Consider the following 47556-nt stretch of genomic DNA (forward strand, 5'->3'; position numbering starts at 1 on the left):
GTGCACTCCGCGCATTCATGCGAGCCTTCTTAAGGGATTAGGACATTGATGTTCTTCGAACGGTAACGCATTACCGGCGGTCCGGCGACCGGGGCCGGAGGCGGCTCCCGGAAAACGAATCCCACTGTTCCGCTGGAAAAGCGTTACGGTGCTCTATCCATGCAGGTCGATTGACTCGACGTTATCCGTTGGTAACAATGACCCTGGTGGGAGCGCTCCCACAGCCCCGTCCCACACCGTTCCGCGAAGTTTGGAAGGAACCTCCGTGACTCCACACCTGCGTAGGCGGGTCACCTTGCTGACCTCGGTCGCCGCCGCGGCCACGCTGGCGCTGACGTCCCTGACGGTTCAGCCGGCCTCGGCCGAACCGACGCAGCACATCCCCAACGGCGACTTCACGACCGGGACGACCGGCTGGTGGTCCACCGACAACGCGCCCATCGCCGCCACCGGCGGGCAACTCTGCGCCGACATCCCCGCCGGCACCACCAACGCCTGGGACGTCAGCCTCGGCCACAACGACATCCCGCTGGCCGACGGCGCCGCCTACGCGCTGAGCTTCCGCGCCCACGCCAGCACGCCGGTGACGATCCGGGCCAACGTGCAGATCAACGAGGCGCCGTACACCACGGCCCTGTCCAAAGCGGTCGCGCTGACCACCGAGACGCAGACCTTCGAGTACGCCTTCACCTCCGGCCTCGACGCCGCCGACGGCACCCTGACGTTCCAGCTCGGCGGGAGCGCCCAGGCGTTCACCTTCTGCCTCGACGACGTCTCGCTCACCAGCGATGTCGCCGCGCCGCCGGCCGGTCCCGAGCAACTGGAGAACGGCGACTTCGCCGACGGCACCTCGGGCTGGTACTCCTACGGCACCACGGCGACCGGGGCCGACGACGGCCGGCTGTGCGCCACCGTCCCGGCCGGGCTGGCCAACCCCTGGGACGCGGGCATCGGGCAGAACAATGTCGCGCTGAAGGCCGGCTCGTCGTACAAGCTGTCGTTCGACGCCACCGCCACCCCGGGCGCCACCGTGCGGGCCACGGTCCAGCTCGGGGCCGACCCGTACACGTCGTATCTGAGCCGTGACGTTGCGCTGACCGCGACCGCGCAGCACCTCGAATACACGTTCACCGCGCCCGAGGACACCACCGCGGGTCAGGTCGCCTTCCAGGTCGGCGGGGCCGCCGCGGAATACCGGCTGTGCCTGGACAACGTGTCGTTGATCGGCGGCGAGGGCAAGCCGCCGTACGTGCCGGAGACCGGGCCGCGGGTCCGGGTCAACCAGGTCGGTTACCTGCCCGGCGGGCCCAAGAACGCGACCCTGGTCACGGACGCCACCACGGCACTGGACTGGCAGCTCAAGAACGCTGCCGGGACCGTGGTCAAGTCGGGCCGCAGCACCCCGCGCGGGGTGGACGCCGCCTCCGGCCAGAACGTCCACAGCATCGACTTCTCCGCCTACACCACCGCCGGCACCGGTTACACGCTCGTCGCCGACGGGCAGACCAGCCACCCGTTCGACCTCTCGAGCACCGTCTACCAGCAGCTCCGGTCGGACGCCCTGCAGTTCTTCTACATCCAGCGCAGCGGCATCGCGATCGACGGCAACCTGGTCGGCGAGCAGTACGCCCGGCCGGCCGGGCATCTCGGCGTGGCCCCCAACAAGGGCGACACCGACGTGCCGTGCCGCGCCAACACCTGCGACTACCGGCTGGACGTGCGCGGCGGCTGGTACGACGCCGGCGACCAGGGCAAGTACGTGGTCAACGGCGGCATCGCCGTCCAGCAGCTGCTGAGCAGTTTCGAACGCACCAAGACCGCGGTCACCGCCGCGCACGGGGCCGGGCTGGCCGACAGCACGCTGCGGGTGCCCGAGCGCGGCAACAAGGTTCCCGACATCCTCGACGAGGCCCGCTGGGAACTCGAGTTCCTGATGCGCATGCAGGTCCCGGCCGGCAAGCCGTTCGCCGGGATGGCCCACCACAAGATGCACGACGCCAACTGGACCGGCATCCCGATGCAGCCCCAGAACGACCCCGAACAGCGCGAGCTGCAGCCGCCGTCGACGGCGGCCACGCTCAACCTGGCGGCCACCGCGGCCCAGGGGGCCCGGCTGTTCGCACCGTACGACGCGGCCTTCTCGGCCAAGCTGCTCAGCTCCGCCCGCACCGCGTACGCCGCGGCCAAGGCCAACCCGGCGAAGATCGCGCAGGACCTGGGTGGTGGCGGCGGCGGGTACGGCGACGACGACGTCTCCGACGAGTTCTACTGGGCCGCCGCCGAGATGTACCTGAGCACCGGCGAGGCGCCGTTCCTGGCCGACGTGACCGCGTCGAAGCACCACACCGGCGACGTCTTCGCGGCCACCGGTTTCGGCTGGGGCAGCACCGCCGCCCTGGGCCGGCTCGACCTGGCCACGGTGCCGAGCGCACTGCCGGCCGCCGACCGTCAGCGGGTCCGCCAGTCGGTGGTCACCGCCGCCGACAACTACCTGGCGACCCTGGCCACCCAGGCGTACGGGCTGCCGATGCCGGGCAACGCGGGCAGCTACTTCTGGGGCGGCAACAGCAACATCCTCAACAACGTCCAGGTGCTGGCGACCGCGTTCGACCTGACCGGGGCGGCGAAGTACCGCGACGGAGCGGTGCAGGGCGTCGACTACATCTTCGGCCGTAACGCGCTGAACCAGTCGTACGTCACCGGCTGGGGCGAGAAGGCCTCGCAGAACCAGCACACCCGGATCTTCGCCCACGAGAAGGACGCCGCGCTGCCGCACCCGCCGGCCGGCTCGCTGGCCGGCGGCGCGAACGCCGGGCTGGACGACCCGTTCGCGAAGGACCTGCTCACCGGGTGCAAGCCGATGTTCTGCTACGTCGACGATATCGAGTCCTATGCCACCAACGAGGTCGCCATCAACTGGAACTCCGCCCTCGCCTGGGTCGCGTCGTTCCTGGCCGACCAGGGCAAGGCCGATCCCGCTCCGGCGGCGTCGTGCCGGGCCAGCTACACCGACTACGGCGACTGGGCCGACAAGAGCGGGTTCACCGCGCAACTGGCCGTCACCAACACCGGCACCAAGGCCATCGACGGCTGGGCGGTGCGCTTCGCCTTCCTCGGCGGTCAGCGCCTGCGCGAGGCGTGGTCGGCCGATGCCGCTCAGGCCGGCGCCACGGTGACGGCCCGCAACACCACCACGAACCAGCGCATCCAGCCTGGGGCCACGGTGTACTTCGGCTTCAACGCCACCACCCCGGGCGGACCGAACCCCGCACCGGAGCTGATCACCCTCAACGGGGCGGCCTGCGGCCTGTCCTGATCGCGAGGCCCGGCCGGCTCAGGCCGGCCGGGCCGTTCCGGTCACCGCACCGAATCCGACTGTGCCGCCGCGTGCCGAGGGCGCCGGCCGGCCCGGACCGCCATCCCGACGAGCCGGGACGCGTCCGAGCGGCGCGCCCCGGCGGCCTCCGCAGCCCCGTCGTCGGCCGGCGCGGCAACGGCCTCGGGCAGGGTCATCACCGCCCGGATACCACCCCCGGCGGCGGGGCCGAGCCGGACCGTGATCCCGTGCTGGGCGGCCAGGGTCGCCACCACGAAAAGGCCGAGCCGGGCACTGTCGGCGGGGTCGAACTCCCCCGGCTGCGCCAGTCTGCGGTTCGTCTCCTCGATCGCGGCGCTCGACATCCCGATCCCCCGGTCCTCGATCTCCACCACGACGCCGTCCGGTGACGGCCGGGCCGACAGGCGCACCGCCGTCTCCGGCGCGGCGAACGTGAGGGCGTTCTCCAGCAGCTCACCGGTCAGATGACCGAGGTCGGTGACGGCGTGTCCGGACACCTCGGCGGCCACCACCGGCCCGATCGTGATCCGTTCCGCGTGCTCCGTCTCGCCGGCCACCCGGGCCAGGACGGTGGCGAGCCGCTCGGCGCCGAGACCACGCCGGCTGCGGGCCGCGCCCGCGAGGATGACCAGGTGCTCGGCATGCCGACGCATCCGGACGGCCAGTTGGTAGGCGCGGACCTCCGCCCCGCGGGCCGGCCCGAGTGCCTCGAGCTGGCGGTCCAGCAGCGCCTGGTTGCGCCGGGCCACGTTGACCAGGGCCTTGTTCATGTCGTAGCGCAGACTCGCCTCCCCGGCCGCCGATTCGACCGCGCTGCGGTGCACGTCGGTGAGCGCGGCACCGACCTGCGCGATCTCGTCGTCGCCCAGGCGCAGGCGCAGTGCCTCGCCGTCGACGTCGATGCGTTCACCCGCCCGCAACCGCCGGACCAGCTCCGGCAGTCGTTGCCGGGCGAGCTCGGTGGCCGCGTTGCGGAGCAGGGAAAGCCGGCGGACGACCGAGCCGCCGATGTGCACGGCGAGCACCAGCGAGACCACGATGGCGATCAGGCCGAGCATGCCGGAGACGCCGAAGCGCAGCAGGATCCGGTCGCGGGCCTGCTTGGCGAAGGTGACCGCGTGGTCGTAGCCATCCGCCAGGAAGGCGAACAGCTGCCCGAGGGCCAGTGTCGAGGTGGCCTTCCAGACCTCCTTGGTGATCCCGACCGGCCCGCCGGTCCGCCCATTCGCGATCACCTGGTCCTCGGCCGACCGCAACGCGGTGAACGCGGGTCCGCTGAGCATGCTGCGGAAAAGCGCCTGGTCCGGGGCCGGCAGGGTGGAGCCGGCAGTCGGGATCTGGAACCGCAGCGCCCCGGCGATCTGGATCAGTTGCAGATATTCGCCGGCGCCGAACCGGCCCGCCGTGGTCGCGCCGGTCACCAGCGCGTCCTCCTGGTAGAGCAGCTCACCGGCCCGGCGCATGGCGATCATGGTGCGCATGACCCGTTCCACGAGCGGATCGCTGGAGGTCGCGGCCGCGTTGGACACGCTGAACGCGGACCCGATGATGTCGGTGTAGTCGCTGAGCACCGCGGTCAGGGTGGCGTCCCCGGCGTCGACCCGGGCCCGCGCCAGGACCAGGGAGTCGAGGCTGGTGGCCATGTCGGCGAACCGGGCTCGGGTGATCTCGGCCGAGACCCCTCGCCCGCGGTAGTGCCGGGACAGGTCCCGGAACTGTGCGATCGCCGCGTCCGTCGCCGCCCGCTGGGCCCGCACAGCGCCGGGGTCGCCGCCCGGCGTGGCCACGAACTCCGCCGCCTGGCTGCGCTCGCGCTGCAGGGCGGCCACCATCCGATCGCACGGCAGGCTCACGTTGTCCCGGGTGCTGTAGGTATCGCGCAGCGCCGTCGCGTCGGCGAACGAAGCCTGGACGTCGAGCACCCACAGCCCGGTCAGCGCGATCACCGGCACCAGCAGAGCAAGGACTATCTTCGAGCGGATGGACCTCGGTTTTCTTCGCATGCGACCTCAATCGGGCAGATGACGGACAAGTCCTCTGGGTGAGAGGCGGACCTATCGACATCCACTGTGGAGTACGCATCCGGACCCGAGGCGGTTCACCGGCCGGGCGAGGAAACGGTGGCTAGCCCCGTGGGTGGTCGGCGAAGAACTTCCAGATCGTCGGCGTCGCCTGCAGCGCGGTGGACGGGGCGTCCAGGCCGAGCGCCTTCTGGGCGATCGGCGCCTCCCGGCCGCCCGGCCACTGGTGACCGGCCCCGGCGATGGTGATGAGCTCGATCGTGCGGTCGCTCGGACAGGTGGCGGTCGACGTGGTCACCGAACCCGCGGTGGTGCTCTGGGGCGCCGGGCAACCGTCCACCGAGCGCCAGGTGGCCATCAGCGCCGGGATCGCCGGACCGTCGATCTTGGCGGGCCGGCGCGCGCCGGCCCCCTCGTTGTCGCGTTTGCCGGGCCCGCCGTTGTAGGGGATGGTCCGGTCGGCCGTGCCGTGGATCGCCAGGATCGACAGCGGCGCCGGACCGGCACACTTGTTGATCATCGTCCCCGAGACCGGGGCGATCGCGGCGAAGACCTTGGTGTCGCAGGCCAGCCTGTACGACATCATCGCGCCGTTGGAGATGCCGGTGGCGTAGATCCGCTTCTGATCGACGAGTCCACCGAAGGAACCGGCGAGCCGCGTCAGGAAGCCGATGTCGTCGACGTTCTGGGCGGCCGCCTCACCACAGCAGTCCGGGTCTACGTTCCAGGTGCGGCGGACCCCGTCGGGGAACACCGCCAGGAACTTCCCGCTGTCCGCCTCGGCGTCCCAGCCGTACGACTCCTCGGCCTGCCGGCCGGTGCCCGCCGCCCCGTGCAGGACCAGCACCAGGGGGGCCGGACCGGTCAGGTCCGCGGGACGATAGACGCGGTAGGTGCGCTGCTGCCCGTCGACGGTCAGCGCGCCGGTGGATCGACCGACGGCGACGTCCGACGACGTCGGGCCGGGGTTCGGTTCGGTGCCCCGGTCGCCGCGCGGCGTGCAGCCGGTGATCAGGAGCAGGGTCGCCAATGCCAGGACTCGTCGTCTCACCGGGCCACCGTCCTCTTCGAATGTTCGAGTTCCGTCAACCCGCGGCAAGGGCCGGGCCAGGATTCCGGCCCGCCCCCTGCCGCGGACGCCGATCAGCGCTTGGTCATCTCGAGCAACTCCCAGCCGCCCTCGGGACGGCTGTCGGTCGGGTCGGTGCGCAGGTTCATCGGGTTGGCCATGCCGAGGTAGAGACCACCCCGGCCGTTGGGGATCATGTTGCGTACGCCGTAGTTCAGGTAGTTGCCCAGGCCCTTGGTGTCGACCGGCTCGGCGGCCGTGCTGCCGGACGAGAAGACCCAGAGGTCACCACCGAAGCCGTCGACCTTCGACGCCGCCTTCACGAGGTCCGACCCGGCGTTCGCCTGCTTGCCGGACTTGCCGGCGGACGGGGCCGGGTTGCCCATCGCGATCAGATCCTTGACCAGATAGCTCCAGTCCATCGTGCCGACGAACACCTTCCCGTCGACGACCGTCATCCGCCACGTGTAGTTGTTGAACACGTTGTTGAAGCCGGACTTGCCGTAGACCGGCTTGTAGTTCGTCGACTTCTTGGACCACTTCGCGGTCGTCGGGTCGTAGACCGGCAGGGCGGTCTCGCCGTACAACATCTCGATCTTCTGGGTCGGCAGGCCGAGGTCCTTGGCCCGCCAGATGCTCACCGCCCGGTTGGCGTTGAGCAGCTGGTCCTTGCGGGCGGCATCGTTCGCGGGCGGGTACTTGCTCGCCATCACCTGAGCCGCCTTCATCGGAACGTGCATCGTTCCCCAGTAGACGTAACCGTCGGTGGCCGCGATGCCGCCACCGCCGTAGGTGCCGGCGATCACGCTGTCCGGCTCGTACTGGCCGACGTTCCAGACCTGGGTCCAACCGTTGGCGTCCTCGGGGTTGAGACCCGGCGCGCCGTCGGCGAGCTTCGGGCTCATCCACAGCCCGGCCAGGCCGAGCGAACTGGTCGCCTGGGCCAGCGGCCAGCTGGTCGCCACGATCCGGCCACCGCTGACCGTGAGGTCGGCCGCCTGCACCGGCAGGGCCGCGATGTTGACGAAGTCGAACGGGCTGCTGACGCTGCCGGTCCAGCGCAGCACGCCGCCGCCGGCGGTGCCGTTACGGCCGATGCCGATGCCGAGGTACAGGGCGTTGTCGGCGACCAGGAACGTCCGGATGTTGCCGTACTCGGTGAAGTTCTTCGAGCCGAGGAACTGCTTGGTGGTGGCGTCGAACGCGAACATGTTGAGCGTGTTGCCGATCGCCGGGCCGCCGAACAGGACGACCCCGCCGAAGTTGCCGGCGGCGCGCAGCCCGACGGTGTGGTCCAGCCGCGCGGCGTCGTCGGCGGACTTGGCCCGGATCTGGGCCGACATGTTCACCGACTTCTTGGTTCCGGTGTCGTAGGTCCACACCTCCGGCGGCCGCATGTCACCGAGGTACGGCGGGATCGTGGTGTCCGTGGTCAGGGTCCGGCTGCTGCCGAACTCGCACACCCAGTTGTCGTTGGCCGAGGGGTTCACGTACTGCAACGTCGCGCCGCTGACCAGGCAGTGCACATTGGCCCCGGTGCCGAACCAGATGGTCGGGCCGACCTGGGTCAGGCCCCAGACGTACGCCTGATTGACCTTGGGTTTGCCGGTCTTGCAGGGCGGGCCGGCGGAGTAGGACTGACCGATGCCGTTGAAGCACTCGTCGGGCTTGGCCTTGGCGAGCCGGGTGAATTTGTAGAGGTCCTTCGCGGCGACCGGCTTCGGGGCCGGTTTGGACGCCGGCTTGGGGGCCGCTTTCGGGGCCGCTTTCGGGGCCGTGTCCCGAGCCGGACCGGCCATGGCCGAGGTGTCCTGGACTACCAGTCCTCCGGACGCGAGCAGCAGCACCGCCGCTGTCGCCGTCGCCACCCTCCGCAGCCGGGGGGTGAACGTTATCCTCACGAACATTTCCTTTCGATCGAGTGCAAACCAGCGCCGTCCGCCGACACGTCGGTCAGCTCGCGGCCACGCTCTGCCGGGTGGGGTCGACCACCCGGGGAGCGACGCGCTCGGCCCAGCCGGCCGGGTCGGCGAAGTCGAGGAAGTGGCCCAGCCCGGTGAGCTCGCCCACCGGGTCCTGGAGCAGGTCCTCGTACCGCATGCGCAGCAGTTCCCGCGGCGGATCGTCGGTGAGCGCCTGCTCCGCCTTGCTGCTCAGGAACGCGCACAGGCTGACATAGCGCTTCACGTCGGCGCCGCGCTCGCGCAGGGCCTCGACGGTCAGTTTCTCCGGCCGGAACGGCTCCACCGCGGCGGGCACGGACGCGCCCGGTTCGAGGTCGAACGGGTCGATGCCGTAACGGGCCTGGGTCTCCACCCGCATCTGCACGAGCTGGAAGGACGAGTGCCGGCTCATCGACTTGGCGGTGTCGGCCCAGTTGCGCGTCAGGTAGACGAACTTGGCGCCGGGGTGGTCGGCCAGCAGCGAGGTCGCCCACTGGGTGGACCCGCCGGAACGTTCGACCCACCGCTTGCGGCCCAGCATCGTGGCCAGCAGGTCCATGAAGGCCTCGTGGTGCCGCGGCACGGACTGGGCGGGGAAACCCGGCACCCGCTCGGCCAGGGCGTCGAAGAGCGCGTCCGGATCGTCGGTGAGCTTGCACAGGGTGATCGCCAGCACCCGCGGCAACGACATCATGTCGTCGGCCCACCGGCCGGTCGGCGGGTAGCGGACCTCCTTGGGCGGGACGCCGAGCCGGAACAGCACCGCCAGCTCGGTCTTGGGGCTGGCCAGCATGGCCCAGTACTCGGCGCCGGTGAGCACGGCCTGACTCCGCGGCCACGGCGCGATCGACGTGAAGAACTCCTGGACCGAGCAGGTCTCCGGCTCCTCGACGATCAGGTCGGACAGCAGCGTGGACCCGCATCTGCCGTTGCTCAGAATGATGGCCCTATCCATGGCGTTCCCCCTCGGAACCGGTGGTGACGAACGGCGCGGTGTCCCGCAGCCAGGTCAAGAGGTGCCCGCGCACCTCGGCGGTGCGCTCGATGAGCACCGAGTGGCCGGCCCCGTCCAGCACGACGGAGCGGGCCTGGGGCAGCAGTTGCTCGGTCCGGCCGGCGAGCTCACGGACGCGGGAGTCCCGGCCGTAGAGGCAGAGCACCGGGCAGGTCAGCGCGGCGAACTCGGCCGGCGCGGGCAGCCGGCTGGCCGGCAGTTCCGCGACGATCTCGGTCTCCGACAGCAGCCGCCGCACGTCACGCAGCCGGCGGGCGAAGGCCGCGCCGGCGCCCACCCGGCCCGGGTCGGCCCCGGCCCGGGTCAGCCGGGCCGACATCCGGGCGAACCACTCCGGCATCGGCGGCGCCGAGTCGATCGCCACGACGCCGGCCACCCGGTCCGGGTGACGCAGCGCGTAGGCGAAGGCGACCGTGCCGCCGAACGAGTTCCCGACCAGATGCACCCGGCCGGTGACGCCCCAGTGGTCGAGCAGGCCCTCGAGGTCGTCGGCGAAGTCGTCGAGGGCGTAGCCCCGGGCCGGGCGGTCGCTGCGGCCGTGCCCGCGCAGGTCGTACATCAGCACCCGCAGGCCGCTCGCGGCCAGTGGATGCGCCATGGTCAGGTACCAGCTGGCCAGGTTGTCGCCGGCCATGCCGTGCACCAGAACCACGGTCGGCGGCTCCATGTCGTCCCCGGCGACCGGCGGCAGTTCCGCGACGTGCAGGGTGACCCCGTTGACGCGTACGAGGGTCATGAGGCCGCCGGAACCTGGTCGAGTGAGCGGGTGACGAAGTCGACGAGGTCGCCGACCTTGAGCTCGGCCATCGAGGAGACGTCGAGCCCGGCGACGAACTGGGCGAAGTTCACCGAGTCGCCGAACCGGCTCTGCAGGCGCCCGGCCAGTGACACCACGTCGAGGCTCTCCATCCCGAGGTCGTCGCGGAAGGTGCTGTCGAGTTCGATCGGCAGGTCGGTCCCGAAGTCGCCCAGCACGGCACGCAGCATGGCTTCGATGTCGGCGCGGATCACGGTCTTGTCGGCAGGCATGAGCGTCCTCAGCTCTCGATGGGATGTGACTGGCCCCGGGTCCAGGCCACGACGTACCGGCGGTCGGGCAGGCCCGGAGGGTTCTGGATCTCGGTGTGCTCGACCCGGTGGAGCAGGTCGCCGACCGCCACGTCGAGGTCGGCGCCGGTGACGACGAACTTGCGGGGCGCGCCGTCCAGGCCGGTGCCCAGCGACTTGCCGACCGCCTCCTTGGCCGCCCAGAAACGGGCGAACCAGAGGGCGCGGTCGCCGCCCAGCCGGTCGAGCAACTCCCGCTCGCCGGCGGTCAGGGCGTACTGATGGGTGGTCTCGGCCCGGTCGGTGACCTCGACGACGTCGATGCCCGGCGCACCCGCGCCGCGCGGCACGGCGAGGGCCACGCCGACCTCGGCGCAGTGCGCCAGCGACACGTCGCACTCCAGCAGGCCACGACCGGGGCGTACGCGCGCCTCGGGCCGGCCGGTGGCGTCGTTGGTGATGGCCACCTCGATCGGATAGATCCCGCCCAGTCCGGCATCCTGCTGCTGGAAGCGGACGGCGTCCTTGGCGGCGATCCGGCCGAGCAGCCACTGCCGGCGCCGGGCCGGCATCATCCGCTCGTACTCGGCGTTCGCCTCGGTGCCGAGGATGCTGAACGCGGTCATCCCCCGGGTCACCGGGTCGCTCCAGCGGTCGAACGCGATCGCGAACCCGCTCTCGTGCCGGACCGACAGGGCGTACCGGTCGGGGAACCGCTCGGCCGGGCGGGTCGCCGGGTCGGTGTCGAAACGCCTGTCGACGGCGCCGTCGATCTGCGCCCACACCCGGCCGTCGAGCCACAGCTGCAGATCGGCGACGAGCTCCCGGTCGTCGATGGAGCGGATCCGGGCCACCGTCTCGAAGCGGGTGCCGGCCGGCTGGGGCGGCCCGAAGAAGCGGATGTGGCGCAACTCCACCGGCAGGGCCACGGTCCGCAGCGGCTGCGTGGTGATCAGCCAGTTCCCGATCGTCTGCAGCGCGTTGTCGAGCAGGGCGCCCGGGGCCCGCGGCTGGGTGACGGTGCCGCGGACGTGCCGGTCGCCGAGGGCATGGATCGCGGTGACGCCCTGGAACTGCGGGCCGTGGAACATCAGGCGCTCGGTGTACATCTCGGCGGCGCTGGTGGTGGGCGGCCGTTCGGTGGCCGGGTCGTGCGTCCACCGAGCCGGGGCCTCGGCCGGGTAGCCGGGGGCCAGGTCCACGAGGCCGCGGGCGTACTGGCCCAGCTCGACGGCCAGGACGTCCGGGGCGACGTGGCGCACGGTGACCTCGACCTCGACCGCGGGCTCGGCCAGCAGCCAGCGGTTGAACTTCGCCTCCCGCACCCCGACGACGCGCCGGTCCCCCGCGGCCCGCCCGGCGAAGTCCATCATGAACTGCACGATGGTGGTGGCGGCGACGACCGGGCGGCGGTCCTCGACCGTCGGCCAGTCCGCCGGCTGGACGAAGAAGCAGTGATCGATCAGGTACGGCATGGTGGCCAGCGAGACCGGCAGGCTCGACGTCACCGGCGAGGGTGGTCCCGGCGCGACCGACGGGTCGGTGCGGGTCGGGTCGGTGCGGGTCGGGTCGGTGCGGGTCGGGGCGGTGCGGGTCGGGGCGGGGCGGGGCGCGTTCGCCGCGTCGATCACCGCGACCGCGTGGTCCGCGGTCTCGGCCAGCAGCGCCGCCAGCTCGGCCGCCGCGCTCGACTTCCCGGCGAGCCGATCGAGCGCCGTCAGCGCCCGGTGGCGGGCGTCGTCGGTGAGCGGCGGGGGCGCCGACGGCCGGCCGCCACCAAGCGATTCGGCCGCGCCCAGCCCCAGTTTCACCAGGGGGTCGGCCAGGTTCAGCCGCACCGCGGGACCGCGTTGACCGGTCGGGACCACCACGCCGCTGCCCTGGTGGCGGGCCGCCGGGCGACCGGTGGCCGGCGCGTCGAGCGCGCCGAGATCGGGGTCGCCGCCGTCCACCCACAGCGCCGTCGCCACCCGGCGAAGCTGGTTGAGCCCGTCGCGGCGGGACAGGTTCACCGGCACCGCGAGATGCTCCCGATCACGCAGGACGTCGTCGATCAGCGAGGCCAGCTGGCCCGCGCCGACCTGCAGGAAGACCCGGATGCCGGCGTCGTGCATGGCCGTCACGGTCTGCCGGAACCGGACCGGCTCGACCATGTGCCGGGCGAAGATCTCGTTCACCTGGTCCGGGTCGTCCGGGAACGGCGCGGCGAGCAGACCCGACCAGACCGGCACCTCGGTCGGCCCGACCTCCCACTTGCCGATCGCCGAGGTGATGGCTTGCAGCCCTTCGGCGAAGACCGGCGTGTGGAAGGCGGACCGGAACGGCAGCAGCTGGCACAGCACTTTGTCGGCCCGGAGCTGGTCGACGAGCCGTTGCACCTGCGGCCGGGGTCCGTTGATCACGCACTGGGTGGGCGCGTTGTCGTGCGTCAGCACCACACCGGGATAACCGGCGAGCACCGGCGTGACGGTGTGCGCGGGCGCGGTGATCGCGGCGAACGCGTAACCCGCGACCTCCACCGAACCGGCGTCGAACGCCCGCAGGAACGCGGCTACGCCCTGGGTGCTCATCTGACCGCTGACCACGGCGGCGGTCCACTCGCCGATGCTGTGCCCGGCGACCGCGTCGGGGCGGATCCGGATGGCCCGCAGGGCGTGGTCGAGCACCCGGCCGACCTCGACCAGACCGGAGCCGTGCTGGCCCAGGTCGGACGGCACCCAGTCCTGGTAGGGCAGGCCGAAGTGGTCGGCGACGTCGGCGACCCGGGGCGCGAACTCGGCCTCCAGGCCGGGGAAGACGAAGGCCAGCTTGCCGCCGCCCGGGCCGAGCAGCGGTCGCGGCGTGAACCAGATGTCCCGGCCGCCCCGCCAGCTCTGGCCGCGGGCCACCATCTTGCGGGCGACACCGAGGCGCTGGTCGCTCGGGTCCACGATGCCGATCCGGGCCGGCCCGGTGCCGGTGGGAGTCGGCAGCCGGCGCAGCTCGGTGGCGTCCCGGTCGAGCATGACCGACAGCGCCTCGTGGTCGGGGGCGGCCAGCCAGACCACCCGGTCGGGCTCGGTGACCGAGACCCGCGCGGGCGGCTCGTACTGTTCGATGATCACGTGGGCGTTGATGCCGCCGAACCCGAACGCGTTGACGGCGGCCCGGCGCGGGCCCGTGCTCCGCCACTCGCGGGCGGCGTCGATCGGCGCGAACCGGGTGCGGGCCATCTCGGTACGCGGGTTACCGCAGTGCAGGGTCGGCAACAGGGTGGCGTGGTGCACGGCCAGGGTGGCCTTGATCAGTCCGGCGATCCCGGCGGCCGGCATGGTGTGGCCGATCATCGACTTCACCGAGCCGATCACCACCGGTTCGGTGCCGGCCGGCGGCCCGAACACCTCGGCGAGGGTGGTGAGCTCGGCCGCGTCACCGGTCGGGGTGCCGGTGCCGTGCGCCTCGATGAGCCCCAGCGCGTCCGGGGCGGTCGGGTCGAGACCGGCGTCCGCCCAGGCCCGGCGGAGCGCGAGGACCTGCCCCGAGCTGGCGGGGTTGAACATGCTCGCCGAACGGCCGTCGCTGGAGGTGCCGATGCCCCGGATCACGGCGTAGACGCGGTCCCCGGCGCGCTCGGCGTCGGCCAGCCGCTTGAGCACCACCATGCCGGTTCCCTCACCGATGAGCAGACCATCGGCCGCGGCGTCGAACGGCCGGCTCACGCCCGCCCGGGACAGCGCCTTGAGCTGGCTGAACACCGACCAGAAGCTGATGTCGTGGACATGGTGGACGCCGCCGGCGAGCACCGCGTCGAGCCGCCCCGCCGCGAGTTCGGCGACGCCCTGGTCGACGGCCAGCAGCGAGGAGGCGCAGGCGGCGTCGATCGTGTACGCCGGGCCGCGCAGGTTGAGCCGGTTCGCCACCCGGGAGGCCGCGAGGTTGGGTACCAGACCGATGGTGCCCTCGGGCTGGTGCTTGCCGAGCCGCTCGTCGAAAGTCGAGCGGATCTTCTCCAACTGATCCTCGTCGAGCTGCGGGACGAGCTCGCGAAGCACCCCGAGGACCTGATTGGACATGCGTACGCGCTGGGTGTAGCGCGACTGGGCGGGGCTCAGCACACCGCCCCGGCCGAGGATGACCCCGATCCGGTCGCTGTCGGGCAGCCGGGCCGGCCCACCCGCGTCGGCGATCGCGGCCGCGGCCACCTCGAGCGCGATCAACTGGTCCGGTTCGATGTCACCCACCGAGTTCGGCATCATGCCGAACTTCAGCGGCTCGAACGTGGCGTTCTCGTCGACGAAGCCGCCCCGCCGGCAGTAGACCCGGTCGGGCCGGTGCGCCTGGTCCGGATCGTAGAACTCGGCGTCCCAGCGGTCGGTCGGCACGTCGGTGATGGCGTCCCGGCCGGTACGAAGATTCTGCCAGTACTCGTCGAGGTCGGCGGCACCCGGGAAGAGCGCCGCCATCCCCACGATCGCGATCGGTTCCATCAGCCGGTTACCAGCCCGACGCCGTCAGCACGACCGCGTCGACCGCGGCATCACCCCAGGCCAGCTCGCGGAGCAGGCTCAGCGCGCCCTCCTCCGGGTCGATCAGGTCGATGCCCCGCCTGCCGTACTCGGCGGTCAGCTCGGCGGTCACCATGCCACCGTGGTTCCCGACCGGCGCCCACGGTCCCCAGTGCACGGTCAGGGCCCGGCCGCCCGACCGGTGTGCCCAGCGCGCGGCGAGCGTGCCGAGAGCGTCGTTGGCGGCGGCGTAGTCGCTCTGCCCGCGATTGCCGTAGGCCGCCGCGATGCTGCCGAACATCACCGTGAAAAGCGGTGCGGAACCGGCCGCCTCGAGGGCGTCGAGCACCGACCGGGCACCGTCGACCTTGGTGCGGAAGACCCGCTCGAACGAGGCCGGGTCCTTGTCGGCGATCAGCTTGTCCTCGATGATGCCGGCAGCGTAGACAACTCCGTCAATTCGTCCGTGGGTGTCCTGGATCTGCTTGATGAGCCGGTGCGTGGCCTCGTCATCCCGCACGTCGAGAGTGTGGTAGCGCACCTGCGCACCCAGTTCGGTGAGCTCGGCGATGGTCGCGGCGACCTCGCGGGCGGCGAGAACGGCCGACGCGGTGCGGTCGATCTCGGCCGGCGACCGCATCCCCCGCCGGGCCAGGACGCCCCGCAGCGCGACCGGGTCGTGCGCCGCGCCCAGCTCGGGATCCTCGTCGGTCTGCGGCAACGGCGTACGCCCCACCAGCTCGAGCCGGCAGCGGGCGGCACCGGCCAGGGTGCGGGCGAACCACGGCGTGATGCCGCGGGCCCCGCCGATCAGCACGACCACCGAGTCCGCGTCGAGGCCGATGGCGCGCGCCTCGCTCACCCCGTCCCCGGCCGGCCCGGCGCCCCCGTCGGCAAGCATGCCGAGCCCCACCGGGGTGAGCACCTCGGCCAGCCGGTCACCGGCGCCTCGGCGCACGATCGGAGCCGGGGTCCCGTCGCCGATCTCCTCGATCAGCAGCCGGGTCACGTCGGCGGCGTCCGGGTCGGACTCCAGCTCGACGTAGCGCGCGACGACCTGCGGGTATTCGCGGGCGACGGTCCGGAAGAAGCCCGGCATGCCATCCGTGCCGATGCTGCCGCCCGCCGGGCCGGCCGCCAGGAGCCAGCGCGGACCGGCCGCCAGCGCCGCCTTGAGAAAGCCGAAGGCGGCCGGCAGGAGCGGTGCGGTGCCGGTCAGTCCGTCGAGGACGATGATGCCGTCGAAACCGGCCGGGCCGGGATCGGCGGGCTCGGCTCCGGTCGGCGCGATCACGCCCGACGCGCCCAGCTCGGCAAGCGCGTCCGCGAGCGGGGCGGCCACCGTGGCGGCGCCGGTGATGAGGAACCGCGCACCGGTGAGGTCCAGGCGGGACGCGCCCGCCGGGGCGGGCGCCCAACCGTTGATCATGCGCCGGGGGGCGATGCCGGCGGCCGTCGGCGACTGTTCCGCCGCGGCCTCAGGCACGAAAGGGACGGGCGCCACCTCCGGGCCGGCCTCGCCGTTGACCCGGGTGTCCAACCAGGACACCATCGAGCGCACGGTCCGCGCCTTGACCAGTTCCTCCAGCTCCCCTTCGGGGCCGTCGACCGACAGGCCCAGCCGGTTGGCGACCTCACCGGCCACCTCGGCTCGTTTGATCGAGTCGACGCTCAGGTCCGCCTCCAGATCGAGGTCGAGCTCGATCAGCTCCTCCGGATAGCCGGTCCGGTCACTGATCACCGAGAGCACCGCGGCCCGCACGTCCACCGCCGCCGCGGCGGGTGACTCGAAGACCGCCTCGGTCTCGGCCACCGTCGGCGAGCCGAGCAGCGCCGGCCCGGGGGCCGGCGAGAGCGGCCGGTCGACCGTCCGCGCGGGGGCGGCGGGCCGCTCGAGGGAGCGCAGCGGGGGCTCGTCGTCCTGCCAGACGAGCCGGCCGCCGGCCGGCTGTTCGCCGAGGAAGGCGAGGAGCACGTCGCGCTGGGTCGCGATCAGTTCGCGGCTGGTTCGCAGGAAGTCGCTCACCAGTTCGCCACGGCTGTCGTGGCCGCCGCCCGGGGCGGAGTGGGACGCGGACATCGTGAGTACCTCGATTCGCCGGGGCGGATTCACTCCACCGGTCAGATGTTTGCCGTCACGGTCCCGGACGAGCTGGCCGTCGACCGTCCAGGTGGGACGGTTCGGCCGCGGGACGTCCGCCGGCCCGCCGGTGGCCCGGCCGCGGAACAGCCAGCCGGTGTCGACCGGGAGCCCGGCGCAGGCCAGTTCGGCGGCGGCGACGAGCAGGCCGCGTACGCCGTCGCCGGACCGGCCGTCGGGCGCCACGCTCAGGTGCGGGCGGTCGCCGAGCACCGCGTCCACCAGGCCGCTGAGCACCCGGCCCGGACCCGCCTCGACGAACACCCGGGCGCCCGCCTCGTACATCGCCTCGATCTGCTCCACGAAGCGGACCGGGGCACCGATCTGGGCGGCCAGGCCGGCACGCACGTCGGCGGCCGTCGTGGGATAGGGCTTCGCGGTGTGGTTGGACCACACCGGCAGCCCCGGGGCGTGGACCTGGTGGCTCGCGAGGGTGGCCGCGAAGGACTCGGTGGCATCGGCCACGACCGGGCTGTGGAAGGCGCAGGCGACCGGGATGCGCCGGGCCCGCAGTCCGGCCTCGGTGAGGACGGTGACGGCCCGCTCGACGGACTCGGTCCGCCCCGAGATCACGATCTGGGTGGGGGCGTTGCGGTTGGCGAGCGTCACCTCGTCGGCCAGGCCGGCCGCGGTCAGCGCCTCGGTGATCTGCTCGGCGGTGCCGTTGACGGCGGCCATCGTGCCCGGGTCGTCGCCGGCGGCGGTCAGGATCGCCGCGGCCCGGTCCCGGCTCAGTCCGAGCAGGGTGCCCGGGTCGAAGGCGCCGGCGGTGCACAGCGCGACCAGCTCGCCGTAGCTGTGGCCGCCCACCATGTCGGGCCGGACACCGAAATCGCGCAGCAGGTGGTCGACGGCGAGACCGCACACGCCGAGGACCGGTTGCGCGACCCGGGTGTCCCGGAGGCGGTCGGCGTGCTCCTGGCCGGTCTCCTCGTCGAAGGCGGCCGGCGGGAACATCTGCGGCACCCACTCGCGGCCCAGCCCCAGATATTGGTTCAGGTGCGGGAACGTGACGAACAGGTCGGACAGCGCGCCCGGCCGCTGACTGCCCTGCCCGGGGAAGAGGAACGCGACCTTGCCCGGCTCCGCGTCCGCCTCTTCCGGCTGGATCAGGCCGAGGCGCGGGGCGTGGTCGCCGGCGAGCGCCCGGTGCAGCAGACCGACCAGGTCCGACACGTCCTCGGCGACCACCGCGATGCGAACCTTGCCGCTGCGGGCGTCGGCGCCGCGGGACGCCTCGGCGGCCAGGTCGCGCAGCCGGGCGGCGGGGTTGGCGGCGATCTTGTCCAGCAGCTTGCCGACCGCGCCGCGAGCGGCCACCCGGTCGGCGCCCCGGAAGAGGAACAGCTCGGCGGGCCACTGCTGGCGCGCGTGCTGCGGATCCGCGGTCGGCGCGTGCGCGCCCAGCACCACGTGGAAGTTGGTGCCACCGAACCCGAACGCGCTGACGCCGGCCAGCCGCTCGGCCGCCGGGACTCCCCACGGGCGCGGCTCGGTGTTGAACGCGAACGGGCTCCGCTGCGCGCTCCACGCCGGGTTGGGCCGGCTCAGGTGCAGCGTCGGCGGCCGTACCCCGGTGTGCAGGGCCAGTGCCGCCTTGATCACCCCGGCCATGCCCGCGGCGCACTTGGTGTGCCCGATCTGCGACTTGACCGAGCCGAGCACCGTACCGCCCGGTTCCGCCCCGGACTCGGTGAAGACCTTGGTCAAGGTCTCCAGTTCGGTACGGTCGCCGACGACCGTGCCGGTGCCGTGCGCCTCGACGAGCCCGACCTGGGCCGGCGAGACACCCGCGACGGCGAAGGCCCGGTCCAGGGCTCGGCGCTGCCCGTCCGGGCGCGGGGCGGTCAGGCCCAGTGCCCGCCCGTCACTGGCGCCGCCGATCCCTTTGATCACCGCGTACACCCGGTCGCCGTCGCGTTCGGCGTCGCTGAGCCGCTTGAGCACCACGGCCGCGACCCCCTCGCCGAGCGCGATGCCGTCGCCCGTGCTGTCGAAGGTGCGGCACCGGCCGGTCGGGGACAACGCGTGGGCGGAGGTGAACATGATGTAGTCGTTGATGCCGTTGTGCAGGTCGGCACCACCGCAGATCATCATGTCGCTGGCGCCGGTGCTCAACTCCTTGCAGGCCGAGTCGAGGGCGGCGAGCGACGAGGCGCAGGCGGCGTCGACCGTGAAGTTGGGGCCGCCGAGGTCGAGGCGGTTGGCGATGCGGCCGGCGGTCACGTTGGCCAGCACGCCCGGGAAGGTGTCCTCGGTGATCTCCGGCAGCTCGTCGATCAGGCCGGCCGGCACCTCGCCGAAGTAGGCCGGCAACAGCGTCCGCAGGTTGATCGCGTGGCTGAGGTCGCTGCCCTCCTCGGAGCCGAAGACGACGCCGGTTCTCGAGTGGTCGACGCCCCCGTCGTACGGGTAGCCCGCGTCGGTCAGGGCTCGGGCCGAGATCTCCAGGGCGATCAACTGGGTCGGGTCGATGGTGGCCAGCGCGGCCGGGGGGATGCCGTACCTGATGGCGTCGAACGGGACCGGGTCGATGAAGCCGCCCCACCGCGAGACCGAGTACCGCCCGGTCTCGCCCGGCCCGATCTGCGGCGCGTAATAGGTGTCCGGGTCCCAGCGTTGCGTCGGCACCTCGGTGATCGCGTCGACGCCGCCCAGGATGGTCTGCCAGTAGCCGGCCAGGTCGGGCGAGCCGGCGAACACGCAGGCCATGCCGACGATCGCGATGTCGAGCGGCGCCGCGGCCGGCGGTTCGGGCGACTCGTCCAGGCCGAGGCCGACTCGCAGGGCCGCGACCCGTTCCGCGTGCAGCCCGGCGGCCCCCGAGCTGACCTGGGTGTGCAGCTGCTCGACGGTGGTGGCGGCGTGCCGGAGCACGGCCACCTGGCCGGCCATGAAGAGCCCGTCGGCGGCCTGCCCGGCGGCGTCCACCTCGACGAGCGCGTCGCCGTCGCGGCGCAGCCCCTTGCTCGCGATCCGCAGCCGGCCCACGTTGAGCTGTTCGAGCTGCTCCCAGACCGCCCGGTTGGCCACCCCCGCGCCCTCGAGCGACGTGCGCAGCTCGCGGAAGTCGTCGACGAAGTCCGACTTCAGGCACCGGGTCGCATGCCCCGGAGCGGTCTCGAGCAGGGCGGTCCCGGTCGCCTCGATGGCCCGCTGCTGGAACAGCGGCTGGATCGCGCCGTGCCGGAGCGCCTCGGCGGTGAACAGGTAGGCCGTTCCCATCAGGAGGCCGGCCTTGGCGCCGCGCCGGGCGAGCGGGCCGGTCATCGCGGCCACCATGGCCGCGGACCGCTCGTCGTGGATCCCGCCGGCGAAGAAGATCTGCAGTTCGGCGGCGACCTCGGTGGGTTGCTCGTCGAGGAACTCCTCGAGCACGGCCAGCTGGGCCTCCCAGAGCGGGAAGCTGGTGCGCGGGCCCACGTGGCCGCCGCACTCGGCGCCCTCGAAGATGAACTTGCGGGAGCCGGCCCGCAGGAACTGCCGCAGCAGCCCCGGTGAGGGCACGTGCAGGAACGAACTGATGCCGACCGCCTCCAGGTCGGCGGCCTGGGCGGGTCGGCCGCCCGCGATGATCGCGACCTGCGGCTTGATCTCGTGGATCGCCTCGATCTGCGCGGCCCGCACCGCCTCGGGTGCGAAGCCGAGCACCCCGACGCCCCAGGGCCGGTCACCGAGCGTGGCCCGGGCCTCGAGCAGCATCCGGCGGGTCTGCTCGCCGCCGGCGAGCGCGAGCGCGATGAACGGCAGGGCGCCCGCCTCGGCCACCGCGGCGGCGAAGCCCGCCACGTCGCTGACCCGGGTCATCGGGCCCTGCGCGACCGGGATCCGGACGCCGAGCGCCTCGGCGAGCGGTGCGCCGGGCCGCAGGCTGTCGCCCCCGTCGGCATGCTTCAGAGCGTCGAGCACCGCGCCGCTGACGCCGCGCACCGCTGACGCCGTGTCGCTCCACCGGTCGGCGAAGTCGCGGGCGAGCCAGCCGTCCTGGCCGATCGGCAGCAGGGCCGGCCCGAGACGCAGCCCGCGCCGCTCGCCTTCGGACACCACCTCGGTGCCGTCCATCCGCCGCAACAGACCGGCCACGTCGTCCGCCACTATGGACTCTGACAACAGCGCGAGCTGGGTGTCGAGCAGGACGCCCGCCGCGCCGCCGACGATCGAGGCCACCGCCGTCCGTGGACCGATGCCGCCGGCCACCCAGACGGGCACGTCGAACTCGGTCACCAACTGTTGCAAGAGGACGAACGCGCTCAGATCGCTGACCCGGCCGCCGGACTCCATTCCCCGCGCGACGAGTCCGGCGGCACCGGCGGCGACCGCGTCGCGCGCCTCGGTGACGCTGGTGACCTCGACCAGGACCTCGTAGCGGTCGACCAGGTCGGCGACCGCCCACGGGCCGTTCGCCGCCAGGAGCAGCACCCGCACGGCCTCGCCGGCCAGCCGGGTCAGGTCGGCCGGGGTCGCGGCGCAGTCGGCGGTGACACGCACACCGAGACCGGTGACCCGGCGGGCCGTCTGCGCCAGGGAGCGCAGCGTCCAGGCGTCACCCTCGGCCAGGTCGAACACCGCCAGGGCACCCGCTCGGGCGGCCGCGGCGAGGACGTGCTGGCTGGGCGCCAGGCCGACACCCCCGGTTACGGCGAGGACCAGTCGATTCGGATCAAGGGCAGCACTCATCGGACTCCCGCTTCGTGTGGCGGCGCGTTGAGGGGGTCGGGTACGACACGTCTCTTGGCTTCGATGTATTCGGATAGATAGATCACGTTCGAGATGCAAGTTAGTGGTGACTGATTACAACGGAGTTACACCATGTCGATGGAAAACGTGCAAATTCTTTCGTCGCCGGCCCCCATCCCCGTCGGATCGATGGCCTAAATATCGAGGTTCATAAGTATCTTCGGCACCGGCCGGACACCGGCGCCGGCGCGCCGGCGGGACGCGGGGCACGAGCCGGCCGGCCGGCCGAGCCGACCTCCGCAACCGTGCAAACCCGCTCCGGCGCATCCGGCGAGGCGGCCGTCGCCGCGAATTACGGACGCGTTTCGCAACGGTAACGGCACACTTCCCGCGCTTTCCGAGCACACCCGGAGCACCTCGCCCGACGCGCATTCGGCGTGCTTGACGCCGCGTGCGCTTTCGGTCACCGAGCTCGGCCCCGCGACGCGACGAGAACGGCTTCGGTGACACACCTGCTGGCCGGAGGCGTGCGCGGCCCTCGCGGCGACCGAACCACGAACCGGTGACGCTTTGCGCATTCGTCCTAGCGCATTTACATAAGTCGATCTATTGACTGCCGATACAAGGCCGTAGCGAGGATCGCGGAACTGAAATTTCCGGATCCGCCTATATCGCGAGCCGAGGCTACCGGCCTATCCGCAATTCCACCCTGACCTCCGAAGGCCTGCGGCAAACGCTTGCCGGGGCCCCCGGATCGGGGGTTGACACTCATCGATGTTCCACCTAGTTTTCCGAAACAAAGCCACTGCAACCGAAACTTTCGCTCGCTGGTCCGTGGCCGTTCGCGAGGTGCGTCGGAGAATCAGGAGGAACGGCATGGCCCTGCTCAGTTCGGCCGCCCCGGTCGCCGATGCGGATCCCCCGGCGGCCACCCGCGACGACCGGCCACGCCGGCGCACCTGGCGGGCGGCGCTGCGGCGGGACTGGCAGCTCTACTCGCTGGCCGTCCTGCCGCTGCTGTTCTTCCTGGTCTTCCGCTACCTGCCGATGCTCGGCAACGTGATCGCCTTCCGGCGGTACGTGCCGGGCGGCGATCTCTTCGGCGAGACGTGGGTGGGCCTGCGCTACTTCAAGATGTTCCTGAACGACCCCACGTTCTGGCAGGTCTTCACCAACACCCTGGTCATCGGCGCGCTCACCCTGCTGTTCTGCTTCCCGCTGCCGATCGTGCTGGCCCTGCTGCTCAACGAGGTGCGCACCCGGTTCCTCAAGCGGTTCGTGCAGACCATCGCGTACCTTCCGCACTTCCTGTCGGTGGTGGTGGTCTCCGGCCTGGTCCTGCAGATGCTGTCGGTGGACGGCGTGGTCAACCAGGGCCTGCGCGCGGCTGGCCAGGACGCCGTCGCCTTCATGCAGGAACCGGGCTGGTTCCGCACCATCTACGTCAGCTCCGAGGTGTGGCAGACAGTCGGCTGGGGCACGATCCTCTATCTCGCCGCGCTCACCACCATCGACGCCGAGCTCTACCAGCAGGCGCAGGTCGACGGGGCGAACCGGTGGCGCCAGACCTGGCACGTGACGCTGCCGGGCATCCGGCCCACGATGGTCACCCTGCTGATCCTCAACGTCGGCACGTTCCTGGCGGTCGGCTTCGAGAAGATCCTGCTGCTCTACAACCCGCTGACCTTCCCCACCGCGGACGTCGTCTCCACGTACCTCTACCGGGTCGGCGTGGTCTCCGGCAGCTTCAGCTACGCGGCGGCGATCGGCCTGTTCGAATCGGTGATCGGCCTGACCCTGGTGCTCTCGGCCAACTACCTGTCCCGGCGCACGGTCGGGACGAGCCTGTGGTGAGCGTGCTCGAGGCCCCCGCGACCCGCCCGCAGGGGCTGCGCCCGAGCCGCGGCTACCGGGTCTTCCAGGTGTTCAACGGGGTCGCCCTGACCCTCGTCGTGGTGCTGACCCTGTTCCCGTTCGGCAACATCCTGGCCCGCTCGTTCAGCGGTGAGCACGAGATCCGCTCCGGGCAGGTGAGCCTGCTCCCCCGCGGGTTCAACCTGACCACGTACCGGATCGTCATGTCCGACGCGATGTTCTGGACCAACTACCGCAACACCGTGGTCTACACGGTCGTCGCCACCGCACTCGCCCTGGCGCTGACCACCTGTTACGCGTACGTCCTGTCCAAGCGCCAGCTGAAGGGCCGCGGCCTGCTGGTCGCCATCGCGGTGTTCACGATGTTCTTCAACGGCGGCCTGATCCCCAACTACGTGCTGGTCAGCTCGCTCGGACTGCGCAACACGCTGTGGGCGATCGTGCTGCCGAACGCGATAAACGTGTTCAACCTGCTGGTGATGAAGGCCTTCTTCGAGAGCATGCCGACCGAGCTGGAGGAGTCCGCGGCGGTCGACGGCACGGGGACGTACGGAACCCTGTGGCGCATCGTGCTTCCACTGTCCAAAGCGGTGCTCGCCACGATGCTGCTGTTCTACGCGGTGGCGTTCTGGAACTCGTGGTTCCCGGGCTTCCTCTACATGGACCGCCAGGAGTTGTTCCCGGTCACCGTCTATCTGCGCAACCTGATCGCCGGCGCGACCGGCGGCGCCGACCAGACCGCGGCGAGCGACACGGCGCTGCAGATCGGGGCCAACATCCAGGCCGTGACGATCGTGCTCACGATGCTGCCGATCCTGCTGGTCTACCCGTTCATCCAGCGCTTCTTCGTCTCCGGAGTCATGCTCGGCGCCGTCAAGGGCTAGCGCCGGGCCGTCCTCAACGCCCACTCATTGGAGTCACCCACATGGTTCAGCTCTCTCGACGTCAACTTCTGGCCGCGGCGGGCGCCGCCGCGGTGGCCGGCCTGGCCGCTTGCAGCGACGGCGACTCGGATTCCGGCAACCTGGACGGCAAGCGCGCCGGCGCGATGGACGGCTTCAAGGCCGGCGACCAGTTCAAGGCGACCGAGCCGCTCAAGTTCTCGATCATGCTGTTGAGCAACCAGGCGTACCCCTACAAGGCGGACTGGCCGTTCTGGGCCGAGCTGACCAAGCGCACGAACGTGACGCTGGAGCCGGTCGCCGTGCCGGGCAGCGACTACAACCAGAAGCGCAGCGTGATGGTCAGCGCCGGCAACGCTCCACTGCTCATCCCGAAGACGTACCACCCGTCCGAGGAGGCGTACATCGCCGGCGGCGCGATCCTGGCGGTCAGCGACTACGCCGACCTCATGCCGAACTACACCGACAAGGTCAACCGCTGGAACCTCAAGGCCAACCTCGACACGTACGCCCAGGAGGACGGCAAGTACTACCTGCTGCCCGGCGTGCACGAGGGCGTCTGGCAGGACTACTCGCTGGCGATGCGCAGCGACATCCTGACGAAGCTGAACCTGGCCGTCCCGAAGACGTGGGACGAGGTCGCCTCGACGCTGCGCGAGATGAAGAAGGCCTACCCGAACCAGTACCCGCTGTCCGACCGGTGGAGCACGCCGCCGCAGCCCGGCGGCAACGCGCTGATCAGCATCGTGGGTCAGGGGTACGGGGTGAACGCCGGCTGGTCGTGGAACCCGGCCTTCTGGGACGCGAACGCGGGCAAGTTCGCCTTCACCGGCGCGACCGAGCAGTACCGGCAGATGCTGCAGTACCTCGCCGGGCTGGTGAGCGAGAAGCTCGTCGACCCGGAGAGCTTCACCCAGACCGACGACAACGCGCGGCAGAAGTTCGCCAGCGGCAAGTCGTTCGTGATGTGCTGCAACGCCCAGACGCTGGTCAAGGAGGCCCGCAAGGACATCGCGAAGCTGCCCGGGGCGACCGTGACGAAGATCCCGCTGCCGATGGGCCCGATGGGCGCCTCCCTCCCGCCGGACAACCGGCTCGAGAACGGGCTGATGATCTCCCGCAAGGCGCTGGAGAACAAGAACTTCGTCGCCCTCATGCAGTTCGTCGACTGGCTCTGGTACTCCGACGCCGGCCAGATGTTCAGCCGGTGGGGCATCGAGGGGGAGACCTACTCGGGCAAGGTCGAGGACGCCAGCTTCAAGCTCGACCCGAAGATCAAGTGGAGCGGGCTCAACCCGGGTGCGGCCAAGGATCTGCAGGTCGACTACGGCTTCTCGAACGGCGTCTTCGCGTACGGCGGCAGCACCGCCATGCTCAACTCGCAGTTCTCCGACGAGGAGAAGGTGTTCCAGGCGGAGATGCACAAGCGGGAGATCCGCCCGGTGCCGCCCGGCCACCCGCTGACCGTGGAGGAGCGCGAGCAGGCGACACTGCAGGAGGCCGCCCTGCACGACCACGTCGACCAGCAGACCCTGAAGTTCATCCTGGGACAGCGGCCGCTGTCCGAGTGGGACGCCTACGTCGCCGAGCTCAAGGGCAAGGGACTCGACCAGTACGTCGGCACGATGAACAAGGCGTACGAGCGGTTCAAGGAGAAGAAGTGACATGACCGCGACCGTGACCTGGGGTTCGGGGCCGCTCGCCCGAGCCGCCGCGCTGCTGCACACCCTGCTCGTGGTGGAGCTCTGCCTCCTGGTCACCGCCGCACCGACGGTGGCGGTCCCGGTCCTGCTGGACCGGGACGCCAGCAACGTACCCCTGCTCGCCCTGGCCGCCGTCCCGCTCGGGCCGGCCCTGTCCGCCGCGGTGTACGCGCTGCGCCACCGCGGCCGCGACCTGGCCGACCTGTCCCCCGCCCGGGCGTTCTGGCGGGGCTACCGGATGAACGTCCGGGCCGTCCTGCTGCTGTGGCTGCCGTGGTTGGGCTGGGCCGCGCTCGCCGGCACCAGCCTGGGCCACCCGGAGGCGGCCGGGGTGCCCCGGTGGTGGAGCGCCGCCCTCGTCGCGCTCGCCGCCGGTTCCCTGCTGTGGCAGGCCAACGCGCTCGTCATCGCGTCGCTCTACGAGTTCCGGGCGCGCGACACCGCCCGGTTGGCCGCCTGGTTCCTGATCCGCACCCCGGCCGTGACGCTGGGCACCGCGGGGCTGGCGTTCGCCGCCGGGGCCGTCGTGGTCCTCGGGTCCGAGGCGGTGCTGGCCCTGTTCGCGGTGGTGTTCGCGGGCGCGCTGCTGACCGTCTCGAACCCGATGCGGGCCGAGATCGAGAAGCGCTTCACCAGGTGACCTCCCGGCCCCGGGGTCAGTAGATCGGCCGGCCGTGCCGGTCGGGCACCCCCGACTTGCGGAAGAAGTAGGCGTTTATCTGGTCGCGCCATTCCGCCGCCGACCGCACCTGCTCGGCCAGCCGCTCGGCGACCCGGCCGAACAGCTCGGCCGGCACCTCCGCCTCGAGGGTCAGCCAGTGCCCGCGCATCGCGGCCGCCTCCGCCGCCCCGGCGAAGTGCGTGTCGTAGATGTGCTGGATCACCGTGGTTCCGTCCCGCAGGACGTGGCCGTACGGCAGGTGGTGGAAGAACAGCGCCAGCTCGTCGGGGCAGTCCGCCACCGACTCGTAGGTCGAGGCCCACGGCTCGGGGTACAGCCCGGTCATCCCGGTGCCGGTGGCCATCGTCCGGTCCACGCCCACTCCGTCGCGGTCCGCGTGGTGGTAGGTGCCCCACGGGGTGTACTCGTAACCGTCCACGTCGGGGCCGTAGTGATGGCCCGGCCGCACCATGAAACCGACGCCCAGCGGGGCGGTGTACCGCTCGTACGTCCGCCACGACCCGTCCATGACGGCGTGCAGCGTCGAACGCAACGCCGGGGACGCGCCGGGGAAGGTCAGGCCGATCCACTCGTCCAGGACGGCGCCCGGGTCGAGGGTGTGGTCCCAGGCGAGCCGGCCGTAGGCGTACAGGTTGGCCTGGGCCAGTGGGTGGCCGGTCCAGAACGGGTCGTCGCCGACGTTGGCGACCGCGACCATCTCGTCGGCCGCGCCGGCGATGGCCGGTCCCTCGTGGCCGAGCAGCAGCGAGCTCCACATCGGTGCCAGATAGCAGACGTGCCGCTGCTGGCCGGTGTATTCCTGGGTGGCCTGCAGCTCGACGGCGAGGCGGGTGCCGGGCATGGCGCCGATCAGCGGCGCCACCGGTTCCCGGGTCTGGAAGTCCATCGGTCCGTGCTTCACCTGCACCACCACGTTGTCGCGGAAGGCACCGTCGAGCGGGGTGAAGTGGTCGTGGGCGGCCCGGGCCCGATCGGTGGACCGGTCCCGCCAGTCCTGCCGGTGGTTGTAGACGAACGCCCGCCAGTGCACCACGCCACCGTGCGGGGCGAGCGCGCCGGCCAGCAGGTTGGCGCCGTCGGCGTGCGTACGACCGTAGGTGAACGGCCCCGGCTGCCCCTCCGAATCGGCCTTGACCAGGTAGCCACCGAAGTCCGGGAGGGTGTCGTAGACGGTCCGGGTCACCCGCGCCCACCAGTGCACCACCCGGTCGTCGAGCGGGTCGGCGGTGGGCAGGCCGTGCTGGACCGGCGCGGCGAACGACACCGACAGGTGCACCCGGATGCCGTACCGACGGAACTCGGCCGCCAGTTCGGCCACCTCGGCGAGGCGGTCGGTCAGCAACCGGGCCTCGGTCGCGTGCACGTTGACGTTGTTGAGGGCGATCGCGTTGACGCCGCACGCGGCCAGCAGCCGGGCATAGGCGGCCACCCGCCCGAGGTCGCGGCGGGGCACACCGGCCCGCCAGAACAGTGAACCGCCGGCGTACCCCCGCTCGACCTGACCCATCACCGGATGAACGTCCACGTTGTCCCAGTGGTCGACCATCCGCCGGGCGACGGCGGGCCGGTGCCGGCCGTCCGGCGCCGAGCGCACCAGGGCGAACAGGCCGTGCAGCAGACCGTGCGGCGCCGCGGCCCGGACGACGGTGCGGGTCTCCCCGCGTACGATCTCGAAACCCTCACCGCCCAGGGCGGGATCGCCGCCCAGCCCGAACTCGAGGTCGGCGCCGTCCCCGACAAGCGTGGCGCCGCCCGCTCGCAGTTCCGCGCGCACGGTGTCGATCAGCGGGCCGTCGCCGGTGACCCGCACGCGCCGGCCCGCGATCGGCTGCCAGACCTCCGGCGGCAGCCACGCCGGATGCGCCGACATGTCGATGTCCATCACCCTCCCAGTCCAGCACAAGGCCCCTCCGTCACCGGAGGGGCCGGGGTCGCGCGGTGCCGGTCAGACAACCGTGCAGGGAATGCCGTTGAGGGTGAAAGCGGTCGGCTCGGCGGTGTTGCCGGTGTGGGTGGCCTGGAAGCCGATGTCGACCGAGGCCCCCGGCGCCAGCGTGCCGTTGTAGCTGACGTTACGGGCGCTCACCTGACCGCTGGACGGCGAGAACGTGGCGTTCCACCCCGAGGTGATGGTCTGGCCGGCGGGCAGGGTGAAACTCAGCGTCCAGCCGTCGATCGCGGAGCTGCCGCTGTTGGTGATGGTGATGCCGGCGGTGAAGCCGGAACTCCAGGTGCTCATCGTGTACGCGACGCGGGGCCCGGCACCGGCGCTGACCGTCGGCGACGGGCTGACCGACGCCGACGCCGACGCGGAGGCCGAGGCGGACGCCGACGCGCTGGCCGACGGGCTGGGCGATGTCGTCGTGCCCACGTTGAGGACGAAGGTCATCGCGCTGCGGGCCGGGAGGTTGCCGGTGAAGGAGCCGTTCGTCATCGTCAGGGCACTCTGCGGCGCGACGTTGCGGCTGCTGTCGCTCAGCCAGTTCGAGACGCTGCCGGACGCGATCGTGTTCGCCAGGGTGAACTGCTGACTCACCGAGGAGGTGTTCTTGTTGACGGCCACGATGACGACGGTGTCCCCGTTGCGGTAGGCCGAGACGAAGACGTTCGACGTCGGGGTGGCGGTCGCGTCGATCCGGACGTAACCGGGACGGACGAACCGCGCGAAGTGCGCCATCATCGCACCGCGCTTGCTGATCTGGCCGTCCTCGCGCATCGGGCCGTAACTGCGCCGCAGGTACCACCAGACGTACGCCTGGAACTCGGCGTCGACCATGGCGTGATGCATGTGCTCGGCCACGTCGAGCGCTTCCGGCCAGGCATCTCCCGAATTGGCGTTGCTGTTCGGGTAGTAGACCTCGGTCATCCAGAGCTCTTTGCCCGCGCCCTTCTGCTTGAAGAGCGGATAGGCGAAGTTCGAGTACGGCGTGCCGTACAGGTGAGCGCCGATGATGTCCACGTTGGCGAGCGCCGCCGCGTCGTTGAGGATCGGGTCGGACATCGACTTCACATACTGGAAGGACTCCGGCGCCATCACCCGGGTGCCGATCGAACCGGCGTTCTCCTTCAGGAACTTCACGATCTCCGCCGACGTCCACCACGTCCACTCCGAGGCGTAGTCGGGCTCGTTCTGCACCGAGATGGCGTACAGATTCACCCCGTTGTTCTTCATGTACGTGGTGAAGTCGTTCAGGTGCTTGGCGTACGCGCTGTAGGAGCCGGCCTTGAGCCGCTTGGCGTTGGTCTGGCCGTTGCGGGTGAAGGTCTCGGTCATGCTGGCGGGCGGGTTCCACGGCGAGGCGAAGACGGTCGCCCCGAGCGCGACGGCACGCTGGGCCGTCGCCAGGTCCCGGCTCCAGTCGGACTGGTTCTCCCCGACCGGGATGCGCAGCACCGAGAAGCCCAGCCGGCCCTCGCCGTTGGCGAACGCCGTGTCCCGCTGGGCGGCGGTCAGGTCACCCGCCCAGGCCGCGTGGGTCATCGCCCCGAAGCCCTTGATGGTCTGCCGCGGTGCGGACGGATTGACGTTCGCGGCCGCCGCCGAGGCGTCGGTGGCGGCCAGGATCGACCCGGCGACCGTGAGGATCGGCACGGCGCCCATGGTCGTGAGGACGGTTCGGCGGGCGAGCATCCGCCGCCCGCCGGTCACCGACTCTTGGTGATCTTGCGTCATGTTTCTTCCTTTGCTGTTAGCCCTGGCCCGGACCTACTCGGTGGCGTCGGTCCGGCCGGCGTCGGACTCCCGCGTCGACCCTCTCGGTTCGATCGACAGTCATCCATCGATGTCACTCTGACAGAACCGGTCCACCTCTGCAATGACTGTTTCGACTGGATGACATTTCGTCGTCGCAGGCGCCGCGAGCAGGTAACTTGCTGTTTTCGTGGAGCTACTGCGGGCGTTGCTGGCTCCATGGCCGGGGTCGCGTCTGGGATCGGTCACTGTGGAGCCATTCATGGAGCCATGCGCTACGGTTTCGCCATGGCGCCCGGAAACCCGGAACGACGAGCGCGGGGCGAGATCGAGACGCTGCCGAGCGGATCACTACGGGTGCGGGTCTACGCGGGCCTGGACCCGGCCTCCAAGAAGCGGCAATACCTCGTGCGGACCGTGCCCGCCGGAGCCCGCGCCGCGCAGGAGGCCGAAGAGGTCCGCGCTCACCTGCTGCGCGAGGTCGCCGCGCGCCGTGGCGGCACCGGCCGGCCGGCTGCGGTCCCGGGCGGCGCGTTCGGCCCGGCCTCCGGGCTGACCGAGGACGAGGCGAAACCCGGTCCGCGACGCGGCGCGCTGACCGTGGCCGCGATCGCGCGGCTGGCCGGCGTCTCGCCGCCGACGGTGTCGAAGGTGCTCAACGGTCGCCCCGGCGTCGCCCCCGACACCCGCCGCCGGGTGGAGGAACTCCTGCGCGGGCAGAACTACCGGCGGCCCGAGAAGGTCACCCGGGCGGCCTGCGTCGAGATGGTCTTCTACGGCGCGCTGGGCCAGGTCGCCATCGAGATCATGCGGGGCGTCAAGCAGGTGGTGGTCGAGCACGACCTCGCGGTCGGCTTCACCGACGTGCTGCGCGAAGCCGCCAGCGGCCGGAACTGGGAACGGGACCTGCTGTCCCGGCGCCCGGCCGGCATGATCGCCGTCCAGATGGGCGTCGCCCCGGAACAGCGCGGCCTGCTGGCCGCCGGCGCCATCCCGGTCGTGGTCGTCGATCCCACTGTGGAGCCGCTGCAGCCGGTGCCCTCGGTGGCCGCGGCCAACCGCCGCGGCGCCTTCGCCGCCACCCAGCACCTGCTCGACCTCGGCCACCGGCGCATTGCCGTGATCAGCGGACCACTCGATCGCCTGTGCGCACGGGAGCGGCTGGACGGGGTGCGGGCCGCCCTGGCCGCCAACGGCACGCCGCTCGACGACAAGCTGCTGCGCTCCGGCATGTGGTTCTCCTTCGAGGACGGTTATGCGCACGCCACCGAACTGCTCCGCCTCGACGACCCGCCCACCGCCCTGCTCTGCGGCAACGACCTGCAGGCCTTCGGCAGCTACGAGGCGGCCCGGCAGGCCGGGCTGCGGATTCCCGACGAGCTGAGCGTGGTGGGTTTCGACGACATCTCGTACGCCGTGTGGTGTGGACCACCGTTGACCACTGTGCGGCAGCCGTTCGCCGAGATGGGTGCCACCGCGGCCCGCCTCGTCCTGGCCCTGAGCTCGGGAAAGGCGATCAGCCAGAGCCATGTCGAGCTGGCCACCACCCTCGTGGTGCGAGGCAGCACCGCCCGAGTTTCCGCGGCTGCGCGGAGCCGGCCCGGATCGGCGCTGTGAGCACCACCACTGACCAGTGCAAATACAGCGGGGACGCCTAAGATCGTTAAGATTCGTAAGACGACGGCGCCTAGGGGTGAAGTGAAACCATGGTCGACCGGCCGATCCGCGACTGGCGCGGGCTCACCATTCCGGATCCCGGCACCTATGTCCTTGACCAGGCGCACAAACGCATCGGCTTCCACGCCCAGCACATGATGGTCAGCCCGGTCCGCGGCGAGTTCGCCGAGGGCCACGCGACGATCGTGATCCCGGAGGACCCGCTGCGGTCCGAGATCTGGGCCACCATCTCGGCGGCCAGCCTCACCACCCACCACCCCGAGCGCGACACGCATCTCACCAGCCCCGACTTCCTGGACGCGGCGAGATACCCGACCCTCGAATTCCGCAGCACCGGGGTGGGCTGGGTGGAGAACAACGACGCGTTGGTGATGCTGGCCCGGCTGCGCAGCAACCCGCTGTCCCGGCGGGGCCGGCCGGACGCCCCGCTGCCCCCGGCGGCCCGGCCCAGCACCAAGTTCCTCGTCCAGGGCGAACTGACGATCAAGAACATCACCCGCCCGCTCGAACTGCGGGTCGAATACGGCGGAGCGCGGCGCGACCCGTACGGCCGGGACATCTTCGGTTTCAGCGCCTCGGCCGAGTTCGACCGCGAGTCGTACGGCCTGGTCTGGAACGTGCTGCTGGAAAGCGGTGGCTTCCTGGTCGGCAAGACCGTCCGGATCGAGATCGCCGGCGAGGCGATCCACCAGACCGTGCCGGCGGGTTGAGGCTCGTTCCGCCCGGCCTGTCCCTCGGTCAGCGCCCGGCGGCGGTCTCCCGGCGGGCGACCCGACGGCGCAGATCCCGCCCGGTGGCCGCGGCCACCAGGACGAGGAACAGGAACACCACCGCCGTCGTACCGATCATCGTCCCGATCCCGGGCCAGGCCGGCCGGGGCAGGTCGGGTGGATGCAGGCCGGCCAGCGGCAGCGCCCAGCCGGTGGCGAGCCAGGTGACCAGGGCGGTGCCGAGCCCGACCACCGCCGCTATCGCGATCAGGACCGGATAGGTCCAACTCGTCGCCGAGGTCAGCCGGCCACGACTGAGGCCCTGCGCACGCAACGCCGACAGATCCTCGACCCGCCGGGCCCGGTCGACCGCCGCGGCCAGCACCAGCGCGCCCGCGCCGAGCAGGACCGCGAGCGCACCGGCGAGCACATAGAACCACAGCGACAGCGCGGCACCCTGCCGGTCGAGCTGGCGGCCGATCCGATCGGCCCGGACGTCCCCGACGACCGTCAGGCCCTGGGCGAGGAACCGGTCCACGATGTCGGCGGGTGCGTCGGGGCTCAGCCAGACCTGCGGATTCAGCGCTATCTCGGCGTCGGTGGCGAGGCGGTCGGCCCACTCCAGGTCGACAATGGTGGCGTGCCGGCCGAGCTGCGGCACGGCCGGCAGGTCGGCGACCGGCTCGACCGGCAGCGGGCCGCCGCCCGCTCCGGTGATCGAGTCGGCCAGGGGCTTCGCCCCGGCATAGGCGAGCGGAAGCGGGTACGGCGCGTCGGCCGGACTGATCCACGTGCCACCGGCCAGGCCGGCCGGCGCGTTCAGGGTGATGCGCAGCCCGGCCGGGTCGCCGGTGACGGTGCCGTCCTCGGTCATCCGCCACCGCCCCGGCTCGGCGACGGGGAAGGCCGGGTCGGCCGGACCTATCGAGTTGAGCACCAGCCGGCCGGCCACCCCGGTCGTCCCGGTGGCCTCGACGATCTTGATGCCGTTGACCCGGCAGCCTTGCGCACACACGCCGACGCGCTGCTGATACCGCGCCTTCCCGGGGCGGATCTTGCCCAGCTGCACGAGCTCGTCGCCCCGCCCGGTCGTCGAGGAGACCGCGACGACGAGCCGGAACTCCTTCGTCGGACTCAGGCCGGCGCTCGTCGCCTCGACGGTGAGATCAGGCCCGGTGAGCAGCAGCGGCGCCGCCGCGGCCGGGCGCAGACGGCTCGCCAGCCGGTCCGCCGACGGGCCACCGGCGGGCCAGTTCGCGACCGCGGCGAGGCGTGTCGTGTCGACGGCGAGGCCGGGCGGCTCGTTGTGACCCGCGTTGGGCATGCGCACGACAGCCATCGCGTAGCGGCCGTCGGGATCGACCGTGCGGACCGCGGTCAGCAGCTGGCTCCGGAAGACCGAACCGCCGATGTCGAGCACCCGGTGGGCGCCGACGCCCAGGTCGGCCTGCACCGTCCGGCCCCGGGCGGCCACATCGAAGGCACAGGCGGCATATCCGGCCACCGCGACCGTGGCGACCAGCAGGGCGAGGAGCCGCCTGGCCCCCGGCCGGCGGGACAACTGGAAAGCGGCCAGGGCGGCGCCGAGGTGGCCCCGGGCGAGGGCACGGGCGGCGAAGCGGTTGACGATCGGGAGCACCAGGCGGGCCGCGAGCACCGCGACGGCCAGCATCAGGAACGCCGGCGCCACCAGGCTGACGCCGGTAAGGCTCCCGTCGGAGATCACCAACTGGACCGTGGCCACGATCGCCAGCAGCACGATGAGCGCCTCGGCGGCGAGGGTGCGCCGGTCGTCGGCGGAAACCGCGTTGCGGCGCAACAGGTCGACGACCGGGCTGATCAGCTGGCGGCGCTGGGCGAGGACGGTGGCGACGAGCGCGGCGAGCGCGGCATAGGGCGCGTACCGCAAGGAGCCCCAGCTCTCCGGGCCGCCGGCGCCCGGGAAGCGGGCCGCCGAGACCGCGTTGACAAGCAACTGGCCGGCCACGCAGCCGGCGGCCGCGCCCGCCACCACCGCCGCCACGTTCTCGCCGATGGCCAGCCACCAGCGGATCCACCACCGGGAGCCGCGCAACGCGACCACCGCCAGCTCGGGCCGGCGACCCTCGGTGCCGTAACCCGCGGCCAGGAAGATGCTGAAGCAGGCGAGCAGCACCAGCGGCACGGCGAGCACCGGCACCAGCAGGCCGGCCGCGGCCCGGCCCGCGTCGATCCGGTCCAGCAGGGCCGGGATCTGGGTGCGGATGTCGATGGCGGAGCCCAGCTCCTCGCGGCTCGCGTCCAGCCCGGCCAGCCCCGCCCGCAGGTCGCCGAGACGGTCCGGGTCGAGAGCCCGCGGTCCGGCGGTGCCGTCGACCGACTTGGCGGTGTAGCCGTGATCCATCACCGCGAGCGTGCCCGCCGTCGTGAAGATCGGCTCCCCCGGCCCCAGCCCGGGTACGGCGGTGAAGTATCCGTGCGTGCCCCAGTAGGCATCGGCCGGCCGGGAGGCCGCGTAGGTGCCGGCGATCAGCAGTTTCTTGGCCTTGCCGTCCGGGACGTAACCGGGGTGGCCGGGGTCGTCGCTGAACCGGGCCGCCCGCATGATGATCGACTGACCGGCCACCAGATCGAGCCGAGCGGCGGTGGCCGTTCCGAGGATCACCTCGCCCTCGACCGCCGCGCAGCGCCCGGTGACCATCCGCACGTGCTCGCAGACGTCCTGGCGGAACACCACCCGGTCGGCGTGCAGCGGGCTGCGTTCGATGCCGATCACGGCGAACTCCGCCGCGTAGGTGTAGGCGAAGCCGGGCAGCTGGATCAGACTGCGGCCGATGTCCTTGAACTCGATCCCGCCGTCCTCGGTGTCCCGGTCGTTCTGCACGGTGGAGACGACGAGGGTGCGCTCCACGGTGTCGGCGGTGGCGATCTGCCCGACCGCGATCGCCCGGTCGGCGGCGGCCAGGTAGGCCGGCGAGGCGACGGCGGCGGCCACCGCGAAACAGGCGAGCAGGGTGAGCGTGATCGCCTGACCGCGACGCGACCAGATCATCGCGAGGACGAGCGAGATCACCGGGCCTCCCTGCGGAGCAGGCGCAGCATCCGCAGTTCCGACAGACCGCCGACCAGGCCCAGCAGGGCCGCGGCGAGCAGGCCGGCGAGGGCGACGGCGGCCGCACTCAACGGCGGTGGCGGCGCCAGCACGGCCCAGCCGTCGGTGAAGCCGGGCACGGCCGCCCGGACCAGCGGAACCGCGAGCACGGCCGCGGTCAGACCGCCGACCAGCCCGGTCCCGATGAGACCGGCGGTGCCGGCCCAGCCGGCGAGCACCGCGGTCCGGCGCGTCAGTCCCTGCATCCGCAGCGCGGCCATCTCCGCCGCCCGGGTACGCCTGTCGACCGCCCCCGCGACCGCGACGGTAGCCGCCGCGAGCAGCAGCGTCATCGCCCCGCACAGCAGCGCGAACCGGGCCCCGGACGACGGCCCCTGCCGGCTGAGCCGACCCTCCCGGGCCGCGATCGTCTCGTCGGTGAGGACGGCGAGCCCGTTGGTCTTCAGCGCGGCGAGCACGTCCGGCCCGGCGTCCGGGGCCAGCCACACCTGAAAGGTCCCGGTGACCGAGGCGTCGGCGATGATCCGGGTGGCGGCGTCCAGGTCGATCAGCACACCTGCGGCACCGAGCACCGGCAGCGCCGCCGTGGTCCCGGCCACCCGGACCGGGATGACCCCGTTGCCCAGCGACGGCAGGCCCGGCTCGGCGAACCGCCAGTCGTCGGGCACCGGCCCGCCCAGCACGACCGGCAGCGGCAGCGTGTCCTCGACCGCCCAGACCTGGTAGTCGGCCGTCGCGGACTCCTCGTTGATCTCCATCAACAGGGCTCCCCGGGACGCGTCGAGGTTCATCGCGGCGGCCCGCGTGCCGCCCCGCCACCGGTTGATGTCGGCAAGGGTGGCACTGTCCAGGATGGTCGCCGGCGGATTCGCCTGGGTCAGCCCGCGCACGGTGACCGCGGTCGGGAACTCGGCCCCCTCGACGCGGCCCGCCGCGGTGGCCGGGGCGGTCACCTCCCAGCGCACGATGCGGCAGCCGGGCGGGGCCGAGCAGCCGGTCACCGCGCCGGTCAGGCTCTGCTCCCCGAGCTCGAGCGGGCCGAAGGAGACCCGCACCGCCGCACCGGTGCCCTCGTGCTGCAACACGAGCGAGAGCACCGCCGGCGAATCGCCCTCGTGCCGGACCCGGACGGTCAGCCGATCGCCGGTGACCGCCGGCAGCGGCGCCGGGCGCCGTTCCTCGGCCGTCGCCGCCGACAGCGCGGCCACGTCGCCGTACTCGGGACGCCACCGGGCCACCGCGGCCAGCCGGGAACTGTCGACCGCGAGGACGGCCGGCAGGGTGCTGGTGTCGACGACCGCCGCCATCGCCCGGCGGCCCTGCGGGTCGGCCCGCCGGACCGCCTGCTCCAGGACCGTACGGTTGGCGGCCTGCACCGTCAGCACCCGCTGCGCGCCCAGTTCGGCGGTGCTGCGCACGGCTCGGTGCTCGCGGTCGGCGAACCATCCGCCGAGCGCGGTGGTGAACATCGCGACCGTCACGACCACCAGCGCGAACAGCCGGTCGGTGCCGGGTTGCCGGGACACCCGGGCCGCGGGCAGGCCGATCCGGAGCCGGCCGGCCCGCACCGCCGCACCCCCACCGCGGTCGGCGGCCCAGGTCAGCAGGCGGGCCAGCAGCACCGCGACGGCCACCGCGACCAGGCCGGGGGCGGCGAGCGCGAACCCACCCGCGGGATCGCCGACGCGGGCCTGGTAGACGGCGAGCACCGCGACCGCGAGCAGGAGCAGGTTGACCAGACCGGACTTCCAGTCGCCGCGGGCCCGCCGGACCGGCCGCAGCAACTCGGCCACCGGGCGGCGCTGGGTCAGCGCCTCCAGCACGGCCAGCACGAGCAGCCCACCGGCCAGCACCGCGGCCACCGCCGCGATCGACAGCAGCAGGGCCGAGCGCCGGTCGGACGCGTTGCCGACCGGGCCCGCGAGCAGCCGGGCCAGCAGATAGCCGAGGGGTAACCCGGCGACCGCACCGGCGAACAGCGGGATCAGGTGCTGTCCCCAGGCCAGCCGGAGCATGCCGACCGGGGTGGCGCCCCGCAGCTTCAGCAACGCGGCGTCGCCGCGCCGCTCCCGGCTGGTGTAGCGGCCGGCCAGGCCGATCGCGAACCACGCCAGGATCAGCACCTGCACCAGCGAGACGGTGACGGTGGTGCGCACCGTCGCCCGGTCCCGGGCCACCGAGTCGAGCAACAGTCTGCTCGAACTGACCAGTTCCAGCTGCTCGCGAGCGAACTGGGAGCCGGCCGCGTCCAGGGCCGCGCCGAGGTCGTAGCCGCCGTCCCCGCGCATCAGCTCCGCCGGCAGCTGTACGTCGTAGGTGGCGGTGGGCCGGTTCAGCTGGTCGTCGGCGAACGTCTCGATCGGCGTGAACGCCGGCTCGAGGCCGTTCTGCGGGCGGAAGAGCCGATTGCTCCAGTACGCCGAGGCCGGCTCGGCCGCCGTGTAGATCGACACGATCCGGAACCGCACCGGCGGAGTGCCCAGCGAGGCCTCCTCGATCAGCTGGTCGCCGGGCCGCAGTCCGAGCCGCTGACCGGCGACCGCACTGATCGACACGTCGCCCGCCGCGGCCGGACACGGTCCCTGCAACGTGACGTGGGCGCAGAACTCGTCGCGGTAGGCCACCGGCAGGGTGTCGCTCAGCGTCCCCTGGGTCACCCGCATCGACTGCACCAGGCCGCTGACCGGCTGGGCGGACGGCAGCCCGGTCAGGTCGCGGGCCTGGGCGGCGAGCTGATCGAGGACCCCCTGCGGATCGCCGTCGATCTGGATGTTCTGCCGGGCCGAGAGGGTCCGCTGCTCGGCCGGGGCCGCGGCGATGTCGGCCGAGGCGGCCGCACTCATGCTCGCGAATCCGAACCAGGGACCGGCCGCGGCCACCCCGGCGGCCACCGCGGTGAGGACGAAAACCGTCAGGGCCTGGGCGGCGCGGGCCCGCAGTGCCCCGATGACCAGCGTCAGCATCGAGCAGGAGCGTACGCCATCGCCCACCACCGTGGGGGGCACGTGCCCGGCCGGATCGCCGTCGCTCAGGCGTCCGGGTCGAGCCGGTAGCCGGCGCCGCGGATGGTCCGGATGGTGTCCCGGCCGAACGGGCGGTCCACTTTGTCCCGCAGGTAGCGCACATAGACGTCCACGACGTTCGACCCGCCGTCGTAGGCGAAGTCCCACACGTGCTCGATCAGGTAGGTCCGGCTCAGGGTCTCCCCGGCCCGCCGCATCAATTCCTGGAGCAGGGCGAACTCCTTCGCCGACAGGGTGATCGGGGTCTGCGCCCGGTGGACCGTGCGGTCGGCCGGATCGAGGATCAGGTCACCGACGCTCAGCTTGGCCGGTCGCTGCTTGGCCTCCCGGCGGGTCAGGGCGCGGGCTCGGGCGAGCAGTTCGTCGAAGCCGAAGGGCTTGGTGAGGTAGTCGTCGGCACCGGCGTCGAGTCCGCGGACCTTGTCGGCGATGCTGTGCCGGGCGGTGAGCATCAGCACCGGGGCCCACCGTTCTTTCGCCCGCATCTGCCGACAGACCTCGAAGCCGTCCGGGGCGGGAATCATGGCGTCCAGCACCACCAGGTCGTAGTCGTTCTCGACGACCGACCACAGCGCGTCGGCGCCGGTGCTCACCACGTCGACGGTGTAACCGGCCCGCCGCAGCCCGCGCTCCAGCATCGCCGACATGGCCGGATCGTCCTCGACCACCAGCACCCTCATGCCGCCAGCATAGGGCGGCCCGGCCGGGGTCAGCGGTGCCGCACGGGCTGGGCGGCGATGTCGAGGTGGGCGGCGATCCGGGCGACGTCGGTGTGCAGCCGGGCCAGCTCGTCGCGCAGGTCCTCGGCCACCGCGGCGGCCCGCCGGGCCTGGTCCAGGTGGTAGAGCGCGACCTCGGCGGCGATCCGGTCGGCCCGGCGGATCGCCCGGAGCAACGCTGACACCTGGAGCACGGCCAGCACACTGAGCGCGACGGCGAGCCGCGCCGCGCCGCCGACCGCGTGGTCGTGGCGGAGAGTCATCGTGCCGGCCGCGAGGATGGTCACCGAGGCGGCGATCAACCAGGTCCACGAGCCCAGCACGCGGCACAGCGCGTCGGCGGCCCGGTCGGCGAGCTCCAGCCGGGGGCCGGTGCGCACCCCCGGGTGCCGGGCCCAGCCGGTGCGGGCGGCGAGACCGGCGACGCCGCCGCCCAGGTCATCGGTCGAGTTCATGCCGCTCATCGTGGGCCGGTGGTCATGAGAGGATCGTGAGGATCGGCGGAGGTGTCTCAGTGCGGCTCGTTCCCCGCTCGCTGCGCGGGCGACTCACCCTGCTGTTCGGCCTCGGCACGTCGGTGGTCCTGCTGCTCTGCCTGTCGCTGCTGTACCTCGCGCTCGACCGGCAGCTCGACGGCGCGGTCGACGCGGATCTCGCCGGACGCAGCACCGACCTGCTCGCCGGTCTGCGGTCGAACGACCTGGCCGCGGTGGCCGGCGACCCGATGGCGCAGCTGTACGCCGCCGACGGCACCCCGCTCGCCACCTCGGTGTCGGTGGCCGGGCAGGTCCTGCTGGATCCCGTCCAGGTTCGCGCCGTGCGTCGGGCGACCACCGGCAGCACCACGCTGCCGGTCGGCACGGCCGGCGCGCCGCTGCGGTTGCGGCTGCTGTCCCGGCCGGTCGACGGGTCGGGGCGGGTCCTCACCGTCGCCCAGCCGCTGAACGCGGTGGAGCGGGCCGGCGCCCGGCAGCTGATCGTGCTGGCGGTGGCGTCGCCGCTGCTGATCCTCGCGCTGGCGGTGCTGGTCTGGCTGCTGCTGCGGGCGGCGCTGCGCCCGGTCGACGTGCTGACCCGGGAGGCCGCCGCGATCTCCACCCTCGACTCGGACCGGCCGTTGCCGGTGGTGCCGGGCGACGACGAGATCGCCCGGCTGGCGGTGACGCTGAGCGGCATGCTGTCCCGGCTCGCGGTGGCGTTCGACCGGGAGCGGGCGTTCGTCGACGACGCCAGCCACGAGCTGCGCACCCCCATCGCGGTGTTGCGGGGGGAGATCGACCTGGCCCTGCAGGTGGTCGACGACCCGGCCGAGGTACGGCAGTCGCTGCTGGCCGCCCAGGGTCAGGTGGCGCGGCTGGGCCGGCTCGCCGAGGACCTGCTGCTGCTGGCCCGGGAGCGGGCCGGGTCGCTGGCGGCGCACCGGGAGCCGGTCGACCTGACCGACCTGGTGCGCGCCGAGGCCCGCTCGCTCGCTCTGGTCAACGACCTGGCCATCGAGGTGCGCGGCGACCCGGTGATCATCGAGGCGGATCCCGGCCGATTGGTGCAGGTGCTCACCAACCTGGCGGCCAACAGCGCGGCCGCGGGCGCCGGTTCGGCCCGGATCACCGTGACCGCCGGTCACGACCAGGTGGTCCTCCAGTGGGCCGACGACGGCCCGGGGTTCGCGCCGGGGCTTCTGGACGCGGCGTTCGAGCGGTTCGTCCGGGGTGACGCCGCCCGCACCTCGTCCACCGGTGCCGGGCTCGGATTGTCCATCGTCCGGGCCGTGGTGGCCTCCCACGACGGCACGACTCACCTGCGCAACGGTCCCCCGCTGGGCGGTGCGGTGGTCGTCGTCCGGTTGCCGGTGAGCTGACCGGCGGTCTCGGTGGTGACCGCCGGGGCCGGCGCGGCGGCGTTCGCCTGGGTGATCGGCCGGCCCAGGGTGTTGGACAGCCAGTCGAACGCCGGCGCCTCCATCGCCTGCCAGGTCTGGGCGTTGTGACCGCCGCCGTTGATGTAGGAGGTGGTCACCGACAGCGGTGCGCGGGCGGCGTGGGCCAGGGCCATGGTCTGGCGCAGCGGGCCGACGTCGATCCGGGCGCAGGTGAGGTAGAGCGCCACCGCCGGTACGGGTAGGTGCTTGAGCCGCCACAGGTCGTTGTAGAGCGTGTTCTCGGTGCCGTTGCCGACGTGGATGCCGGGGCTCGCGTAACCCGAGAGGCTGGCGCCGGCGGCGTACTCCTGGGGGTGGCGCAGCGCGAGGTCGGTGGCGCAGTAACCACCCGCGGAGAACCCGATGAGTCCCCAGCCGGCGGTGTCGGTACGGACCCGGTACCGGGCGCGCACGGCGGCCGGCACGTCGACGGTCAGGAACGTCTCGGTCTGCGGCCCGCCGACGAGGTTGGTGCATTCGGTGTCGAGCGAGGGCGTCGGGGTCTGATAGGGAAAGACCAGCACGGTGGGCGCCATCCGGCCGGCGGCGATCTCCTGGTTGATTATCGAGATGCCGTTGAGCTTGCCGAACCACTGCAGCGGCGAGCCCGGATAGCCGTGCAGCGCCTCGATCACCGGATACCGGGTCGTGGTGTCGTCGCCGTAGCCGGGCGGCAGGTAGACGTACATCGGGAGGGTCAGCCCACTCGCCCGGCCGGTGACCGGGACGGTGACTATCCGGCCGCCGGTCGAACTGGTGGCCACGGTGTCGGCGGGCGGGGCGTCCGCACCGGTCGACGAGTCGACCAGGCTCGACCACGTCGGGTAGGCGTCGACCTGCATGTTCGCCCAGACCAGGCCGGAGGCGGCGGCGGTGGCGAGGCAGGCGGCCACCGCCACCGGACGGATCAGGAACCTGGCCCGGCCGCGGGCGGCCCCCCAGACGGCGCCGAGGACCACGGCGGCGATCACCGTGGCGGCCAGGGCCGCGAGCTCAGTGCCGAGGCTGTCCGGCTGCATGGTTTCCTCCGGGACGGATCGCGGCGGCCGAGGGTGACGGCTGCGCGCTGTGCTTGTTCTTCGGGTGGCGGGGCGGGAGGTAACGGGCCGGCGGGGCGGAGAGGTTCAGCGGCGGCGGGGTCTGCCGGTCGGCCCAGTCGAGTGCGGTGCCCAGCTCGTCCGCGGCGGTGGACGACAGCGCCACCGTCGAGCCGGCCGACGGGGTGTAGCCGGCCGGTTCGGCCGGGTGGGCGCCGCTGACCTTGACGACGGCCACGGTGATGCCGACCGGCAGCGGGGTGCCGGGGGCCGCCGGCCGGTGGATGACGGCGACGTTCGCCTTCGGTGCGCTCCGGGGCGCGGGGACCGTGGTCAGCACGACCGCCGGAAACCGGCCGGGCACCGCGGTCGCCGTCGGCCCGGCCAGCCCGGCCGCCGAGGCCGGGGCGACCAGCGCCCACCGCCCGCCGGTGACCCGCAGGTCATGGCCGAGCGCGGTCGGCAGGGCGGTGGCAAGGGTGCTCGCGGTGGTCGTCGCGGTGGTCCGGGCGAACACGACCACCGCGGGCCCGGCGGCCGTGGCGGCGCGGGCCGCGACCGTCTCGCCGGCCGGCGTCCAGCCCGTCGTACCGTCGTCGAGCACCAGCAGAGCCGGGTAGCGCCAGCCCGGGTGCTGCAGGTAGCCGGCCGGGGTGACGACCATCGGCGCCCGGGCCAGGTGCCAGTCCGACCAGCCGGCCGGCTGCCAGGTGACGGCGATGCTCCGGCCGGGATCCGCGCCGGCCCGCTCGCGCAGTTCCCGGTCGAGCTCGCCGGGCGCGACCGCGAACGTCGTCCCGGAGGTCCGCGCGTCCTGCCGCAGCGTGGCCCAGGTCGGGTAGAACTGTTCCGCCCGGTTGACGATCAACCCGACGGTCAGCAGCAGCATCGCCTCGGTGAGCAGCACTCCGGCCGGGCGCAGCACGTATCGCCGGCGCCGCCCCCACCGCCAGGTCACGACGGTGGCGGCCAGCACCGCGACGGTGCCGAGCACGGCCAGGACGATCAGGGGTCGACCGGTAAGTGACATCAGTTCTTCGTCTCCTCGCGCCGGGACGGCCGGCGTCGATCTTCCCGACGAGAGTGCGCCGAAGACGATGAGAGGCTCGTGAGAGACAGCCCGGAACGTGTCTCATCTTTCTCTCATCGACGGGCTCCTAGGTTCACCGGCGAGCGGGTCCGCTCTCGACCCCACGGCTAAGGACCGGTCATGACCACCGCATCGTCACCCCCCACCCCGCCTACCGGACGCGGCGACAACAGCGACCGCAAGTGGACCGCCCGGCCGCCGCTGTCGCGGACCGCGGTCGCCCGCCTGGTGCAGCTCGCCGGGATCTTCGACCTTCTGGGGGTTCTGCTGCCGGTCGGGCATCGCCGGTTCACCGTGCTCCTCGAGTTCCTCCCGGCCGCCGGCATCCTCTCCGCCCGCGCCGCCACCGCGGCCGCCGGTGCGCTGCTCGTCTACCTCGGTGCCGGTCTGCGCCGTGGCAAGCACCGGGCCTGGCAGATGGCCGTCGTCCTGGCCGCCGCCGGCATCGTGCTGCACCTGCTCAAGGGGTTCGACGTCGCGGCGGCGCTGGTGTCGGCGGCCCTGCTGACCCTGCTGATCGTCCGGCGCGACGGCTTCCACGCGATCCCCGACCCGCGCAGCCGCTGGCGGGCGCTCACCGCCCTCGCCGGTTTCGCCGGCACCGGCTTCGGGCTCGGCTTCCTCGAGATCGCGATCCGCGCCGACCGGTTGCGCGGCACCCCGGGGGTGCGGCTCTGGGCCGAGCACGCCGCCCTCGGCCTGGTCGGGGTCACCGGGCCGATCCAGTTCGTGCACCCCCGGGCGGCCACCGCGGTGAGCTTCACCACCGGCACGTTCGGGTTGCTCGCCGTGGTCGCCGCGGCCGTGCTGCTGCTGCGCCCGGGGGCCCGGCGGGTCACCCGTACCGAGGCCGACGACCAGCAGCTACGTGCATTGCTCGCCCGGTACGGCGGCAACGACTCGCTCGGCTACTTCGCGTTGCGCACCGACAAGGCACTGATCTGGGCGCCGTCCCGCAAAGCCGCCGTCGCGTACCGCGTGGTGCACGGGGTGAGCCTGGCCGCGGGCGATCCGATCGGCGTCGAGTCGGCGTGGCCGCAGGCCATCGCGGGCTGGCTGGCGGACAGCGCGGCGCACGGGTGGACACCGGCGGTCCTCGGGTGCGGCGCGACCGGTGGGGCCGCGTACAAACGCAGTGGTCTCGACATCCTCGAACTCGGTGACGAGGCGATCGTCGACACCGGCACCTTCACCCTGCAAGGGCGCCCCATGCGAGCGGTACGGCAGGCGGTGAACCGCATGCAGCGGGCCGGCTACACGTGCGCCGTGGCGCGGCAGCAGGACCTCGAACCCGATGAGCTGGCCGCGGTGGCCAACGCCGCGGAACGGTTCCGCGACGGCGGTGTCGAGCGGGGCTTCTCGATGGCCCTGTCCCGGCTCGGCCACCCCGGCGACGGCGACTGCCTGCTGGTCATGGCCCGCGACGGGGAGGGACAGCTGCGTGGCGTCCTGCAGTTCGTGCCGTGGGGCACCGACGGCCTCTCGCTCGACCTGATGCGGGGCGACCGCACCGCCGAGAACGGCCTGACCGAACTGATGGTGGTGACCGCCATCCAGTCCGGCGCCGACCTCGGGATACGCCGGGTGTCGCTGAACTTCGCCGTCCTGCGCTCGGTGTTCGCGCGCGCCGAGCAGCTCGGCGCCGGCCCCGTCCTGCGCCTCTGGCACCGGCTGCTGCGGCTGGGCTCCCGGCTCTGGCAGATCGAGTCGCTGTACCGCGCCAACGCCAAGTACCTGCCGATGTGGCAGCCGCGTTACCTGTGCTTCCCGACCGCCCGGGACCTGCCGAGGATCGCGCTGGCCGCGCTTACCGCGGAGGCGTTCCTGCCGGCCGGCCACGGCGCGCAGCCGGCCACCACGAGCGTCGCCCGGACCGGTTCGCCGGACGGGCCGGCGGCGGTCTCACCGGTCCACGCCCGGCCGGCTCTGGGTGGGCACCGATGACCGCCACCGCGCCGCTTCCGCGGCACCGCCGGCGGCGGACCGTGCTCCTGCGCTGGGCCGTGGTGCTCACGGCGGTGCTCGCCGCGCTGGTCGGGGCGGGCTGGATCTTCGCCGTCCACGTGCTGGGCAGTGTCAAGCAGACCGACCTGCTGGGCGCCGACGCCGCGACCCGGCACGCCGACATCACCGGCCCGGTGAACGTGCTGCTGGTCGGCACCGATCAGCGGGCCGACCAGCCGGTGGACGCGGCCCGCTCGGACTCGATAATCGCCCTGCACGTGACCGCCGACCACCGGACCGCCTATCTGATCTCCATCCCGCGCGACACCCTGGTCCACCTCCCGGCCGACCCGGCGACCGGCTTCGCCGGCGGAACCAACAAGATCAACGCCGCTTTCCAGTACGGCAGCCAGCGCGGCGGCGGCATCTCGGGCGGGGTCAAGCTGCTCGCCGAGACCATCCGGACCGCGTACGGCATCCGGTTCGACGCCGCCTCGGTGGTCGACTTCGCCGGTTTCCAGCAGGTGGTCGACGCGCTCGGCGGGGTGAACATGTGCATCGACGAGCGGACCACCTCGATCCACGCCGGCCTGACCGCCGCCGGCAAGCCCGCCCAGCCGTTCACCGAGGACTCGGCCGGCCGCCTGCACCCGGTACGCGGCGTCACCCCGGTGGTCTACGAACCCGGGTGCCGGCACCTGAGCGGGGCGCAGGCGCTCGACTACGTCCGCCAGCGCAACCTGCTCGCCCGGGGCGACGGCGATTACGGCCGCCAGCGGCACCAGCAGCAGTTCCTCGAGGCGGTGCTGGCGCAGACCGGCTCGGCGGGCACGCTCGCCGATCCGGTGAAGTTGGACCGGGTGCTGACCACCGTCGGCCACTCGATGACGGTGGACACCGGCGGCGTCAGTCTCCCCGACTGGATCTTCGACATGCGCGGCCTGAACGGCGGGAGCGTGCAGACCATCCGGACCAACGACGGCAAGTTCGACTCGGTGAACGTTCCCGGCCTCGGTTCCTGCCAGCTGCTCACCGCCGCCAGCCGGCAGCTCCTGCACGACGTCACCACCGACTCGGTCGGCACCTTCCTGGCCGCCCACCCCGACTGGCGCGGCGGCGGCGCGACCGGCGGCAGCTCGCTCTGAACCGGCGACGGGTGGCCCGGCACGTGCCGGGCCACCCGTGACCGGAGGTGCTCAGCTTCGCGACCACCGCTGGTTCGCGGCGGTGGAGCAGGTCCACAGCAGAACGACGGTGCCGTTGGCCGTCAGATTGTGGTCGACGTCCAGGCAGAGCCCGGACTGGTTGCCCCGGATCGTGCCGTCGGAGTTGAGCGTCCACTGCTGGTTGGCGCCACCGTTGCAGTCCCAGATCTGCACCTTGGCTCCGGCGGCCGCGTTGGCCGGGGCGTCGAGGCACTTGCCCAGCGACTGCAGGGTCGAGCCGGACTGCGCCCACTGCTGGTTACCGGCGGTGCCGCAGTCCCAGATGACCGGCTGGGTGCCGTTGGCGGTGTTGCTGTTCGGCACGTCCAAGCAGCGCCCGGAGGCGGCGCTGACCAGCCGGTTGGAGGTCGGGGTCGGCGGGTTGCCGGTGCCGCCGCCGCTGACCCGGTAGACGACCGTGCCGTGCGCCGGCACGCTCGCGCTGATCGTCCCGCTCGACGTGGTGCTCGCCCCGCTCCAGGCGTCGACCAGGGTGAACGACGATCCGCTCTTGCCGATCGCGGCCGCCGTGGTGCTGATGGTGGTCGTGCTGCCA

General features: G+C 72.4%; 27 protein-coding genes. 10 read left to right on the forward strand and 17 right to left on the reverse strand.

The annotated features are described in order from the left end of the window. Positions 1 to 265: 265 nt before the first annotated feature. A complete protein-coding gene (locus Afe05nite_RS40575; RefSeq protein WP_203822670.1) occupies positions 266 to 3316 on the forward strand; it encodes a glycoside hydrolase family 9 protein in 3051 nt (1016 codons plus the stop codon). Positions 3317 to 3357: 41 nt separating this feature from the next. Here the strand turns inward: Afe05nite_RS40575 and Afe05nite_RS40580 are convergent, their stop codons facing one another. The 8 genes from Afe05nite_RS40580 to Afe05nite_RS40615 form a co-directional block, all read right to left on the reverse strand. Then, positions 3358 to 5340, reverse strand: a complete 1983-nt coding sequence (locus Afe05nite_RS40580; RefSeq protein WP_203822671.1) for a sensor histidine kinase — start codon at positions 5338 to 5340, stop codon at positions 3358 to 3360. 121 nt (positions 5341 to 5461) lie between these two features. After that, positions 5462 to 6409 carry an extracellular catalytic domain type 1 short-chain-length polyhydroxyalkanoate depolymerase gene (locus Afe05nite_RS40585; protein WP_203822672.1) on the reverse strand — a complete coding sequence of 316 codons (948 nt, stop codon included), beginning with the start codon at positions 6407 to 6409 and terminating at the stop codon, positions 5462 to 5464. A gap of 92 nt (positions 6410 to 6501) precedes the next feature. Further along, complete coding sequence (locus Afe05nite_RS40590) at positions 6502 to 8328, reverse strand: hypothetical protein (protein ID WP_239118576.1); 1827 nt, start codon at positions 8326 to 8328, stop codon at positions 6502 to 6504. Positions 8329 to 8380: 52 nt separating this feature from the next. Further along, positions 8381 to 9325, reverse strand: coding sequence for a sulfotransferase family protein (locus Afe05nite_RS40595; protein ID WP_203822673.1), 945 nt, complete (start codon positions 9323 to 9325; stop codon positions 8381 to 8383). Further along, positions 9318 to 10121 (reverse strand): alpha/beta fold hydrolase, encoded by an 804-nt coding sequence (locus tag Afe05nite_RS40600; protein ID WP_203822674.1) that lies wholly within the window; start codon positions 10119 to 10121, stop codon positions 9318 to 9320. Before Afe05nite_RS40600 ends, Afe05nite_RS40595 begins: the two co-directional genes overlap by 8 nt. Continuing rightward, positions 10118 to 10414, reverse strand: a complete 297-nt coding sequence (locus tag Afe05nite_RS40605) for an acyl carrier protein (protein ID WP_203822675.1) — start codon at positions 10412 to 10414, stop codon at positions 10118 to 10120. Before Afe05nite_RS40605 ends, Afe05nite_RS40600 begins: the two co-directional genes overlap by 4 nt. Positions 10415 to 10422: 8 nt before the next feature. Further along, a complete protein-coding gene (locus Afe05nite_RS40610; protein WP_203822676.1) occupies positions 10423 to 14898 on the reverse strand; it encodes a type I polyketide synthase in 4476 nt (1491 codons plus the stop codon). Between the two features lie 7 nt (positions 14899 to 14905). Continuing rightward, entirely contained in the window at positions 14906 to 21733 is a 6828-nt protein-coding gene (locus Afe05nite_RS40615; protein ID WP_203822677.1) for a type I polyketide synthase, read from the reverse strand. An 876-nt stretch (positions 21734 to 22609) separates the two neighbouring features. On the opposite strand from Afe05nite_RS40615, the gene Afe05nite_RS40620 reads away from it, so the two are divergent. From Afe05nite_RS40620 to Afe05nite_RS40635, 4 genes are read left to right on the forward strand one after another with little or no spacing between them, the layout of a single operon-like run. Then, positions 22610 to 23587 carry an ABC transporter permease gene (locus Afe05nite_RS40620; protein WP_203822678.1) on the forward strand — a complete coding sequence of 326 codons (978 nt, stop codon included), beginning with the start codon at positions 22610 to 22612 and terminating at the stop codon, positions 23585 to 23587. Continuing rightward, on the forward strand, positions 23584 to 24492 hold the full coding sequence (locus Afe05nite_RS40625; RefSeq protein WP_239118577.1) for a carbohydrate ABC transporter permease: 909 nt from the start codon (positions 23584 to 23586) through the stop codon (positions 24490 to 24492). The genes Afe05nite_RS40620 and Afe05nite_RS40625 overlap by 4 nt, the downstream gene beginning before the upstream one ends. 41 nt (positions 24493 to 24533) lie before the next feature. Continuing rightward, positions 24534 to 26174, forward strand: coding sequence for an ABC transporter substrate-binding protein (locus tag Afe05nite_RS40630; RefSeq protein ID WP_203822680.1), 1641 nt, complete (start codon positions 24534 to 24536; stop codon positions 26172 to 26174). 1 nt (position 26175) lies between these two features. Further along, on the forward strand, positions 26176 to 26853 hold the full coding sequence (locus Afe05nite_RS40635; RefSeq protein WP_203822681.1) for a YesL family protein: 678 nt from the start codon (positions 26176 to 26178) through the stop codon (positions 26851 to 26853). A 16-nt stretch (positions 26854 to 26869) separates the two neighbouring features. Here Afe05nite_RS40635 and Afe05nite_RS40640 read toward each other — a convergent pair whose 3' ends face one another. Further along, positions 26870 to 28777, reverse strand: a complete 1908-nt coding sequence (locus Afe05nite_RS40640; protein ID WP_203822682.1) for an alpha-glucuronidase — start codon at positions 28775 to 28777, stop codon at positions 26870 to 26872. Between the two features lie 63 nt (positions 28778 to 28840). Further along, positions 28841 to 30568, reverse strand: coding sequence for a glucuronoarabinoxylan endo-1,4-beta-xylanase XynC (gene xynC, locus Afe05nite_RS40645; RefSeq protein WP_239118578.1), 1728 nt, complete (start codon positions 30566 to 30568; stop codon positions 28841 to 28843). A gap of 306 nt (positions 30569 to 30874) precedes the next feature. Between xynC and Afe05nite_RS40650 the strand changes: the two genes are divergently transcribed. Together Afe05nite_RS40650 and Afe05nite_RS40655 are read left to right on the forward strand one after the other, a co-directional pair. Continuing rightward, complete coding sequence (locus Afe05nite_RS40650; protein WP_203822683.1) at positions 30875 to 32203, forward strand: LacI family DNA-binding transcriptional regulator; 1329 nt, start codon at positions 30875 to 30877, stop codon at positions 32201 to 32203. A gap of 89 nt (positions 32204 to 32292) precedes the next feature. Continuing rightward, complete coding sequence (locus Afe05nite_RS40655) at positions 32293 to 32973, forward strand: YceI family protein (protein WP_203822684.1); 681 nt, start codon at positions 32293 to 32295, stop codon at positions 32971 to 32973. Positions 32974 to 33001: 28 nt separating this feature from the next. Here the strand turns inward: Afe05nite_RS40655 and Afe05nite_RS40660 are convergent, their stop codons facing one another. The 4 genes from Afe05nite_RS40660 to Afe05nite_RS40675 form a co-directional block, all read right to left on the reverse strand. Continuing rightward, positions 33002 to 36025 carry a hypothetical protein gene (locus Afe05nite_RS40660; RefSeq protein ID WP_203822685.1) on the reverse strand — a complete coding sequence of 1008 codons (3024 nt, stop codon included), beginning with the start codon at positions 36023 to 36025 and terminating at the stop codon, positions 33002 to 33004. Next, on the reverse strand, positions 36022 to 39027 hold the full coding sequence (locus Afe05nite_RS40665; RefSeq protein ID WP_203822696.1) for an FtsX-like permease family protein: 3006 nt from the start codon (positions 39025 to 39027) through the stop codon (positions 36022 to 36024). The genes Afe05nite_RS40660 and Afe05nite_RS40665 overlap by 4 nt, the downstream gene beginning before the upstream one ends. Positions 39028 to 39092: 65 nt before the next feature. Further along, positions 39093 to 39767 (reverse strand): response regulator transcription factor, encoded by a 675-nt coding sequence (locus Afe05nite_RS40670; protein WP_203822686.1) that lies wholly within the window; start codon positions 39765 to 39767, stop codon positions 39093 to 39095. Between the two features lie 29 nt (positions 39768 to 39796). Next, positions 39797 to 40261 (reverse strand): hypothetical protein, encoded by a 465-nt coding sequence (locus Afe05nite_RS40675; protein WP_203822687.1) that lies wholly within the window; start codon positions 40259 to 40261, stop codon positions 39797 to 39799. A 59-nt stretch (positions 40262 to 40320) separates the two neighbouring features. On the opposite strand from Afe05nite_RS40675, the gene Afe05nite_RS40680 reads away from it, so the two are divergent. Next, entirely contained in the window at positions 40321 to 41664 is a 1344-nt protein-coding gene (locus Afe05nite_RS40680) for a sensor histidine kinase (protein WP_203822688.1), read from the forward strand. Here the strand turns inward: Afe05nite_RS40680 and Afe05nite_RS40685 are convergent. Both Afe05nite_RS40685 and Afe05nite_RS40690 read right to left on the reverse strand, forming a co-directional pair. After that, positions 41601 to 42743 (reverse strand): alpha/beta hydrolase, encoded by a 1143-nt coding sequence (locus Afe05nite_RS40685; protein WP_203822689.1) that lies wholly within the window; start codon positions 42741 to 42743, stop codon positions 41601 to 41603. The genes Afe05nite_RS40680 and Afe05nite_RS40685 overlap by 64 nt on opposite strands. Next, positions 42718 to 43791 (reverse strand): hypothetical protein, encoded by a 1074-nt coding sequence (locus Afe05nite_RS40690; protein ID WP_203822690.1) that lies wholly within the window; start codon positions 43789 to 43791, stop codon positions 42718 to 42720. The genes Afe05nite_RS40685 and Afe05nite_RS40690 overlap by 26 nt, the downstream gene beginning before the upstream one ends. A 180-nt stretch (positions 43792 to 43971) precedes the next feature. Between Afe05nite_RS40690 and Afe05nite_RS40695 the strand changes: the two genes are divergently transcribed. Next, positions 43972 to 45795, forward strand: a complete 1824-nt coding sequence (locus Afe05nite_RS40695) for a phosphatidylglycerol lysyltransferase domain-containing protein (protein WP_203822691.1) — start codon at positions 43972 to 43974, stop codon at positions 45793 to 45795. Beyond that, positions 45792 to 46940, forward strand: a complete 1149-nt coding sequence (locus Afe05nite_RS40700; RefSeq protein ID WP_203822692.1) for an LCP family protein — start codon at positions 45792 to 45794, stop codon at positions 46938 to 46940. The genes Afe05nite_RS40695 and Afe05nite_RS40700 overlap by 4 nt, the downstream gene beginning before the upstream one ends. Before the next feature lie 51 nt (positions 46941 to 46991). Here the strand turns inward: Afe05nite_RS40700 and Afe05nite_RS40705 are convergent. Further along, positions 46992 to 47556: ricin-type beta-trefoil lectin domain protein (locus tag Afe05nite_RS40705; RefSeq protein WP_203822693.1), on the reverse strand; the 565-nt coding region annotated here is incomplete at its 5' end.

Source organism: Paractinoplanes ferrugineus (assembly GCF_016862195.1).
In the GTDB taxonomy this organism is placed as follows: domain Bacteria; phylum Actinomycetota; class Actinomycetes; order Mycobacteriales; family Micromonosporaceae; genus Actinoplanes; species Actinoplanes ferrugineus.

Coding starts and splice junctions, on each gene's coding strand:
- Afe05nite_RS40580 (WP_203822671.1), bottom strand. CDS start 5,340: ATGCGAAGAAAACCGAGGTCCATCCGCTCGAAGATAGTCCTTGCTCTG.
- Afe05nite_RS40595 (WP_203822673.1), bottom strand. CDS start 9,325: ATGGATAGGGCCATCATTCTGAGCAACGGCAGATGCGGGTCCACGCTG.
- Afe05nite_RS40600 (WP_203822674.1), bottom strand. CDS start 10,121: ATGACCCTCGTACGCGTCAACGGGGTCACCCTGCACGTCGCGGAACTG.
- Afe05nite_RS40605 (WP_203822675.1), bottom strand. CDS start 10,414: ATGCCTGCCGACAAGACCGTGATCCGCGCCGACATCGAAGCCATGCTG.
- Afe05nite_RS40610 (WP_203822676.1), bottom strand. CDS start 14,898: ATGGAACCGATCGCGATCGTGGGGATGGCGGCGCTCTTCCCGGGTGCC.
- Afe05nite_RS40615 (WP_203822677.1), bottom strand. CDS start 21,733: ATGAGTGCTGCCCTTGATCCGAATCGACTGGTCCTCGCCGTAACCGGG.
- Afe05nite_RS40620 (WP_203822678.1), top strand. CDS start 22,610: ATGGCCCTGCTCAGTTCGGCCGCCCCGGTCGCCGATGCGGATCCCCCG.
- Afe05nite_RS40630 (WP_203822680.1), top strand. CDS start 24,534: ATGGTTCAGCTCTCTCGACGTCAACTTCTGGCCGCGGCGGGCGCCGCC.
- Afe05nite_RS40635 (WP_203822681.1), top strand. CDS start 26,176: ATGACCGCGACCGTGACCTGGGGTTCGGGGCCGCTCGCCCGAGCCGCC.
- Afe05nite_RS40640 (WP_203822682.1), bottom strand. CDS start 28,777: ATGGACATCGACATGTCGGCGCATCCGGCGTGGCTGCCGCCGGAGGTC.
- xynC (WP_239118578.1), bottom strand. CDS start 30,568: ATGACGCAAGATCACCAAGAGTCGGTGACCGGCGGGCGGCGGATGCTC.
- Afe05nite_RS40650 (WP_203822683.1), top strand. CDS start 30,875: ATGGCGCCCGGAAACCCGGAACGACGAGCGCGGGGCGAGATCGAGACG.
- Afe05nite_RS40655 (WP_203822684.1), top strand. CDS start 32,293: ATGGTCGACCGGCCGATCCGCGACTGGCGCGGGCTCACCATTCCGGAT.
- Afe05nite_RS40665 (WP_203822696.1), bottom strand. CDS start 39,027: ATGCTGACGCTGGTCATCGGGGCACTGCGGGCCCGCGCCGCCCAGGCC.
- Afe05nite_RS40670 (WP_203822686.1), bottom strand. CDS start 39,767: ATGAGGGTGCTGGTGGTCGAGGACGATCCGGCCATGTCGGCGATGCTG.
- Afe05nite_RS40675 (WP_203822687.1), bottom strand. CDS start 40,261: ATGAACTCGACCGATGACCTGGGCGGCGGCGTCGCCGGTCTCGCCGCC.
- Afe05nite_RS40685 (WP_203822689.1), bottom strand. CDS start 42,743: ATGCAGCCGGACAGCCTCGGCACTGAGCTCGCGGCCCTGGCCGCCACG.
- Afe05nite_RS40690 (WP_203822690.1), bottom strand. CDS start 43,791: ATGTCACTTACCGGTCGACCCCTGATCGTCCTGGCCGTGCTCGGCACC.
- Afe05nite_RS40695 (WP_203822691.1), top strand. CDS start 43,972: ATGACCACCGCATCGTCACCCCCCACCCCGCCTACCGGACGCGGCGAC.
- Afe05nite_RS40700 (WP_203822692.1), top strand. CDS start 45,792: ATGACCGCCACCGCGCCGCTTCCGCGGCACCGCCGGCGGCGGACCGTG.